The following is a 57671-nucleotide window of genomic DNA, read 5'->3' on the forward strand; positions in this document are numbered from 1 at the left end:
ACTAGCCTAGACGCACTGATCGACGAAACGGTTCCTGCACAAATCCGTCTTGAAAAACCAATGACACTTGCTGCGCCACTAAGCGAAATGGACATGCTGGCCTCTCTTAAAGAGATCGCTAACCTAAACCAAGTGAAACGTACTTTCATTGGCCAAGGCTACTACAACACATTCACTCCAAACGTTATTCTACGTAACGTTTTAGAGAACCCAGGCTGGTACACAGCTTACACACCATACCAACCAGAGATTTCTCAAGGTCGTCTTGAAGCTCTACTGAATTACCAACAAATGGTAATGGACCTTACAGGTATGGAAATCGCGAACGCGTCTCTTCTTGACGAAGCGACAGCGGCTGGCGAAGCAATGACACTGTGTAAGCGTGCTGGTAAAAGCAAGAGCAAAGTATTCTTCGTTGCTGACGATGTTCACCCTCAAACACTAGAAGTTGTTAAAACTCGTGCTGAGTACATCGGTTTTGAAGTAATGGTTGGCGCTCTTGAAACACTTCCAGAGCAAGACGTATTTGGTGCATTAGTTCAATACCCTGGTACAACGGGCGAAGTTCGTGACCTAACAGACATCATTGCGAAAGCTCAAGCAAACAAAACTCTAGTAACCGTTGCTACTGACCTACTCGCATCTGCTCTACTTAAGCCTGCTGGCGAAATGGGCGCAGACGTAGTAATCGGTTCAGCACAACGTTTCGGCGTTCCTATGGGGTACGGCGGTCCACACGCTGCATTCATGGGTACTCGTGAAAAGCATAAGCGTACAATGCCAGGTCGTGTAATCGGTGTTTCTATCGATACTCACGGTAACCAAGCGCTACGTATGGCAATGCAAACTCGTGAGCAACACATCCGCCGCGAGAAAGCGACATCGAACATCTGTACAGCTCAAGCACTTCTAGCAAACATGGCGTCTTTCTACGCGGTTTACCACGGTGCAGAAGGCCTACGTACTATCGCTCGTCGTACACACCACATGACAGCTATCCTAGCGGCTGGCCTGACTAAAGCGGGTTACGAGCTAACAAACAACAGCTTCTTCGATACCATCACAATCAACTCTGAAGAGAAGACAGATGCACTGTACGCGAAAGCACAAGCAGCAAACATCAACCTTCGTCGACTTGTTGGTAAAATCGGTATCAGCTTAGATGAAACAACCACAGTCGACGACTTGAATGCCCTATTCGCAATCTTCGACGTGAAAGAAGACGTTCAAGCACTATCTTCTGACATTGCATCAAACGAATTTGCAGCAATTCCAGAAAACTGCCGTCGTGAATCAGAGTTCCTAACTCACCCAGTATTCAATACGCACCACAGCGAAACGCAAATGATGCGTTACCTAAAACAGCTTGAGAACAAAGACTTCTCTCTAACGCACGGCATGATCCCACTGGGCAGCTGTACGATGAAGCTGAACGCTGCTGCTGAGATGATTCCAGTAACATGGCCTGAGTTTGGTTCAATTCACCCATTCGCACCTCTAGAGCAAGCGGTTGGTTACACAGCGCTAGCGAAAGATCTTAAAGAGAAGCTATGTGAAATCACCGGTTACGACGATTTCTCACTACAGCCGAACTCTGGTGCATCTGGTGAATACGCAGGTCTAATCGCGATTCAACGTTACCACGCAAGCCGCGGTGAAGCTCACCGTAACGTTTGCCTGATTCCAAGCTCTGCGCACGGTACTAACCCTGCAACAGCATCAATGGTTTCTATGAAGGTAGTGGTTGTTAAGTGTGATGAAGATGGCAACATCGACATGACAGACTTAGCTGCGAAAATCGAGAAGCACAAAGAAAACCTATCAAGCATCATGATCACTTACCCTTCTACGCACGGCGTATACGAAGAGCAAGTGAAAGAAGTGTGTGAACAAGTACACGCAGCGGGCGGTCAGGTTTACCTAGACGGCGCGAACATGAACGCTCAAGTAGGTCTAACTTCACCTGGCTTCATCGGTTCAGACGTATCTCACTTGAACCTACACAAAACATTCTGTATCCCACACGGTGGTGGCGGGCCGGGTATGGGTCCTATCGGTGTTAAATCTCACCTAGCACCTTTCCTACCAGGCCACATCGAAAATGGTGTACAAGGTTCTGACTACGCGGTATCAGCGGCAGATCTAGGTAGTGCTTCAATTCTACCTATCTCTTGGGCTTACATCGCAATGATGGGCGAACCTGGCCTAACAGATGCGACTAAAGTTGCGATTCTGAACGCGAACTACGTGATGGAAAAACTGCGTCCTCACTACCCTGTTCTTTACCGTGGTACTAATGGCCGCGTAGCGCACGAATGTATTATCGATATTCGTCCACTAAAAGAAGAAACAGGCATCAGCGAAGAAGATATTGCTAAGCGTCTAATGGACTTCGGTTTCCACGCGCCTACGATGTCTTTCCCAGTAGCTGGCACGCTAATGGTAGAGCCAACTGAATCAGAAGATTTAGAAGAGCTAGACCGTTTCTGTGAAGCGATGATCGCAATCCGTCACGAAATGGCAGCAGTGAAAAACGGTGAATGGCCACTAGACAACAACCCTCTAGTGAACGCACCGCACACACAAGTTGACCTAGCTGGCGCAGAATGGGATCGCCCTTACTCTCGCGAACTTGGTTGTTTCCCATCGAAAGCAACGAAGAACTCGAAGTACTGGCCTACTGTTAACCGTGTAGACAATGTGTACGGCGACCGCAACCTAATCTGTTCTTGCCCAAGCATCGATAACTACGAAGACTAATTTTTGTAGATTTTAGATAAACAAAAGCGAACCACTTGGTTCGCTTTTTTGTTTTTCAGATTATATGACTAAGAAAGCATTGACCTTACCGTAAGGGAAAGGTTTATGGTGACATGAAATCCACGACGAATTAGGAAACGATTATGGGATGTTGCAATAAAGCGCCAAAAGGTGGAGCCCCTCTTGGCCTGCTTCTAAAAGTCACGCTTGGAATTGGGCTTTTTGTGTTTCTGCTGGCTTTGTGGCAGTAGGAAGCTTATACGGCTCTAGGTTTAAAGGTGTAATAGATAGCGCCAAGTTGATATTGGCGCCATAGTCGTTTGTTAGGCAACTGCTGATATTTGTGAGATCTTTTCTTTACTCGATTTCACTGATAATGCGTGTTCAGAAGGCAGTTTATCAAGAGCAATCACTGTATTACGAATAAGCTCTGCATCAGGATAAACATTACACTCTTTTTTCAAAATTGAATTTAAGTCTTCAAGAAGGTTATCAATACCTGTTGCTAGTAACCATTCATCATTTAACGTAATACTCGTATTTATAATATTAAGAGAAGAACTTAACGCGTTAACGTATACTTTTTGCTCATTCCAACTTAACCTCTCTTGCTCATGGCGATAAATACTTAACCGCAAAATATCATTGTTTAAAGAGTTGTATCGAGAGTTTAGCTTTGTTTCTAAATTTCTTGAAAGCGGTGTAACCTTATCGTCAACGAGTGTCTGCAGTGCCCCTTTCATATTATCAACGATCATATGAACTTCTGTTTTTGAATGTTCGAGTTCGACGTTAACTGCTGACTTGAGCTCTACTTTCAATGCTTCTTTATCACGTTCATATGCTTTAAAATTAGAAAACCAATTGTAACCAATTAAGAATATACCGACTGTAATTACGGTACCTAAAGTCCAGTGAATGGTACCTAGTAAAGACTCTTGATGTTCTTTCATCATCGCCACTTGCTGCTTTAATAATGCTATCTGTTCATTAGCTATTGTTAAATCAGAAGCTGGCTCTGAAGCTACCGCAGGACAAACTATTAGCAATAACATTATTATTAATTTGTTCAATTTCTTACTTTCCTTCATATTTTGCCTAACAGCTATTAGATAGAAAAATTCTGCATTTAAATACAGAATTCTTCTATCTAGCTACTTATGCCATCAATTGTACTAACCTTTATCTATCCATAACAACCACTTATACCGTCGCCTCAGTGATTAGCGTGGCAAATATAGAATTTATCGGTCGAGTATGATTCCCACAAAATCATTAACTTACGCGCGTTAGAGATGTGTTTTAACCATCAGAACCTATCCGTACCTCGGAGTAAGTTAAACTCTATAAAGCCAATGCTTGACCCTATACGGTAAGGTGTTTATATTGTCGCCCGTCCAACGGGGCACATCCTAAAATGCACACCGGCCATCCTGCCATCACTGGTGCATTTATATTGGTGTTTTGAACTTCCATGCTAACGAAACTTCGTCCTTTTACTCGTGAATCGGGTGCGCTTATGCACCTTTCGATTCCAATCATTTTGACTCAAATAGCTACCCAAGCGATGGGATTTGTCGATACGACAATGGCTGGCCAAGTAAGCCCTGCTGATCTTGCCGCTATTGCACTTGGCACTAGCCTTTGGATTCCTGTATTGCTGCTACTGCGTGGCGTGATTATGGCGTTAACGCCTGTTGTCGCTTACCACCGTGGCGCACGTGACTTTCAAAGTATCTCTGTCGAGTTCTTCCAGATGGTTTGGTTGGCATTAATTGCTAGCGTATTACTCATCGCTTATTTGGTGAGTGCTAAACCGATCTTAGAATGGATTGGCGTAGCCGCAGAGATAATTCCAATTGGGAGTGACTATGCGTTTGCCCTAGCCTTTGGTGTACCGGGTATTGCCCTGTTCTACACCTTAAACGGCTTCTGTGAAGGTATGAACAACACCAAAGTACCGATGATCATTTCGGTAATTGGTTTGCTGATTAACATTCCAGTCAACTACGTGCTTATTTACGGCAAGTTTGGCTTCCCTGAAATGGGCGCTGTGGGTTGTGGTTGGGCAACAAGCTTGGTGTATTGGCTAATGTCGGGAATGCTGTATTCCTACATTAAAGGTCATCACCACTACAAGACCATCATCAACTTTTCAGATGCGAAGCCAAAAGCAAAAGAGATGCTTCACCTTCTAAGATTAGGTTTACCTATCGGGATGAACATTGCAGTGTGTGGCAGTATCTTTGCGGTAATCGCACTGATGATTGGTCGTATTGGTGCAGAGAACGTAGCAGCCGCGCAAATTGCACTTAACATTTCGAGCCTGACTTACGTGATTCCTATGAGCATCTCGTTTGGCATTACGATTCGTGTTGGACACGCTTTGGGTGAGAAAGACGAACTAGGCGCAATTGAACGGAGCAAAGTCGGTATCTTGGTTGCAGCGTTGATTTCATTGCTTTCAGTAGCGATGTTCCTGCTGTTCCCTGAGTGGATCATTAGGCTTTACACAACCGACCCTACAATAAGCGCGACAGCAGCAGTATTGTTGACCTTTACAGCGATGTACCAATTCAGCGATGCATTACAAACGTCTGCTAACGGCGCACTGCGTGGCTATAAAGACACTAAGATCCCGATGATCTTAGCTATCGCTTCATACTGGGGCTTGGCACTACCACTCGGTATGGTGTTAGGCTTAACAGACCACATTGTTCCAGCAATGGGTGAAGAAGGCTTTTGGATTGGTATTCTAACGGGATTAAGCGTATCAGCTGCATTGATGTTGCTTCGCTTGCGATACGTAATTAAGAAGCGTAACTTGCCACCAGCAAGTGCTCCATTGGCAAACTAAGATAGACCTATAAGCTAATACAAAAAAGCGCGTTATTGCCATTTGGTAATAACGCGCTTTTTTATTGAATTCGAATAAGCTTTAATCTAAATAGAATCGTTTAGCTGCTCTGGTTAACATTCGTCGTTCACTACACGAACGGTACATTCACAGCCGCCCTCAGGACATTCGCTCCCATTCGTTCGACCAAAAGAATCATAGATAACATAACAACCCGAAGGTAAGGCATCATCAGTTATGTTATTGCTGTCAAGGTCAGCTTCACTAAATGAATGAGTGTACCCAACGACAGTGTGTCGATTTCCAACAGCCGATGTTAAATTGTCATCATCTGATAAGGTCATAAAATCGATCATCGTCAATTTGCCGCCCGACTCCCCTCGGCTTTCCGGACAAAGTGTGCCCCAGTCAACCTCAACACTACCGATACCAAAATCGATCACATAGTTGCTCTGATCACCTGGGTTTGTTGCGTCAGGATCAAGCCCTGCGATAATAGATTTAGAAGTCACTTGCGTGATCACGCCTTCCATCGCACCCGCAACACCTTCAAGTACCGTTTCTCTCGCTGATTCCTGAATACCAAGGAATCTTGGAGCAGCCGTTACCGCTAATACTCCGAGTATCACGATCACGATGATTAATTCCATTAAAGTAAATCCGTTTTTCTTCATGACATCCGCATCTTTTGATAACTTAAATATTCAATAATCCAATGAATTACCTATAACTATACACCTCAAATAGGACTCATAACACTCCACGGCTATCGCTTTTTATAACGCTGGTTGTGGTATTTGTTCCCTTTAGAGGCTGAAAAGGTAACTGGAAGCGTTATCACATAAGGTGTCAGCGGGTTTAAATTCGATCAAATGCGTGGTGCAACTGAAAGTATCGATGGAAGAAGGTTTAATTGATTTATTTGAACTGAGGCTCGCTGCGTATAATCAAAGTTAGACCATTTTTGAGTCGCCCTTTGTGTTTCTACACTTAAGAAAGCAAGAAATGAAATAGAATCCATAAAAAAGCGCGTTATTGCCATTTGGTAATAACGCGCATCTATAATCGTTGTACGACTATCGCAGCATTAGTTCACTGCTTTCACGTAAGGAAGCACTCGGAATCCATCACGTACTTTTTGGCTTGGAATGTAATGACGGAAGCTAAGTTAAACACACCAGAATCGTTTTCTGTTTTGATGTTGTTTACTGCATCATCACCACAACCAAAGCTTACGGTGTAAGTGCCGTCTGCATTTTTCTCAGCCGTGTTTGAGCTTACGTTCGCCACTTCACTAAACATGAAACCTTGCTTGTTGTAGACCGTTACCGACCAAAACGCTTGGTTCTTAGAATCATCAAAGGTTGCCTGATGACAAGTGTCTGCTGGGAAGTTACCAGAGACTTCGTAAATATTGTCATCTAACTGCGCGCCACCCCAACCGATAGCCGCGCCCACTGCGTACTTCTCTTTGGTAAACATCTCTTTTGAAGCATCTTCAGGGCTGGTAAACATACCAAACGTCGCTTGAGCGCCATCTCGCTTAAGTATTGTTGGCATTTCCATCTTAAGGCTCGTCTCTACCTCTTCAAAAGATTTCTCATCCACTTGCATAGCAAGTAAACTCGCCATCCGCTTTTGCATCAATGCTCATTTTATCTTGGATTTCATGAACTTCATTTTTCGAGAATGTCGCGTCGGTACGAACAATGACGTAAACGTGATCACCACTATGAGTAGAAAGATCAAACGTACCTGAACCGTATTGCATTGGCTGAATGCGGTGATCTTCAGTAATCACTTCCATCGACATGTACTTGCCTTCAGGGATCTCAGGTAACGTGACGGTCGCCCCCTTTGATACATTAATTGCTGCCATTGAGTAGTAGGTGTCTCGGTTCATTCGAACCACATCCTGTTCATCTGTTGGCGTTAGCTCGCGTTACGTTCCTCTCTTTGATTAAAACACTTAACGACACCAATAAGTTTAGATCCAGCCGAGAAAGCTGTTGTTCGATAGTCATCATAAGACATGCATCTGAGTAATATCACTCGTTAAATAATTGCACCATTGTGACTAACAAACAAGTCTCTGTTTAAACGATGGCATTTATATCCAACTAAAAAGGCGAACCTATTGGCTCGCCTTGATCATTTTGTTCGCCAGAATCGTTTAGTCGTTACGAATGGGTGATAACAACTCAGGGTTAACCACCAAATTTCTCACACCGTGGGCGTGATCTTCGTTAAAGTCATTGCCTTCACACCAGCTACCTACTGTCGCGATATTTACTTTCGCGACTTGTGGTCTAACGCTCCATGTTACTTGGAAAGGTGAACCTTGCTCATTATAACCAGGACCCGTTGTAGAGCCTGCGTATTGGATCGCTGAGCCCGTATCTTGTGGGATGTTTGGTGCTTGGTGTAAGCCGTTCACTTTTGAATGTTTAGCGAGCGCTTCAAAGTCGGGTGCTTTGTCGTCATTCACTAATACGTAAACTTGGGTTTCTACACGCAGTTGCGGGTTGGTAATCGCATCGTTAAAACAAGCACCCAGTGTTTCACCCGGTTCAACTTGCGCCGTTGAATAAACATAGTGAACTTCAATGGTGTCACCCGAATGCAAAGAACCATGCTCGCTCGGACAAACCTTGCCCTCAAATGGTTTCAGCTCAGCAGAACTCAGCTTGCCTGTGTATTTAAAGCCACTCTGGAATCCCTTACCATCACCGTTACCAGCGTATTGAGTAAACTCTCCACCTTTATGCTCAGCATTTTTATGGAAGTGAATATTACATAAGTTCATCGCTGTTGAATCAGGGGCATCCGAGAACAGCCTAGTATTTGTACCTTCTAATGAACCCAAATCTCTTGGAGCTTGCGGTCCAAAACCTTGTCCTTGGGTATTTTCAGAAAGCTTTGCTCTTTGTTCTGCGATAACACCATCTGATACAGACTCATGGTTCGCGTCTGATGCACTTGCATGAGCTGACAACATCACCAATGCGGCACTTAAAAACACACTCTTATTCTTCATTTTTCTTCCCTAGAATATTGATAACTAAACCCAAACCGACTTAACAGCAAACATCTTACTATGCTCATAAGTGAATATAAGGCTTGTCTTTGTAAGATTAGATTTCATTGCTTACTTTGGGATGAGTATTAGAACCCTTGATGCATATAACAAGTCAAACAGGGTAAATTCGGCGACTCCCTTCCAGAACGAATAATTTCCTATTTACGTTAACCGTCGCCTGACTCAGCGCTCAGATAAGTGAGCACGATTCTTAGGAAGAACGGTGGCCAGATTTAGAAGATCAAAAAAGGCGAACCACTTGGATCGTCTTCACGTCTCATTTTATCTATTGGTTTGCTTTCTTGGTTGACGGTTTAACCGTTACCGGTGGCAAATATCCCAAACGTCATGACGTTCAATGCATCTGTCACGCCCTCTAGTGATTTAATCACCGTCTTAGTCGGTTTATTATGACGAATAAAATAGCTTCCGATGCCTTTTTCACCGCCACTCTTAGCATCGCTTTCAGTTGTTTCTGTCGCTTCTATTTGAGAAGGCTCCACTGATTCTGGCTCTGCATTGGCGTGAGCTATCGTGTCTTTATTTGAATCAAGGTTAGTGAGTGGTTGATGATTAACGATTGAATCATGGGAAGAATCAACGCTGGTCTCAGCGTTTGTATCCTTTGAAGTCTCGAGATTACTCTCTCCCTCTATACTTTTCGACATAGCGTCTTCGTTGCTCAATGTCTCGTCGTCTAGCTGATGATTACTCGTTGAAGAACAGGCTGTTAAGAAGAACAGGCTAACGATGAATATGAGTAAGTTTCTCATCATAATGATAAAGCACGAATTAATGAAACATTGTTCGATTGTATTTTATTTGGCTGACGACATCCAGTGATAAGCGGAGTAAACACGAACAGTCACGGTCTTGAAGAGTAAACAAAAGCGTACGGGTTTAGTGCTTAAGAATAATAATTCGAGAGCTCAATTAGGTTGCCCGCCGCTTATCATCTGAAAGGTGGTGTCAGTTAGGCTTGGGGATTCACACGCTATAAGCTTAATCTTTACTGGAACACAGTTCAGAGATTCGGTCACACATGGCTTGGTTGACTGCGAAGTGGGTGTTGAGGAATGCTAGTTGGGCAAGTGCCGATTCAGCGGTGCGCTCGTAGCCTTGGGTAAAGGTTGGTAGCAATTGGGCAAACTTAGGGAAGCGTGCTTCTAGCCTTCTATCCGACATAAATTCATCAACGAATTCAGGCTCAGACTGTTCAGTTTGATCCACAAGATCGATCAAACGATCGAGTGCGTAAGATTGAACGAACCGACTGCCCGACAGCTTTTCGCCTCGGTTATAACGAGACATACCCACATAAAGATTGGTTAGAGCCTCACCAATGATCCAATCTTGGGAATTAGTGTCTGTCTCCCCTTTTATTGGTGAAACACAACACTGTGTATCAAATTCATGTTGCTGCCAAACAATACGCCCTTCAGCAAACGGAATGTGCGCTAACTCGTGGGGTTCAAACACTGCAAACTCACAAAAGATTCCGTCAGCGTACAGAACTTTATAGCCATCGACGGTATTTCTCACTGCGTAGTCGATTGAGTGAATATCAGATAGCCAATGCAAACTGTCTAAGAAATACTGCTTGTGCCCTGTTTGCACTATTGCGAAAAAATCGACATCTGAATACTGATCAAGTCGTTCTGTTTCAATACCTACTGAGCCCAATCCCAGCAAAGCATGAGCCTTACCCGATGCTTCCAAAGACTCCCCAATCGCATCTAAACGCTGGAGTAATTTTTCTGGTGTGTTTATGTGTCTTGTCTGTATCACTTTGTCCGTCTGCATTGCTCAATCCCTATCAAGTTGAATGCCACTCAACCTAACTGATAGTTAGAACATCTAAGAAGCTTAATTTATAAAATGTGTGTTTTGGATAACGATCTGTGCAAGTTATTGTTTGAATTAAGGTGGGATTTAGAGGTGAGAAAGAGTGTGTACAAGCTATAAACAACACTCTTCTATCATGACTTATCTTTTTAGCAGCTCATATTTGCAACAACGTTGACACCATGCTCACGAAGTTTGCTTTTCTTCCAAGCTCTCGCGTCTGCCGACATATGAACAGAGACCGTAAAACCCAATTTTGCACTCATGATACCGATCGATATGCCTAGATTACCTGTGGAGCCTACCGCAATGCTGTATTGTTGGAAGAAGTCACGGAATTCAGGTTCGAGCAACTTACTGTAGTCATCGCTCTCACACAGTAACCCGGCTTCAATCGCAAGCTTCTCGGCATGCGCTAGTACTTCATAAATACCACCGCGAGCTTTGATTGAGCCTGAAATTGGCAAATGGCTGTCTTTTTTCATCATCAAACGCCCTTTTATAGGCTGCTGATAATGTGCTCCCAATGCTGATTTCATAGATGGAATGTCAATAAGCTCAGACTCGATGATGCCATTGGTCGCTTGAGTTTCAGGAAACGCCTTGGCTAGATAAGGAGCAAACCTTTGTAGCCTCATGCTCGCATCGTGAATATCTTGTTCGCCTAATCCCACATAAAGCAAACCGCGCTCCAGAGTCGTCACATTTGGGTTAAACCAAACCACTTCTTCCAATGCAATCAATTGTTGAAGCAGTGGGAAGTCCGAGATGAGCTTGTCGATATTTAATACAGTCATGGGTGACTTTTCTGGCTAAGCGCGTACTGCGCAGGTTCAATCATTAGTAAACCTATTTAAACGGTATTTGTGTAATCATTCAATGATCTGTAGGCTAGCCTGTCTTCTCATAAGCAAACAGTAGAACAACCTATGAGCGCCTCTCTTCGTAATAGCATTTTCGTGATGTTAGGGATTCTATTCCTAGCACTTAACCTTCGTGGGCCTTTTACGAGCTTGGCTCCTGTGCTTTCTCAGGTTATGGAAGGCCTCAACCTTACGTCATCGGCTGCAGGCTTCTTAACAGCTTTGCCACTGTTAACTTTTGCCTTATTCTCACCATTAGTCACCAAGATATCCCAACGAATTGGTCTAGAGCCTAGCCTGTTATTAGGCTTAGTTCTGATCACTACGGGTATTACACTGCGCTCTGCTGGGTTAACCCCAACCTTGTATATCGGCACGGTGATGATCGGGCTTGGTATCGCGATTGGTAATGTGTTGTTGCCTGTAGTAGTGAAAGTTAGCTTCCCGACACGCATCGCTACTGTGACTTCTCTGTACATCTTTACGATGGGCATCGGGTCGACGTTAGGCTCAAGTTTGATGGTGCCGTTTTCAAATCTAACCTTATTTACGATCACGGGTTGGCAATTAGCGCTGTTAATGAACTTGGTATTTCCAATATTAGCTTTGATGATCTGGTTGCCTAAAATCAGAAAACGCTCATCTTCGGCCAGCAATAACAAGCAACAAGACAAACCTCTGCCGATGAAACAGATGATTAAAAGCGGCGTAGCGTGGCAAGTAACGTTAGCGCTTGGGCTTAACTCATTTACCTTCTACTCTTTGGCTGGCTGGTTGCCACAGATATTGAACGATCTTGGCTACAGCGAAATCGACGCGGGCTACATTTATGGATTTCTGCAATTTTCGACTATGGTTCCAGGGCTGCTGTTACTGCCATTCTTAGCCAAAAGTGACAATCAACAATGGCTCATCACTCTGTGTGCATCGAGTGTATTTGTTGGATTGATTGGTCTTCTGTATTTGCCTGAGTTTGCGATCTTTTGGGTGGGACTGTTTGGATTAGCCAACTGCTCGACATTTATTATCGCGCTCTCTTTTGTTGGCTTGCGTACATCGAATAGCAGCCAAGCCGCATCATTGTCGGGTATGGCTCAGGGAATCGGTTATGCGTTGGCAGCCACTGGCCCAACGCTGGTGGGTAAGCTTCATGCTCAGACAGATTCTTGGAGTGTGCCGATTCTGTTGGTCGCATCTGTTGCCTTTGCGTGCACGATTTTCGCGGCATTGGCAGCACGAGATAAGAAAGTGAGCGTTTAGGCAAACAGAATGATTATGGTATCGCGACTTTATTTGCTCGCGACTCTATGGCTGACGACGGTTTTGATGTATTCACTTGGCGACAAACCAAACTTCCCTTTAAAGCGCTGGCTAAAACGCCCTTCCGATTGATAACCGCAAGACTGAGCTAACATCGCCACATTCTGCTGCCCGTTTTGCATCAGATAAAGCGCATGACTCAAGCGAACTTCAGCCAACACCTCTCGATATTGCATGCCTTCAAGTTTCAATTTACGGATAAGCGTGGCGCGGCTCATCGCAAAGCGCTCTGCTACCGACTCTAACGGGTGTTTCTCGTCCGGTGAATGCGAAAGGTAGTGGCTGAGTTTCTGGCTAAACGAGACGTTTGAGCTAATAAACAATCGATGCAGTACGCCCTTCTCGGCTAATTGCTGATACAACCCCTGCAACCAAAATTGTTGGGTCTCTTTGCTCATGCTTTGTCTATCAAAGGAAAACAGAGCATTGAGTGAATCTTGTAAGCTACGATCCGCTTGTACTTTAGGCAGCCCCAGATCATTCGAGCGTTCCTCACTTAAATCAAGCATCCCTTGAGAAGGTTGGAATTGAAAGCTGAATACTCGCGACAAGAAACGTCCTTTGTGGGGCATATTCTCAAAGCTTAATGACGCTGATGCCTCACACAACAGCAGCTCAGAATGTGAAAGTTCTGCCGCTGAGTCTTTCCAAAACAGACGCTTACTGCCTGTAATGATCTGAATAATACTAGGAGATAGAATCCTCACATTACGCAGTTTTTGTAACTGCTCTGCACGAAAGATCGTCACTTGATATTGATGATTCATCTCATCCCCCTTGTTTACTTATTATCAACGACCAGCTATCGCATCAATAACTGGTCGCTTTATTAGCTTGTGTCAATTACTAACGTGTGTAAGTTGTAGTCAGTTTCGCTTTGTCTAAAGCCATGCTGTTCAACGTGAATCCAACCACAGCCGACGGCGTGTTTTCGTCTAGGTTGAGCTTATCCGTTGGCAATGCCCAAACCGTGAATTGATAACGGTGCATGCCATCTTTTTCTGGAGGACAAGCGCCACCGAAACCTACCGTTCCATAATCTATACGGCCCTCTTTGCCACCCACTTTAGAGATGTCGACACCACGAGGTAGCTCGCTCACTGTTGCTGGAATATCAAACGCGACCCAGTGCCAGAAACCACTTTCAGTTGGTGCATCTGGATCATAAGCTGTGATAGCAAAGCTTTTGGTACCTGCTGGTGCATCTTTCCACATCAATTGTGGTGATTGATTATCGCCGTCACAACCCCAACTAGAGTATTCAAAAGTCTTTGCCATTGGGTGACCTTCTTGAATATCGTTGCTGGTTAATTCGAACGCATGAGCAGAGCCTGTAGCCAACATACTGATTGCCAATACTGATTTGATGATGAGTTTCATGATGGTTCCTCTTATTAGGTATGAGCCCAGTATAGTCCCCTCATTTCGCCCAACAATGACAGTAAGTACACAATTATCTATTTTATTTCAAATAAATGATACTTACTGTATTTGTACTTTATTATTTAAAAGCATGACCCACTCGACAATTTGTTGTTAAAAGAACACTTGTTGACATTCAGGTTACAAATCGCGCCCAAAACTCTTTAGACTCGCCCCACGACTTTTAACGAGAATGATTGGATGCGCAGGTTTACATTAGCTCTTTGCTTGATCTTTTGGCTCCCAACCCTAGTCAATGCCCAAAGTTTGCAAGATAAGTGGCAAACTCTGTATCAACTGAGCTGGCAATCATCCCCACTCTTAGTATCTCAACAAGAGTTGGCTCAGTATCCGAAAGTTCTGCTCCATGAAAATAGCCGCTATCCTGATTTCAACCAATTCAGTTGGGACGACATCGCAGCGTTAGCGTCAATACAAGATCACTGCCAAGCGATTGAAAGCAGTAACCCTTCATTACATGAAGCCATCGAGTTCGAGCTCGCTCTGTGTCAGCAACAAACATTGGATTCGATTTGGTTTGCAGCACACTCCAAACGTCACCCTGCCGGTGGCAGCTTTGCTGGTCGTTATTTAGCCGCTTACCCAGATGTGACCGAGCAGATACGCCCATTTTTGAGTCTTACCAACCCTCAGCACCCTTTATATAACAAACTAGAAAGCCTAAGTGCACAAGGCAGAGAAGCACTGCTCAATGGATACCGCGCTTGGCAACAAGATGATGTGCTTTGGTTAAGTGGCGAACAAGGCTGGAAAGCTATTCCCTTAGATGTTTGGCAACCTATCGCAGAGCAACAAGAGGTATCTTTGGCAGGTGAAACCTGTACTTTTCGTTACAGTAACGTGTGCTTAAACGAGCCTAGCAATGACAATCTGATCATGAAAACGTTGATCTTTACATTGCTGCTAACGTTGCTTTCCGGGCTCGCTAGAGTCTTATACCTAAGAACAAAACAACGAAAAGAGAGGCAGTTCGTTTTACAGCTTCTTACTCATGAACTGCGCACGCCTATTACTAGCCTAGGCTTAACCGTCGAAATGTTTAGAAATCGCTACGATGACTTTTCTGATGAAACTCAAAGTGCGGTTTGGCGTTTAATATCTGACTATCAAAGGCTTTCTCAGCTCACCGAAAACAGCAAAGTGTACCTAAGTTCGGATCAGTCAGAGCCTTTGTTGAAGCAAAACGCTTCATTAGAAGAGTGGCTCGATCATGTCTGTGAAAAGCACAATATTTCTTATCAATGTGAAGCGCGTGAAGTTGAACTGAACCTTCCCTATTACTGGCTAACCATCTGCTTGGATAATCTAATCAAGAATGCCAAACAACATGGTAAAGGTGAGGTTTTGGTAAAGGTCGAACTCGGTGACAAGCTGACGATTGAGGTGCAAGACGAAGGTCACTTCCCTTCTTTTCTGCAACGGTTTGTATCTCGAGCAACACCGAATATCAATCACAGACAAGACAACATGGGCATTGGCCTGACTATTGTCGAACACTTGATGAAACAAGCGAATGGCCGTCTCATTATTCTTCGTAACCCAACCCGATGTATTTTGGAAATAGCTTATGAACACCCTACTGCTGATTGAAGACGACCATCTGCTTGGACAAGGCCTCGTCAGCTTCTTTGAGTCCAATGGTTACCCATGCCTTTGGGCGAAGGATTCAGAGAGTGCCAGTAAGCAATGGTTCCGCGCCGATCTAGTGATACTGGATCGACAACTCGAAGACGGTGACAGCTTGCGACACCTGCCGAATTGGCTACTCCTCAAAGCGCTTCCTGTGATTGTGTTAACCGCTAAAGTGGAAGTCCAGCAACGCGTAGAAGGCTTAATGGCAGGTGCCAAAGATTACGTCACTAAACCTTTCTCGAACGAGGAGTTGCTTGCTCGAGTCATTACCCAGCTTCGTCCGTTAGGGGTGAGCCACTTAAATTACGCAAATATCCAAATCAACTTGTCGGAACGAATCGCTTATTTGGATGAAAGCCCGATCACGTTAAAACCTAAAGAGTTCCAGTTATTGGTCTTGTTTGTTCAGAACCAAAGTCGTGTGTTTCATCGTGATGAGTTACTCAATAAGATTTGGGGTTATCAAGCCTTTCCAAGTACCCGAACCGTGGATAATCACATACTGCGCTTGCGCCAGAAGCTGCCAACCCTAAAGATCGAAACACATCGCGGCGTTGGTTACCGCTTAGCTGGGGAATCATAATGAGAGTCACTTCGTTAATCGCATTGATCTGCGCTTTGCCGTTTGCGTGTCACGCCGCTTGGTTTACCAACACGCCATTACAACATACGTATCAATCTCTGCTTGATGAACAACCTCAAGTCGCGTGGCAAGAGCTTCAAATCGCACTCAATCAACAAACACTTGATAGTGAGCTTTGGTTGCCAGTTAAACAAGAGATACTGAGCCAAACTCAATGCGGAACTTCACTAAGACAAGACACTGAGACGAAACATCACATTCAAGTTAGCTTCATTCGACGCTACGGCCTGTCGTCGCACGGTTATCAAATCAAAGTCTCTTCCGAACAGCTCAACAAAGGCTTAGAAACCCAAACTATGTCTTTGATATCACCTAAAGGTAAAGTCCTTCTCGATGGACAACTCGCTTCTAACAATGAGTATCAAGAGATTGAGACCAGTGAAATGTTTATCAAACCCGAATCTGGTGTTTATCAACTAAAGATAGGTTCAAACCACTATCCTATTGTTGTCGCTTTAGACAACAGCAAGCGATGGTTAACACTCGAAAGTAAACTCAGCGAACCACATATCGTGATCACGCCACCGAAGGTGATCGACAATTGCCCTAACGCCAATGTGAGTTGGCAATGGTTCGATGAGAACTACAACCTGTTAGGCTACAAAGTGCCAATCAAGACAGCGCAAGCACCCGTTCCCACAGAAAGCCCGCTAGGGACTAATGCCAAACATTTGAGTGCCTCGGTTGAAATGTTTGAATACCAAGGCGCGATTGAAGTCCAATATGTACAGCGTGTCGCGGTGCCTTTCTAATGGAGTGCTTTCAGAAGAAGATTAGAAACTAGGTAATGCAGAAAATAGAGACATATAGGTGACAAAGCACTAGCGCTACTTGGGTGTAATAACCGTAGTTACCCTTTACGGAATCTAGATATGCTCAGCGTACGTCACCCTCTCAATCTTTCTACTTGTGCCATTGTAGCTTTAACAACAGCTTGTCTGTTTTCATCCAATACACAAGCGAGCCAAATAACGCTAACCAGTAATAGCAGCGTCAGCACTAACACTACTACCAACAATACAGTCTCTATTTCATCGAATACTTTAGAGATAGATTGGAACGGCTTAAGCGTTAACAGCGGCGCTCTCACCGTTGATAACCAACCACAGAAAGTGACGAATCTAGTCATTGGTCTTTCCGATAAAACTAACTCAGCAAAGACCGCAACTTGGACCTTAGTACCTAGTGGGATAAACATTGAGGTAGAACTAAATCAAGATCAACTCACTTTTCAGTTCAGCTTCCCTTCAAATATACAAGTGAAACGTAACCAGCCCGTAGAGTTGGCGTGGTTCGATCTTGCAGAACAACAAACTCAGACCCTATTTCTTCCTTTTAGCGAAGGCATGCGTGTACCTACAGATAACAAGCTTTGGGGTAGTTATCTAGTCGACAACCATTCTGGAAGCAACACCACTCAAGACCTAAAGATGCCTTTTTGGACAGCACAACAGAACGACCACTTCATTAGCTATCAGATGATTAATGCAACCAACAATCAACTGCTCTTTTCAGATGCATCCTCTGATAGCTCATCTCATTCAAAAACCAAAATTGATATGAAGGCATCACACCAATTTACGATGCTCAATCAGTCACAACCTTTTATTGTTCGTATCACCCTCGGAGACTCGTGGTTAGATGGTGCCAAACAATACCGAGATTCGCGCATCAATAATGACCAGTCTGAAACACTTGTAGCAAAGCAAAAGCGCAATCCAGATGTGAGTAAGTTGATCGGCGCGAGCCACGTTTATTTGTTTGGTAAAGATCCATTAAGCGTCCAAGATGTGAGTAACTGGTGGGGATTGAAAGCTTGGTATCTAGAGAGGTCTAAACTCAGCATTTCTGCGGAAGCGAAAAGAGAGCTGTCGTCACTGTCTAAGGGTAAAGATTGGTTCAGTCAGTATCACAAACAACTATTGTTGGACTCTATTAGCCAGTCATTGCAGGTGTTATATCCTGTTGGTAATCCGACACTCGAAAACAACACGATTAAAGCTCAATACGTGGCAGCGCAGAATAAGAAGAACTGGTTGCTAGAGCACGCTTCCCCTTACCTAAACTCGTCAGACACTTGGGGACAAGCGTTGTCTTCAGACATGGTCACCAACCTAAATAAGGCAGGCTTAAACAAACTGTGGCTAGGATTCGATAATTGGATGCCAGCATTCTATCAACCTAACGCCGTGGCTATGGCAAAACAGTTCGGATATCTAGTCGGTACTTACGATTCCTACAACACAGCCATTCCTGAGAAGCTCAATGACAACTGGCTAACCGCTCAATTACCAGAGCCAATGCGTCAAAGTTGTGCCATTGAACTAGCGGATGGGAGTTTGAAAAAAGGATTTCGTGGAAACGGCTTTTACTTAAACCCGAATTGCCATTTAGAATACGTAAAACAACGCGCTCAAGACATTATGAGATTCGGCAACTTCAACAGCTTGTTCTTAGATGTTGATGCGACGGCAATGGCACGTGAGGACTACCGCGATAACACCAGTGAGTCGGATATACTTTCTGCCTTCAATAACCGAATGCAGTGGCTTAGCGAGCAACCATCGTTAGTATTAGGCTCTGAAGACGGCAACAGCCTAACAACAAAAGGCATCGCGTTTGCGCACGGCTTAGAAACGGTTGGTTTTGGTTGGACAGATAAAGACATGAAAGAGAATCGCCGATCTCCCTATTACTTAGGTCGTTGGTACCCAGACCACAAGCCTGACTTCTTCTTTAAACCCGCCGAGGTTAAAGAGCTCTACAAGTCGCTACTGTTTTCGCCAAAATATCGAATTCCGCTTTACCAAGCCGTTTTCCATGATGAAGTGATCAATACGCACCATTGGCATTCAGACAGCCTCAAGTTCACTAATGTACAAGCAGAACGTGACTTAACCGCCATGCTATACAACACACCACCGATGGTTCACTTGACCAGAGATGAAGCTTTATCAAGTTCAAGCCAGAGAATCAAAGCACTCAAACACTATCAAGATGGCTTTGAACCAATGCACGAACAGTTATGGGATAAACAGTTAGTCGATTCCGAATGGTTAGATAAGAGCGGCGATGTTCAACAAACTGAGTTCAGTGACGGAAGTAAGATCATTGCCAATTTTTCAGATCAAACCTTTCATCAGAGAGGCCTTAAAGTCTCGCCGAGCGCTATAAAAGCCGTATTGAGCAACGGACAAACGTTAGAGTGGAAATCAGAGCCTAACTAGTTTGAACGTGCCGTTTTTAAGCCTCACCTTATTCACTATTACGGGTTAGCAGGTAGTGTTGTTAACGAGCAAAAATCCACACCTTTGACACTCAGGTACCAATCCCAATCGACACCTAATTCTCTCTATTTTTGTACAAGAAAATTGGGTGCCGACCACAATTTCAAACACAGATGTTTTCACATAAATCTCAAAAGTGATATCAATGCTTATATTGAATGATAATAATACAAAAGAGATATTTTTGATGAAAAAGACCCTACTCACTTGCTGTGCCCTTCTTGCCTTTTCTTCTTCGGCAATCGCTAATGTTCAGTTTTCGAATCCAGAAGGAGCTTTAGGCGAACCTTCTAATTACTCTCAATACCAAAATGTTTTGTCAGTTTCTGAACTTCAAATTTCAGATCCAAACGGAAAGAAAGGCAACAAAGACTATTTTGCGCTCGATAATAACTACGACGGCATTGTGAACAACAACTTCTATGTCGACAAAGAAAGTGAAGCGCTAGTCTTTACCATGAAGAATGACCACCTGCGCAACGAGCTACGCGTTCAGGAAAACTTCCGCACAGACTTAACAAATGAAACATACACATTAAGTTCGGAGGTGGAGATCATAAAACCTGAAGAGTCGATGAAGAACTCAGACTCTAAGCAAGACGAGATTACATTCCTACAAGTACATAACAAAGGCTTAGATGATCTTGGTACTCACAATGTCCCTCACCCTTTGCTTCGTGTTGTATGGAAACGTGACAATAATGGTATTGAAGGGCATTTCTGGGCAATCATTAAAAACAACGCTGTAATTTGTAAAGGATCGTTCGGCAAGAAAAACCAAGACAAGGAAATATGCAAATCAGACGTAGCATATTCTCAGTATGATTTAGGCAAAGCACCACAAGGCAAACCAACAGCATTTGATTTAATCGTGGGTGATAAGAAACTTATTGTTGACGTAAACGGTGAACGTAAAGTTGAGCAGGATATTGACTACTGGCGTCACCTATTAAGCTACTTCAAAGCTGGCGTATACAACCAATTTACAAATGGACAAAGTGAAGCTCACTTCTACAAGCTAGAGTACACAGAGAAAAAGAGCTAGTTCGGTACTTAGCCTACAACTACATTAGCAATCAGAAAAAAACGAACTTGTTAACAAGTTCGTTTTTCTCTTTTCAATGTTATTGGTCATTGTCAATGAATTACAACTAATCAACAGTTAGGCAGCCGATTCCTTCTGTTGCTCCCAATACAATATGCCTTTATTTCGTTATTTGATTGGCTCTATTTTGAAAAGCAGTCAGTAGATAGTCGATAAAGACCTTCTTACGTTTCGGCATCAACTGCCTGTCTGCATACACTAGGCTTACTGAAACTTCCGGCATCTCATATTCAGGTAGCAAACGAATCAACTTGCCTGTCTTGAAGTGCTCACGACAAATGAATTCAGGAAGCACCGCCAAGCCGAGCCCATCCACACACGCTGTTAGGCATGCCGTGATGGTATTCACCCGCAACTGACACGGCAGATCGATCAAAATCGACTCTCCGCCTTCTAATTGTAAATGCCACTTGGGTAGACGCGCGGCCTTGTTCACCACCTCAATCATTCTGAATGGCGGTTCAAGATCATCGGGTGAAGAGACGTCATCGAACTGCTCTAAATACTCAGGGCTGGCTGCCAATACACGCTTTGATGTTGTGAGGTAGCGAGAAACCAAGCTCGAGTCCACTAGCTCACCAATTTGTGCGTAAAGATCGATACCCTCCGCAATGATGTCGACTTCTCGATTCGACAGTTCTAAGTTCAAAGTCACGTTTGGGTGCTCTTTTAGGAAGCTGTGGATGTATTTGGCTAATACTTGATGCCCCAATTCGACAGGCAACACAACATTCAACTGCCCTCGGATCAAATCCTGATTGGCTGAAACCTCTAGCTCAGCTTGGTTCATGATCTCTTGCATCTGCATGCTCGACTGATAAAAGCGCTCACCCTCTGGCGTTAAGACTAAACTTCGTGTCGAACGAGTGATCAACCTCACACCTAGATGCTGTTCCAGCTCGTCTAGCTTTCGGCTGACGGTCGACTTGGTCATGTTCAATGCTTCAGCTGCGTGCGTGAAACTCCCACAATCAACAACTTGTGTAAAAACAGTCACAGCATTTAAGTCCATCGTACTTCTCCCAAAGCGCCATTAGTTAGATTTTTGCAACAGTGTTTCCCTTTTTTCCTATCTTATCAATCAATCGAATTCATTTACAATTCGTTACATCTAAATAAAAACAAAATGAGAAAGAAAAAATGACAGAGAACAACAACGCTTCGCAAACAGTAAGCACAAAAAAACGTAAAAAAGCTCCGCTTATTGCTACTGCGATCATGCTGTCATTGGGTTTAGCCGGTGCTGGATACTGGTACGGATATGGCCAGTACTTTGAATCTACCGACAATGCCTACCTACAAGGCGACATCACGAATATTAGCCCTAAGGTCTCTGGCTATATTGTTAAGTCTTATGTGAGTGATAACCAATCGGTTAAAGAAGGTGATTTGCTGGTTCAAATCGATGACCGTGATTACCAGTCAGCACTCGCTCAAGCAAACGCCCATTTAAGCGTCATGCAATCAGACGTCAAAAATCTAGTGGCACAACAAACGTTACAACGTAGCAAGATCAATCAAGCAGAAAGCCGCGTTGATTCTGCACAAGCTGAATACGAACGCGCGATTCAACAAGTGGTACGTTCTCGTAGCTTACTAAAGCGTAACTACGCGTCTCAAGATGAAGTCGATAGCATGGTTGCACAACAAAAAGTAACTCAGGCAGATTTAGAAGAAGCAAAAGCAAACCTCGTTGCAACCAATGACCAATTAACCGTTATCGCTAGTGAGATTGAGCAAGCAAATGCATCCGTGACCGAAGCTCAAGCCCAGAGAGATCAAGCACAGCTTAACCTTGATTACACCAAAATTTACGCGCCAGCAGATGGCGTGATTGGTAAACGCAGCGTACGTGAAGGCTTGCTGATTCAAGCAGGCGCACCACTGATGAGCTTGGTACCAAACAACCAAGTGTGGATTGAAGCCAACTTCAAAGAGACACAGCTAAGTGGTATTCACAAAGGTCAGACGGTTGAAGTAGAGCTGGATGCGTTCCCGGGGCAGCCTCTTGAAGGTGTGGTAGACAGTTTCTCCCCTGCGACTGGCGCTAAATTTGCGCTCCTACCACCAGAAAACGCGACCGGTAACTTCACTAAAATCGTTCAACGTGTACCGGTTAAAATTACTATTCCAGATCAGCAAGAGTTGAAAGGTCGACTGCTTCCTGGTTTGTCTGTGGTAGCGACCATCGATAAACGAGGCTAGACCATGAGTAACGCTGGTGTTGTCACCCAAACAAATGATGATGACGAGGTTTCGAGACGCCATTGGATCGCCCTATTTGGCGGCTTGATTGGCGCGTTTATGGCGATCTTGGATATTCAGATCACCAACTCGTCTCTCAAAGATATTCAAGGTGCGCTATCAGCCACCTTGGATGAAAGCTCGTGGATCTCTACGTCTTACCTAGTCGCAGAGATGATCGCTATCCCACTCAGTGGTTGGCTTTCTAAAGCGCTCGGTAAACGCCGTTATATCACGTGGACGACAGCCATTTTCACCATTTCATCTTTGTTGTGTTCGTTCTCTTGGAACATGACCTCGATGATCGTTTTCCGCGCGATGCAAGGCTTCAGTGGTGGTGCTCTAATCCCGCTTGCTTTCTCGCTGGTGATTCAGTTATTGCCGGTCAACAAGCGTGCTGTGGGTATGGCACTGTTTGGTGTAACCGCGACCTTTGCTCCATCGATTGGCCCTACCTTTGGTGGCTGGCTGACGGAGAACTTCTCGTGGCACTATATTTTCTACATCAATATTCCGCCAGCTTTGCTTGTGATCACCATGATCCGATATGGCTTGGACGATGAAAAACTCGACCTTGGCACGCTGAAAAAAGCCGATTGGTTTGGTATCGCCACCATGGCATTAGGGCTAGGTTGTTTGGAAGTGGTGTTAGAAGAAGGTAACCGTGAAGAGTGGTTCAGTTCGAGCTTTATTATTGGCTTGAGTATCGTGTCGGCGGTGAGTTTGGTTTACTTCGTGATAAACGAACTCCAACACAAGAAGCCATTGGTTAACCTGCGGCTATTGCGGGGTGGGCAATTTGCGATGTCTTGTATCGCCTATTTGATTCTAGGAATGGCATTGCTCGGCTCTATCTATGTTCTACCGATGTATCTCACTCAAATTCAGCAATATAACGCGATGGAAATTGGTGAAGTGCTAATGTGGATGGGTTTCCCACAGCTTCTGATATTCCCAATTGTGCCAAAGCTAACACAGATCATTAAGCCTAAGTACTTGGTTACCTTTGGCTTCGCGATGTTCGGTTTTAGTTGTTACGTAAATACACACATGACAATCGATTTTGGCGGGCATCAGCTGATTTTATCTATGGTTCTGCGTGCTATTGGTAGTCCGTTCATCATGGTTCCGCTGTCTTTGGTTGCCATGAAGAACATCAGCAAAATGGACACGCCAGACGCATCAACGTTAACCAACGTAATGCGGAACTTAGGGGGCGCTTTCAGCATCGCGATTATCGCTACGCTATTGGATAACAAAACCCGTGAGCACTTAGCACACATCAAGGAGTCGCTACCTTCAGTGAGTCAACTTGGTTGGCAGACGCTTCAGCAACAACAAGCGTTTTTCATTCAGTCAGGAAGTGATGCCGCAACTGCGATGCAACAAGCACAAGCAAGTTTGCTCGGCACAATGCAACGTGACGCAGCCATCATGGCTTACAACGATGTGTTCTTAATGATGACGGCGTTCTTGGCTCTAGCGGCAGTATTGATTCTAAACATGCGTGATTAACGTTAGAGTTTCGGTAAATAAAACTTCAAGCAAAGAACAACATTTCGAATAAAAACTCGAACAATAAAACAGAGAGGTGAGCTTATCGGCTTGCCTCTTTTTTATTTCTAAAACACGTATAACCCCACTAAAATCAGGTAAAAGTCACCTGCGTTTGAAGGCTTTCATAAATGTTATCTAATACTCTTTAATTACCAATAGTTTATTGAGTGTTTGTATGTGATATAGGCACCTTGACAATGTGCAACTTGACACCTAAATTAAAAAATAACATTTGGTATTAAGGAAAATGGATTTGACCTTACCAACAGACCTTCGAATTTTGATCGTCGACGACTCTAAAAGCGCAACAATACTTATTAAGCAGCAACTGGCTAGTTTGGGAGTTTCGCGCGACTGTATTTTTATTGCGACCGACTATCGAAAAGCCATTAAAGCGGTCGAGACACACTCTTTTCATGTACTCCTCATTGACTACCACTTAGAACAGTCTTTTACTGGCTTTGAGCTGTTGGGCATTCTGTATCGAAACCGCCTCATCGATCATACTGTGGCGACAATCTTGCTCTCTGGGGATATGCGTCAGGAAACAGTATTAACCGCCCTTTCAGGTGAAGCACACCACTTCGTTTCTAAACCGATTAATACTCAAACGTTGGGTAAAAAGATCCAAAGTGCCGTGTCCGTTTCAAAGAAACTCACCCAACTGAATGATTTGTATCCCATTGCCAGTCAAGAGAGATTAGCTCAAGCTTTGGCGATCTCCCCTAATGGTACTAGCGTTCAGTTCGAAGCGACATTGATTGAACATTTAATTGCAGGTAAGAAATGGCAGTTACTCTCTAGCGTCATTAACAACTCCAAAACCAACATGCACCCAACCAAATTGGTGGCTGAGGCGCTGATTCTCGACAGCTTAGGCAAGCCAAATTTAGCCATAGATAAGCTCCACAATTTTCTAATAGCACAGCCACTCTCATTGAGCGTGATTGACTGCTTAAGCTGTATCTATGAAAAACATAAAATGCTGCTGCCTGCTCTTAAATTAGCGATTCGTGCATTTGAGATGACTCCCAGCATCAGCCATCGTGCAATCAGGGCCATCGACTTAGCTGAGAACGCAGATAACACACATATGATCATAAAGTTAGGTGAGATGTATGCAACCCACATTTCAGCTGCTGACATTGATGTCATCCATTCCATTGGTGCGCACTTTAATTCCTTAAAAGCAACGTATCAGCGCGAGACGCAACTAAAGTACAAACGTATTTTGCTTGAGCACGCCAACCAATTCACCGAGTTGGTAAACCTGAAACTTCCGGTAAAACAACAGCAGCAAGTTTTGGCCAGCCTTGCCCTATTTCAGAGCAGCATATTGCTCATCGAAAATAGCCCTCAGATTGCCCACAAAAAAGTGATTAGAGCTTCGACACTGTTAGCGAACAATTTCCACAGCCAACCGACTTATTTGCTCACTCAGTTATTACCCATGCTCGCCCACTTTGGTGAGTACTCTCTTTATCATTTAACAGTGGGATGTCTCAAATCTCGTGGAGAAGCCATAAATCACCAACTTGAGTCCAAAAATGTCGACCCTTCAACGTGTATAAACATTGAAAATTTGGGTTCGATCCAAGAAATAAAGGACTACATTCACAGTTACCCATATTCAGTTGCCGCCAAACTTGACTATATATACGCCGTCAATAAAGCTCATATAGATGAGAAACTTAGCGACGACTATCTAGAAGAAATCTTACAGTTAGAACTTCCTCCAAAATGGAATCAATGGATTAGTGATTCATCAAGGTATGGTTTTTCCACTAAGCCGCCTAGCCCATTTTCAACATTCAGCCGACAGGAGTCCACATGCTAGACTTTGATGCTTTAAACGCCTATTTAGACAATGACAGAGACGTCATTTACGCCGTTTTGTCTACATATCAAGAAGACCATGGCAATTCGCTACAAGAGATCGAAGAGTTGGTTCAACAACAAGATTGGGGCAAGCTTCATTTTACCGTGCACACCTTAAAAGGCATTTTAGCCAGCTTTGGTGAAGAAACGGCCACAGTTGCATTGGAAAGAGTAGAACAAAACACACTCAATAAGCTTGCGCCGCAAGATGATGATCTTTCGGTTATCTACAGCGAAATGAAGATCATTAATCAGCAAATCGATGAGGTTCTTAGCACTTATTAGTCGATAGAATTAAAACGTGCATGGCGATACTTAACAGCCGACACAGCTAAAAGAGTTGAGGTGCTTGGAAACATTGAACCTCGACTCTTAACATTTTTCTCATCATTTCTCCTCTCAATTATAGTTCTAACCCACACCTATAAATTCACGTCATTTATCTAGATAAACCGATGTATAACAGATGCTTTATAAACTATCCGTCTTAATGTTTTAAACGAAAAACCAACACACTTGATGAGATGCAAAATAGTTAAATATTTGTAGATCTTTTTGTGACATAAACATACGAAATTGCATTTTATTTATTGGTAAAGAAGAAATTGTTATCTACACTCTAATGAAACCAAGCGTTAATCACTTGGTGGCATAATAAAAAAAACTAAAACGTTCAGTCGGCTAGATAAGGACAAGGAAATGAACAACGATAGTTTTGCTGCGTTTCAGGGGCTCACGGATGAAACACCCATTACCGAATCATTTTCTACCAGTGCAGACCCTTATGCTCATTATCTGAAAGATATTGTTGGCATTGATCTGCTGTCGCGTGAAGATGAGGTGTATTACGCAAAATTGAATCGCGCGGGTGAGAAAAAAGCGCGTGATGTAATGATCGAATCAAACCTGCGCCTTGTTGTGAAAATCGCAAAGAGTTACCTAAAACGTAAAGGTAATAATTTCACCCTGCTCGACCTGATCGAGGAAGGCAACATTGGCTTGATTAAGGCCATCGACAAATACGATCCAGAACCAGGCTATCGTTTTTCAACCTATGCTGTTTGGTGGATCCGCGAAAACATTGAAGCCGCACTCATGAACACGGGTCGAACCGTTCGATTGCCAGCCCACGTGTGTAAAGAAATAAACAGCCTCGCCTCAAAAAAGCTCGATGCAAGCAAAAAAATGAGTAAAGAGGTTTCAATTTCTGAGCTATCAGACAGTTCAGGTGTAAAGGCCGAACGCGTCGATCAACTGGTGGCGTTAAGCGGGTTTATTGACGTGACGACAACGGTTGGAACTAGCCATGCGCCTATGGTGCTTGATCAATGCGAAAGTGAATATATCCCAGACCCTCAACAAGATTGTGAGGATCAATCCTTTACCCAAGCTCTAGAACAAATCATCTATACACTTCCTCCAAAATTACAAAAGGTGCTCATCCACCGTTTTGGTTTCTTTGATAACAAGGTGAAAACGCTGTCTGAGGTCGGACAAATGTTGGATGTGAATGTTTCTAATGAACGTGTTAGACAAATGCAGAAAGAAGCGGTCGAAAGAATTCAAAAACGACTCAAATTTGATGGTTGGGTGTAAGTCGTAACCCAGTTGAGAATTAATTGAAAATAACGTTAAGCCAAAACAAAGACCTTTAGGGTGAGCCTCCAAGCTTGCCCTTTTTGTTTGCTGATTCGTTAGAAAAATTAAAAGATCGTAAGCACACGAACCCTAAGTCGCTAATGCCTAATGCCTAATGCCTAATGAAAAATGCCACACCATTAACTTACCTTAAAGAAATGACTCGCTCACTGCGCAAAATGAGATAATTGATATAAGTGGTTTCAAGACAATCTTGTTCCCACACTGATAAAATCCGTTTAGCCGCAAAATAATAATCTTTGTTTCTCAACAACATCCCAACGGTGCGGCTAAGCTTTTCAAATCGAACGTGATCGCTCGCAGAGATGTAGTCATCGTCACTTTCAATAATGGGCGCTAAACCATCAGCAAACCAATTATTCAATATTTCTCGCATCTCTAATTCAGACTCAGGCACATCCACACTCGACAACTCTCGATGTTGAGGCGGTGGCACTATGTACTTCGACGCTTGCGGTGAACTGACATAACGATACATGTCGTCCCTCCTGTCTAACGGACCCTTCTAATAATTAAGGACATATTTACCTGTTCTCAAGTTTATTTAGCGAAACAAAAAAATAAATAAAAAAAAGCCATGTATCAATAACTCTACATGGCTTTAATGAGGGCAACTTTACGCTGCCCTATCTGCTTGTCGGTTTAGACTAAAACTAAGCCCTCTCGATTAAATCGAGCTTTGGTCGAAGTCGTTGCCTTGATCGGTTCCAGTTTGAGAATCTGAATCGAAACTTCCAGAGTCGTCCGTGAAGTCGACACCTTGGTCTTGACCTCCCGCACTTGTCCAGTCGCTGCCACCAGATTCCATACCTGCCATGTCCGGTTGCTGTTCTTGCGTAGAGCCTTGCATGGTGTATTGATCATCGACCTCAACTTCAACAGAACCGCTAGCACCGTCTATTGAGCTACCCAATTCGTCGTAACCTTGGAATTGGATCTCGCTAGTACCTTCATAACCTTCTGGAAGTTCAACGGATACAGGCTGCTCTAGGTTGCCACTGATTGTGAAGCTACCATCACCGTTATCCAGTGCGTTGCTCACAGTAGCGCCCTCAGGTAAGCCAGACATATCAGCGTAATCAACCGATTCGTTACCACTCACCTCATCTGGAATCGAGATAGAGATAGTATCGCCCGGCGCCGCAGTTACATCTGCTGCGCTGTCTTCAGTTTCAGCATCTTGAGCTTGGTCATCAGCTTGTTGAGCCACTTCCACTTGTTGCTCTTCTGTTGCTTGAGCAGCTTGGACTTGTGGTTCATCACTTTGTACTGAATCATCTTCAACTTGGATGCTTAAGCTGTGACTTGATACTTCACCGCCGTCGTTAACTTCAACATTCATCGCTAAATTGCCATCGAAGTCTTCGTTCGGCCAGTAAGTCCACTCACCTTCACCTGATTCGGCAAAGAAGCCAGCATCGTTCGCGTCTGCAACATCAACAACTTGTGCAGAATCACTGACGCCTAACTCATCCACCAGCTGTGCATCCGTGATAGTTAGTGAACCATCATCAGCTAAGGTATAACCTTCGCTCGCCGCTGCTTCATCGCCACTTTGGATATCCACATTGAAGAAGCTTTCGATGCGATTTTCGCCATCGGTCGCTATAAACCCAACTTGAACATCGCCGGTGTAGTCTTCAGCAGGAGTGAATTGATAGTTACCTTGGTTATCGCTCTCAATTACGCCCTGACCTTCCATCAAGCTTACTGACTCAATGCTCAAGCTGTCGCCTTCTGCATCGCTCAGATTCGCTAACATGTCTTCATCAGTGAACGACAAGGTTGCATCCGCTGCGATTTCCGTCGTTGTGATGCTGTTAACTTCTGGTGCTGCATTCTCTTGCGAGTCGCCTTCTTTCACGACCACGCCAGTTTGCTCATCATGAAGCACGCCATCTTTATCAACCACGTAAGCTATATCTGCTTCGCCAGTGAAGCCTGGTGCTGGTGTGAAGGTCCAAGTGCCATCGCCATTATCGACAATCTCACCTTGGCTGCGGTCGGCAAGATGAACCAGTTTCACTTCATCATCACTGTCAGCATCCACATTCTCAGCCAAACCGATTAGGTCGTCCGCCGTTAGGATGATGGAATCACCCGCTACGGTTTCGAAATCACCAGAATCGATGCCATCTTCAAACGCTTCCGGCTCATCTCCGTAATCAACCGTTGTTGCGCTAACCGTTACGAAGAACTCACCATGGAAGTCTTCAGGAGGCGTCATTTGAATGTTTGAGATATCCCAGTCGAACAGGTCGATGTATTGACCCGGCTCGGTGATCATCACGGTATTCACACCATCTGTTACCTCGAATCCAACAGGGAAACCTGTCATCACCAAGTTACTTAGTGTTTCTGAATCATCGACTAGGCCAACGTTCAGTCCCAAGTGACCCGTTTCATCTTCGCCGAAGACTAATGGACCGTCATGGTCAGTTGAAATAACCGCGCCATCTGCGACAGGACGTACGTACACAGGAACATCGAGAACCGTTTCGAACTCACCGTCACTCACGACAACTTGTAGGTCAGAAACACCCGCAAAGTCGCCTGTTGGTGTGAATGTCCAAGTACCATCACCGTTGTCTGTAACTTCTCCGCCATCTTCACCGTCTGCGGTGATAATGCGAGAAACAACAAGGTCTGCGGTATCAATGTCACCGAACAAGTTCATCAAGTCGCCAGCATCGAAGGTGAACGCGCCATCTTCGTTGGTGGTCATCATTGCGTTGCCGACGTTGAATGGTGCGTCGTTAACCGGAATGACATCCACATTCAGCGAGCCATCAACCACTTCTTCACCGTCAGTCGCTTGATAACCGAGTTCTACTAAGCCATTGAAGTCTTGAGTAGTCACTAAGTGATACATGCCGTCTGGTTGCTGAGTTAAGGTCGCGTTCGCTGGAGCTCGAACTGTGATGCTCTCAATGCTGATCTCGTCGCCATCAAGGTCTGTCACTTGATCCGCGATGTAAGCCGGGTCAATCACCATGACCACATCTTCTTCGCCTTGCATCTCAATCATTGGCGCTTCAGGTGCATCATTCACTGGCGTAACATCGATGTTGCCGTCGACTGAAATTGTCTCTTGGCCATCGCTAACGTTAAACGTCATTGGCACATCGCCATTGAAGTTTTCGTTTGGTGCAAATGACCAAGTACCATCTTCGTTATCTAGCAACTCACCCAAGCTAGGGTCGATTTGTAGACCAGAAGCCGACAGCTCGTCTGCGGTGTTATCGATGTCGGTAGCTTGAGCTAACAACATGTCTTGTGTGATAAGAATGGTGCTGTCTTCGGCTGTGGTTAGTTTCACATCCTCCGACTCAGGTCCATCGTTCACAGCCAGAACTTCGATTCCTGCCGTTGTTGTAGCAGTCGCACCGTCATCATCGGTCACGACCACATCTAGGCTGATATCACCATTAAAGTTCTCGTTTGGCGTGAAGGTCACAGACCCGTTATCGTTTTGAACCAAGGTGCCGTCAGAGCCTGAGTAAGTCACGCTTTCAAGCGACACTTCACCATCAACGTCAGAGCTATTAGCAATCAACTGCTCAGGACTAATAGTAATCGTGCCATCTTCGTTCATTTGGTAAGACGTAGAACCCGCTACTGGCGCATCGTTAACATCCGTTACCGTCACACCAATATTGGCATCTACTGTCTCAGTGCCATCAGTCACTGTGAAGCCAAGATTTACATCGCCATTGAAGTTCTCGTTCGGAGCAAAGCTATAAGTGCCGTCACCGTTGTCAGTGAACACACCCTCTGCGCCCGTGTAAGACACGTCAGCGATAGACAGGTCATCACCATCAATATCCGCAGCGCCTGCTAATAGGTCAGCGTCAGTGAAGATTAGCGTTCCATCTTCCTCAACGGTGAAGCTTTGGTCTGCGGCTGTCGGTAGGTCATTGACTGGGTTAACGGTTAGGTCGACGCCAGCTTGAACAGTTTCAAGGCCATCTGACACATCGAAGTTTAGGTCAATGTCACCGTTGAAATCAGCATCCGGAGTGATTGTAAATGAACCATCGTCGTTCGCTGTTACGGTCGCATTGTCACCTGCGGATAGGTTGCTTGCGGTCAGTGCATCACCATCAACATCGGATGCGTTAGCCAGCAACTGCTCTTGAGATAGCGTAATTGAACCATCTTCATCAACCGAGTAAGCGACGTTTCCGGCCACTGGTGCGTCGTTAACTGCAACAACTTCAATACCAGCGGTAGTCTGAGCCGTTGCACCGTCGTCATCAATAACCGTCACATCAAGGTTGATGTCGCCGTTAAAGTTTTCGTTTGGTGCGAACGTTACCGAACCATCTTCATTTTGAACCAAGATACCGTCTGCACCTGAGTAGCTCACGCTATCAAGCGACACTTCACCGTCCACATCGGAGCTATTAGCAATCAACTGCTCAGGGCTCAATGTGATGGTGCCATCTTCGTTCATTTGGTAAGACGTTGCGCCTGCCACTGGTGCATCGTTAACGTCTGTTACCGTTACGTCGATATTTGCGTCAACCGTCTCTGTACCATCAGATACTGAGAAGTCCAGACTTACGTCACCATTGAAGTTCTCGTTTGGTGCAAAGGTGTAAGTGCCATCGCCATTGTCGGTGAACACACCCTCTGCGCCAGTGTAAGACACGTCGGCAACTGACAGCTCATCACCATCAATATCAGAAGCACCCGCTAGCAGTTGCTCGTCTGTAAAGGTAAGTGAACCGTCTTCTTCAATGGTGTAAGCGACATCTTCTACAACTGCGATGTCATTCACTGGATTCACAGTAAGGTCGGCCGTTGCAACAACCGTTTCAGTACCATCAGAAAGGTCGAAGCTTAGGTCAATATCGCCATTGAAGTCAGCATCTGGGGTAATGGTAAATGAACCATCATCGTTTGCCGTAACGGTCGCGTTATCACCCGCGGTTAGGTTGGCAGCGGTAAGATCATCGCCGTCCACATCCGATGCTTGAGCAAGCAGTTGCTCTTGGCTTAGCGTGATTGAACCATCTTCATCCACAGAGTAAGCCAAGTCACCCGATACTGGTGCGTCGTTGACTGCGATAACATCTATTCCCGCAGTCGTTTGAGCGGTTGCACCCTCTTCATCAGCAACGGTGACATCTAGGCTGACATTGCCGTTGAAGTTTTCATTTGGTGCGAAGCTGTAAGTACCATCACCATTGTCAGTAAATATACCGTCTGCGCCTGAGTAGGAAACGTCGCTAACGGATACATCACCTTCAATGTCTGAGCTGTTCGCAAGAAGCTGTGCTTCAGAGATGGTAATCACGTTATCTTCGTCAACGCTGTAGGTCGTTGAACCTGCAACCGGCAAGTCATTAACAGCAATGACGTCGATACCTGCGGTTGTTTCAGCGGTTGCGCCATCTTCATCCATAACAGATACATCAAGACTGATGTCACCGTTAAAGTTTTCGTTTGGAGCAAAGGTGTAAGTACCATCACCATTATCAGTGAATACACCATCAGTGCCGCTGTAGCTTACATCGCTGACAAACACTTCCCCTTCAACATCCGAGCTATTCGCTAGAAGTTGTGCATCGCTTAGGGTGATACTGCCGTCTTCTTCAACACTGTAAGTCGTAGAACCCGCTACCGGTACGTCGTTGATTGGAACCACTTGAACATCAATATTCGCCGATACAACATCTGTACCATCACTCACATCGTAAGTTAGGTCGACATTACCATTGAAGTTCTCGTTTGGAGCAAAGGTATAAGTACCGTCGCCGTTATCCGTGAACACACCGTCTGTACCTTCGTAGTTAACCGACTCGACAGAAAGATCATCGCCGTCAATATCCGTTGCACCAGTCAGTAGCTGTTCATCGGTAAAGGTCAACGAACCATCTTCATTAATGGTGTAGTCGTGGTCGTAAATTACAGAAAGGTCGTTAACTGCTGTTACAGTCACGTCTAGTTCCGCTGGAGTAACCCCACCGTTGCCATCGTCTACGTTGTAGCTAATCGAGAATTCACCATTGAAGTTCTCTTCCGGTGTAATGGTGTAAGTACCATCACCATTGTCAGTGATAAGAGCGTTCTCAATGGAAACATCTCCAACACTTGGTTCGTTACCACCCGTTTCACCAGAATCATCACCTTCCTCGCCGGTTAGCAATTCAGAGATATCAATGCCGTTTTCATTCGCGAGCGCTTCTTCTGCCGTTGGTAAATCAAACGCATTCTCGCTGCCTACATCTTGGCTTGGAACAATAACGCCGTTCACGATATCAAATACATGCCAGTGGTCACCCGATGGGCTTTCAGATAAATCAGGGCTAAAGGTTTCAACCAATGTATCGCCTACAAACACCTGAACTTGTACATCTTCAACACCATCTACATCCCAACTTCTGCTGGTGTAGTTGTGTACTGAATAGTGCATGTCAGCATCTTGATAATTTGGAATAGTGATGGTTTCAGGACCACCGCCATTCGTGTCATCTACATCTTGCTGAACGACATTACCTTCACCCAAATCATGGCTCATGTCGCGATAGTAAATATGGTCTAGCTCACTGCCATTCTCTGTATCGTAGAGCCATAGGTGGTTGTCCATATCACGTGGACTGTCACCCCATGTGACCACGATACGCATATCTGTTTCTTCAAGGACTTCAGATATTGCAGTCACGCCACCATTGGTATCTTCGCCTGCTGGAACTAGGAAGCTGCTAGTAATTGAGCCTTCTTGTTCAATCGTAACGGTACCTTGGTCAACAACTGGACCGCTCACAGAGTAGTTACCAGATTGATCGGTCACCGCTGTGTAAGAATGACCTGCGTTGTCGGTTAGCGTAACATCCGCACCTGCGATTGGATTGCCAGTTTCAGCATCCAACACTGTACCGGTTACGGTTGTTTCATCGCCCTGCTCTCCGATAATTGCGGTCATGTCATCGTCTTCGATGTCAGTCGCGAATTGTAGGAGCTCTTCTTGAGTAATGGTGTATGAACCGTCTTCTTCAATGGTTATCGCCACATCAGCAGAAACAATTGGCGCGTCGTTAACTGGGTCAACGGTTAAGCCTAAGTTAGCGGCAATTGGTGTGTCGCCATCGCTGATGCTGTAGGCAACATCGATGTAGCCATTGAAGTTTTCGCTTGGAGTGATTGAGAACGTGCCATCGCCATTGTCGACAATCGTTGCATCGTCGCCCACTAAGGTTAAGTCGGAAGCGACAAGGTCATCGCCCTCAATATCAGCGGCATTCGCAAGTAGCTGCTCCTGCGTGATAGTGATGACATGATCTTCATCAACGTTCGCGTAAACATCAGATGTCGTTGGCAAGTCATTGACTGGGTTTACCGTCAGATCGGCGTTCGCCACAATTGACTCAGTGCCGTCTGAAATATCAAAGCTTAGGTCGATATCGCCATTGAAGTTAGCATCTGGCGTTACCGTAAAGGTGCCATCGCCATTATCAACAACAGTTGCATTATCGCCTGCGCTTAGGTTGCTTGCGGTCAGGTCATCGCCATCCACATCAGATGCTTGAGATAGCAACTGCTCTTGAGTCAGAGTAATCGAACCATCTTCATCAATGCTGTATGCCAAGTCACCCGATACTGGTGGATCATTAATTGGAAGAACATCAATACTTGCGCTGGTGGCTACTGTCGCACCGTCTTCATCTGTCACCACTACATCGAGGCTAACATCGCCATCGAAGTTTGCGTTCGGTGCAAAGCTGAATGTGCCGTTGCCGTTGTCAGTAAAGATACCGTCAGCGCCTGTGTAAGTAACACTATCAATCGCCACTTCACCTTCAATATCAGAAGAGTTCGCCAACAGTTGCTCTGCACTGATGGTGATAACTTCATCTTCGTTGACTGAGTAACTGGTTGAGCCTGCGATTGGCGGATCGTTCACCTCAAGTACAGTGATTCCCGCGGTAGTCGCTTCTGTTGCCCCTTCTTCATCGGTAACAACAACCGCTAAACTCACATCTCCATTGAAGTTCTCGTTTGGAGAGAAGGTGTAAGTGCCGTCACCGTTGTCTTCGAACACACCATCACTGCCAGTGTAAGTCACGCTATCAATCGCAACCTCACCTTCAATATCTGAAGAGTTGGCTAATAGCTGTTCGTTACTGATCGTGATTGAGTTGTCTTCATGCACAGTGTAAGACGTGCTACCCGCCACTGGTGGATCGTTCTCAGGCGTCACGCTCACATCAATGTTGGCTTGAACCGTATCCGTGCCATCTGACACATCAAAGCTGAAGTTCACATCACCATTGAAGTTCTCGTTTGGCGCAAAGCTGTAGCTTCCGTCACCATTGTCAGTAAGCACACCATCAGCACCAGTGTATGTCACACCTTCGACTGTTAGGTCGTCACCTTCAACATCCGTTGCACCCGTTAACAGGTCTGCGTCAGTGAAGTTAAGAACCCCATCTTCACCAATAGTGAATGCTTGATCTTGTGGCTCTGGCGCATCATTGACAGGTGTTACCGTCAAGTCTAGGCCAGCAGCGACCATGTCCTCTCCATCGGTGACATCGTAACTAAATTCGATATTACCGTTGAAGTTTTCACTCGGTGTAATGGTGAAACTGCCATCGTCGTTCATTTGAACGGTCGCATTTTCATCATTGGTGGTTAGGTTGATTGCTGATAGGTCATCACCATCAATGTCGACAGCGTGCTCTAGCAACTGCTCTTGAGTTAACGTGATGCTGTTATCTTCGGCTGTAACGGCACTAATATCACCGTCAACTTCTGGAGCATCGTTCGCAGGTGAGATGTGAATCGTCACGTCTTGCGTAGCTGTTGCGGTTGTACCGGTATCAACATCTGTTGATGTTGCATTCACAGTTAGAACCACATCACCATTGAAGTCACCTGAAGGGATAAACTCTAGCCCTTCTAGCTCGCCTGGTTGCAATGACCAAGTGCCATCACCGTTATCGGTACCTGCAGAAAGCGAGCTGCCTTCTGGCACGTCTTCAATCAAGATAGCAAGGTTTTCTGAGCCATCGGTATCTGTTAGAGCTGCATCAATATCAAGTGGTACAGGTGTGTCTTCAGTACCAATGATTTGGTAATCCGCGTCAGACACTGTGATTTCGATGTTGTCGATACCAAACGCCTCGTCACTCACACCTTGGTTCAAGGTTGAACCGAAGCCTAACTCAAGTTGGCCGTCTTCAACGGGTACCGTTAGGTTGATTTGATGTGCTTGGTCGTTCCAACCACTGAAGCCTTCACCTTGCGACACGCCGTGAACAACTTCACCGACTTCATTGCCCGCTGAATCGTACAACGTTGTAGTGCCATCTTGAGTTTGGAACGCCGAGTTATCTAACGAAGTAAGCTCTTCGCCGCCGACAAAGATTTGGAATGACTCACCATCCCAAGAATCAATTTCGTAGAAACTGAACGAGATATTAACTTCGCTCACATCACTTGGAATGTCGTAAGTTTTGCTGACAGCTTCATCGCCACCAGTGCCACCAATACGACCTAGCATGTCACCTGATTCGAAGCCTTGTGAGCTTTCAGTACCGGTATTCCAGCCGTTTGAGCCAGACTCGAAGTTGTCAGAAGCAATCACTAGGTCAGAAGCAATCGACAGCTCTGGCATATCAACCACAGATTGAACATCAATCGTCGCTTCTGCTGGTACTGTCGCTGTACCGTCATTCACGTCGAACGTCACGTTCACATTGCCGTCGAAGTTTTCATTCGGTGCGAATGTGTAAGTACCGTCGCCGTTATCAACCAAAGTACCGCTATCTGAAGCCACATTTTCAACCGATAGGTTATCGCCATCAATGTCGCCCGCATTTTGCAGCAGTTGCTCTTCTGTAAAGGTAAAGCTGGTGTCTTCTTGAGTCACAAACTGTGGCTCACCGACTGTTGGCAAGTCATTGACAGGGTTAACGGTAAGATCAGCCGTTGCTTGAAGCGTCGCATCGCCATCGGTAATGTCGAAGTTCAAATCAATGTCGCCATTGAAGTTAGCATCTGGCGTGATAGTGAAACTACCATCATCGTTTGCTGTAACTGTCGCATCACCACCAACGGTTAGGTTAGCCGCTGTTAAGTCATCGCCATCAACATCACTCGCTTGAGCAAGTAATTGCTCTTGGCTCAAGGTAATTGAGCCATCTTCGTCCACGCTGTACGCCAAGTCGCCCGATACCGGAGCATCGTTAACAGGCAGAACATCAATGCTTGCGTTGGTCGCTACGGTTGCGCCTTCTTCATCAGTAACGACAACATCAAGGCTTACGTCGCCATCGAAGTTAGCGTTAGGTGCGAAGCTGAATGTTCCGTCACCATTGTCGGTAAAGATACCGTCTGAACCTGTGTAGTTAACGCTATCAATCGCCACTTCACCTTCGATATCAGAAGCGTTTGCCAACAGTTGCTCTGAACTGATGGTGATAACTTCGTCCTCGTTGACTGAGTAGCTGGTTGAGCCTGCGATTGGTGGATCGTTCACCTCAAGTACAGTAATACCCGCGGTGGTCGCTTCAGTTGCGCCCTCTTCATCAGTTACGACAACATCAAGGCTAACTTCGCCGTTGAAGTTTTCGTTTGGTGAGAAGGTGTAAGTACCGTCACCGTTGTCTTCAAAGACACCGTCAGCGCCAGTGTAAGTCACGCTATCGACTGCCACATCACCTTCAATGTCAGAAGAGTTAGCAAGTAACTGTTCGTCGCTGATGGTAATTGAGTTGTCTTCATGAACGGTGTAAGACGTGCTACCTGCAACCGGTGGATCGTTCTCTGGTGTCACGCTGACATCAATGTTGGCTTGAACCGTATCCGTGCCATCTGACACATCAAAACTGAAGTTCACATCACCATTGAAGTTCTCGTTTGGCGCAAAGCTGTAGCTTCCGTCGCCATTGTCAGTAAGAACACCGTCGGCACCTGTGTAAGTCACGCCTTCAACCGATAGGTCATCCCCATCGATATCGGTAGCACCTGTTAGCAAGTCTTCATCTGTGAAGTTCAAGATGCCGTCTTCGCCAATGCTGAACGTTTGATCTTGTGGTTGTGGAAGGTCATTGACTGGGTTAACGGTTAGGTCAGCCGTCGCAACGAGCGTGTCTGTACCGTCGCTAATGTCGAACGTTAGGTCAATGTCACCATTGAAGTTCGCATCTGGCGTAATGGTAAAGCTGCCGTCATCGTTAGCAACAACCGTCGCGTCTCCATCAACAATCAAGTTAGAAGCAGTAAGGTCGTCTCCGTCTACATCGCTTGCTTGAGAAAGAAGCTGCTCTTGGCTCAAGGTAATCGAACCGTCTTCCTCAACACTGTATGCCAGGTCGCCTGATACTGGCACGTCGTTGATTGGTAATACATCAACCGTAATAAACGTATCAACTTGAGCGCCGTCTTCATCTTGAATGGTCACATCCAACTGCACTTGGCCGTTGAAGTTTTCATTCGGAGCGAAGCTACATGTACCGTCACCATTGATTGAGAAGATACCGTCTGGGCCATCGTAGTTGATCTCAACAAGCTCAACATCACCTTCAATATCAGAAGCGTTCAGCAGAACTTGAGACTCATTGAAAGTCAGTACTGAATCTTCATCGATGGTGTATGACGTTGGGCCAGCAACAGGCGGATCGTTCACCTCAAGGACAGTAATACCCGCAGTTGTTGCTTCGGTCGCGCCATCTTCATCCGTCACGACAACATCTAAGCTAACTTCGCCATTAAAGTTCTCGTTTGGCGAGAAGGTGTATGTACCGTCACCGTTGATTTCCAGAACACCGTCGCTACCACTGTAAGTCACGTTATCAATTGCGACTTCGCCTTCGATATCCGAAGAGTTCGCTAGCAGTTGTTCGTTACTGATTGTAATAGAGTTGTCTTCATGAACCGTGTAAGACGTACTACCCGCAACCGGAGGATCATTCTCTGGCGTCACGCTCACATCAATGTTAGCGGTTACCGTATCGGTTCCATCTGATACATTGAACGAGAAGTTGACATCGCCATTGAAGTTTTCGTTTGGCGCGAAGCTGTATGTGCCATCGCCATTGTCGGTTAGGACACCATCTGCGCCAGTGTAAGTTACACCTTCAACACTTAGGTCGTCCCCTTCAATGTCCGTCGCACCTGTTAATAGGTCTTGGTCATTGAAGGTTAACACGCCATCTTCGCCGACTGTGAATGCCTGGTCTTGTGCTTCTGGACCATCGTTCACTGGTGAAACTGTTAGCTCTAGGTTGGTAGAGACAACATCATCACCATCAGACACATCAAACGTAAAGCTAACATCGCCATTGAAATCAGCATCTGGCGTTAATGTGTACGTACCATCACCGTTATCGGTAATCGTAACGCTCTCATCATCGGTCGCTAAATTCAGAGCCGTCAGCTGGTCGCCATCGAGATCTCGAGCATTAGCTAACAAGTCTTCTTGCGTAATGGTGATAGAACCATCTTCTTCTACTGTTGCTGCAACAGGCAGCGCTTCAGGTGCGTGCTCAATGTGCGCGCCTGTCGCGTTAATGTAGATGGTTTGAAAGACCGTTTCAGAATCATCATTCGATAGCTCTGTTGCGGTTGCCGTTACATGAACTTCAAACTGTTCGTTGAAGTCTTCTGGTAACTGGATTTGTAGTGAATTTTCGATAGCCGTTGTCGGTAAGTTCACCGTACCATCAGGGCCAACCGTTACTTCACCGCTGTAGATTTGGCTGTTCACTTCACCCACATCGATTGTGAAGTTGAAATCTGTGTAGTCAGCATCACCGCCGCCATACAAATCTTCAAAGCCGTAAACCAGCTCGCCGTCTTCATTAACCGTCGTGCGAGTATGTTCGATACCATCTTGGTTTAGCTGAGAGCTTGAACCACCATGGAAGATCGCGTCACCATTCTGGCCTTGAATCACTGTCTCGGTTCCATCAGCAGCCACAAAGACAAGTTGAGGATCAACCGTATCCATGTTCGCAGGCGAACCATCCTCAGCACGGAACTCGTACTGACCGTCTTGCATCGCATCAAAGTCGTTGTGCTGATGTCCGTTTGGAATTAAGAACAGGTTAAAGCTTTCGCCTTCCTCGACTTGGAAGCTGAATTGATCTTGCCCTGGAACAAGGTCGCCGCCACCACCAACTTGTGATGCGTTTTCGTAAACAACTTCAACACCTGTGATGTTGCCGTCTTCGTCTACTTTGTAGTAACCCGCAGCGTTTTGGTAGCCAGCCGTCTCACCTTCAAACGTTACTGTGATTTCAGTGTCGTTGTAACTGGTGATACCGTTCTCTTGGTCATTCAGAACGCCTTCGTTATCGTATTGAATAACCGAACCTTCTGGCACACCATCTACTGTAACAGTGAGTGTTTCAGACAAGTCTTGGTCGACAAGTGCCGCCGCAATGTTCAGTTCAACAATGCCGCCTGGCTCAACCAAAATAGCTTGGTCATCAACGTTAACGCCGTCGCCATCGGTTATCACAAGATCCGGCGCATCCGCGACTGCTTCAATATGAACGTTAAGGTCTTGTTCAACCTCATCCGTACCGTCTGTTACCGTAAAGCTGAACTGCAGATCACCACTGAAGTGCTCTTCAGGAACGAAGCTGAACGTGCCGTCACCATTGTCGGTGACTGTGCCTTCATCGCCAGAGTAATTGATGCTAGTAACGCTTAGGTCATCGCCATCAATATCAATCGCACCACTCAACAGATCTTCTTGAGTGAACAGGATGCTGCCATCTTCTTCAATGTGGTACATGCCTGGAGCAACAATTGGAATGTCATTCACCGGATTAACGGTCAATGTCATATCATTAGACGTGCTCAGCTCACCATCGCTCACCTCATAAGTGAATGCAATATCACCGTTGAAGTTTTCAGAAGGTGTCACTGTGTACGTGCCATCACCATTGTCTACAATGCTGGCGTTCGGATCATTGGTTTCAAGCGAAGAAGCAAATAGCTCATCGCCATCTTGGTCGCTCGCGTTCTCCAACAACATTTCTTGTGTAACGAGGATTGAACCATCTTCGTCGACATCTGCCACCATTGGCGTCGCTTCTGGCGCATCGTTGACGAACTCAACTTTTAGGTCGATGTTTGCGGCAACCACATCAGTGCCATCGCTCACATCAAACGCTAAGTCAACGTTACCGAAGAAGCCCTGCTCTGGTGTTAATGTGTATGTTCCATCGCCATTGTCTGTGACTTCTACCGTGTCGCTTGCACTCGTCACATTCACAACTGACAGTTCGTCGCCTTCAATGTCTGTCGCTTGTGCTAATAGTTCAGCTTCGGTAATGGTAATCGCTTGACCGTCTTCCGTAGTGAAAGACATGTCAGGCACGTCTGGAGCATCGTTGATAGGGTTTACGGTTAGGTTGAGGTCAGCCGCAACAGTTTCGATCGCGTCAGTGACATCATAAGTAAACTCAATCTCACCAAAGAAATCTGCACTTGGTGTAATAGTGAAGCTACCGTCTGGGTTTTCTACAACAACCGCATTTGGATCGTTGGTCGCAAAGTTAACCGCTTCAAGGTTATCGCCATCTACATCGGTTGCATTCGCTAACAGATCCTCTTGAGTGATAGTGATTGAACCATCTTCATCAACAGCGGCTTCAATTGGACCACCAACCTCTGGGCCTTCATTGACAATTTCAACGTCAACTCTTGCTGTACTTGGTGCGCTTGCTTGGCCATCACTGATATCGAAAGTCAGATTCACTTCACCGTAGAAGTCTTCTGCAGGTTCGAAGGTAAAGGTATTATCACCGTTATCCGTTAACGTACCTTGCGTTTGGTCTGCAAGTAATAGGTTTTCGACATGAAGAATGTCGCCATCAACATCGGTAGCACCAGACAATAGGTCTTTCGCTTCGATGATCATGGAGCCGTTTTCAAGCATTTGGGTGTGCAATGGTTCACCCGGAACCGGCACATCATTGACTGGTACGACCGTTAGGTCTAGATGCGTTGCAACTTCATCAGTTCCATCAAACACCTTGTAGTCGATGTCGATTTCACCATTGAAGTTTTCATTCGCCATGAAGGTAAACGTACCATCGCCGTTATCAACTAGCTCACCGTTATCACCACCGTAAGTGATGTCAGAAATAGACAGCGTATCGCCTTCCACATCTGTGGTGTTCGCTAGCAAGTCATCTGCACTGAACGTGATACCTTCATCTTCATCTGTCGATAGAACAATCGGGCCAGAAACGATTGGCGCATCATTTACTGATTCGAAATTGATATTGATGATATTGCTGTCTGTCAGCTCACCATCGGTAACTTGGTAACCAAGTTCGATTTCACCATGGAAGTTTTCATCCGGTGTTACCGTCCAAGTGCCATCACCATTATCGGTGAGTGTTGCATGCTCTGAGTTTTCACCCACTAGCTCTAGATTTTCAATATCAAGGTCGTCGCCATCAATATCAGATGCTTGCGCCAGTAGTTGCTCTTCGGTAATCACAACCGAAGCAAACTGGGCAGAACCATCGGTATCGACAGTAATATTCGGAAGATCAGCCGTTAACTCGATTTCGTTGTCACCCGCATGGATATTCAACTCAACCGTTTCAGTAATCTCTGAACCATCTACACCAATCGATGTAAACACCGCTTCATCATGACAAGTTTGTGACACTGTCATGTTTTGAACGACGTAAGTACCATTACCTTGCACGGTACCAAGCTCAAAGTAGGACACTGGTTGATCAACCGTTAGCGTGTAATCTGTCTCGAAAGTACCACGGTCTTCTTTGTGGTAAGTCATCGAGTCAATTAGGTCGCCATCCTCATTGAACGCTTTGATTTCTACTTCTGTAAAGTGACGAGACTCTTCCATGAACCAGCCACCCAAACCATCTAGGTGGAAACTGATTTCATTGATGTCTTGACCTTCAACTGAAACCGTCAGTTTCTCATCACCACTTAAGCCTTGGCGGTCAGTATCACCGATACCATGACCAATGTGGGTGTTGCCATTCCAGGCACCAAGAGGGTCATCGTTACTTTGAACAGTTACCGTTAAGTCACCATCTGAGAACTCACGCGTATAAGGGTCAACTTCTGTACCCCAATCATCCACACTCGCGTTATCGTCAAACGTACCGATTTGTGTGGTGTGTGTACCTTCAGCAAGAGCATCTTCACTTGGAACAAAGCGCACTTCGGTATCTGCAGGAACTTCTTGTCCTACTTCCAGTACCACCCATTCGTCATTCACATTTGCTTCAATGATGCCGTTTTCTGGCGCTTGGTCTAAACGTAGTGCTGGTTCTTCACGAAGTGTCACACCAACTGTTTGGTCTTCTTGCGCTTGGATGAAGATTTCATCGCCCGCTTCTGGCGCATCGTTGACAGGGTTAACCGTCAAGTCGAGTGTCGTCAGAACTTCATTCTCACCATCACTGATGCTGTATGTGAAGTCCAACTCGCCATTGAAGTTTTCTGTGTGCGTAATAGTGAATGAACCATCGTCATTAGTAACAATTGTCGCATCTGGATCGTTGGTTTGTAGGTTAGATGCCGTTAACTCATCACCTTCAACATCGGTCGCATTAGCGAGTAACTGCTCTTGAGTAATGGTGATTGAATTATCTTCATCGACTTCAGCCTGAATGCCCGAAGTTTCAGGTCCGTCATTCACAGCGATAACATCGATGCCAGCGGCTGTGGTTGCGGTTGCACCGTCTTCGTCAACGACAACAACGTCTAGTGAAATATCACCATCGAAGTTTTCATTTGGCGTAAAGGTGTAAGTACCATTGCCATTATCAACAAAAGAGCCGTCATCACCGGAGTACGATACTCCAGACAGTGAAACATCACCTTCTACATCGGAAGAGTTTGCCAATAATTGCTCATCACTGATCGTGATTTGGCCATCTTCTTGAACTGTGTACGATGTTGAGCCCGCTACTGGTGGGTCATTCTCAGGCGTTACGCTGACATCAATAACAGCTGATGTTGAATCAGTACCGTCAGAGACATCGAATGAGAATTGAACATCACCATTGAAGTTCTCGTTTGGAGCAAAGCTATATGTGCCGTCGCCATTATCGCTAAGAACACCATCTGCACCAGTGTAGAGCACGTTTTCAATCGACAGCTCGTCACCATCAACATCCGACGCGCCTACAAGCAGGTCAGCATCGGTGAAGAGTAACGTACCGTCTTCTTCAATCGTGAACTGTTGATCTTGCGCTTGTGGCAAGTCATTAACCGGATTCACGGTAATGTCTAGGCCAACTTGAACTGAACCACCATCGTTATCGATGATATCGAAGTTCAGATCTAGGTCACCGTTGTAATCTGCGTTCGGTGTGATGGTGTAGCTGCCATCATCATTGTGTTGGATGGTCGCATTTTCATCAGTAGATAGGTTGATAGCTTCTAAGTTGTCGCTATCGATATCACCTGCTCTTGCTAGCAATTGCTCTTGGCTTAGCGTGATGGAGCTATCTTCATTGATGGTGTAAGCCAAATCGCCCGATACTGGCGCATCATTGATTGGCAATACATCAACGTTAATGTGTGTTTCAACCGTTGCGCCATCTTCATCTTGAATGGTCACACCCAGTTGAACCTGACCATTGAAGTTTTCGTTGGGTGCAAAGCTGCATGTACCATCACCATTTACAGTGAAGATACCGTCAGAGCCATCGTAGTTAATGCCAACAAGTTCTACATCTCCTTCGACATCCGAAGCATTCACAAGAATCTGAGATTCACTGAACGTCAGAACCGAATCTTCGTCAATGGTGTATGACGTTGGACCCGCAACTGGTGGATCGTTCACTTCAAGAACGGTAATACCTGCTGTGGTTTCATCAATTGCACCTTCTTCATCTGCAACAATCACATCAAGGCTGATATCACCGCTGAAGTTTTCATTAGGAAGGAAGGTATAGCTGCCATCGCCGTTATCTTGGAACACACCATCAGTGCCACTGTAAGTCACAGTATCAACCGACACCGCACCTTCAATATCCGAAGAGTTAGCTAGCAACTGTTCATCAGAAATTGTGATGGCATTGTCTTCATTGACCATGTATGAGGTTGAACCCGCAACTGGCGGATCGTTCTCAGGAGTCACACTCACATCAATGTTAGCGCTAACGGTTTCTGTGCCATCAGACACATCGAAACTGAAGTTCACATCGCCATTGAAGTTCTCGTTTGGCGCAAAGGTATAAGTACCATCACCGTGGTCGGTCAGTACGCCATCACCACCTGTATAGCTAATACCTTCAACGGTTAAGTCGTCGCCATCAATATCGGTGGCACCGGTAAGTAAGTCGGCGTCTGTAAATTGAAGCGTACCGTCTTCTGCGATACTGAATTGTTGGTCTTGAGGAACCGGCAAGTCATTAACTGGGTTAACAGTAAGATCGGCGGTTGCTTGAACCGTGTCAGTACCGTCAGTGATGTTGAATTGAATATCAATGTCACCGTTGAAGTTTTCATCTGGCGTAATCGTGAAACTGCCGTCATCGTTAGCTACAACCGTCGCATCACCACCAACTGTTAAGTCACTTGCGGTTAGATCTTCGCCTTCTACATCGGACGCTTGAGACAACAGCTGATCTTGGCTCAGTGTGATTGAACCATCTTCGTTAACGTTGTAAGCCAAATCACCAGACACTGGCGCATCATTGATTGGTAATACGTCAACATTGATGACGGTTTCCACTTCTGCACCATCTTCATCACGAATGGTGACATCAAGCTGAACTTGGCCATTAAAGTTCTCATTTGGAGCGAAGCTGCAAGTGCCGTCACCATTTACTGAGAAGATACCCTCAGGGCCATCGTAGCTAATACCAACAAGCTCAACATCCCCTTCTACATCTGAGGCGTTAAGCAACACTTGAGACTCACTGAAGGTAAGTACTGAGTCTTCATCAATGGTGTAAGACGTAGGGCCTGCAACCGGCGGATCGTTCACTTCAAGAACATTGATGCCCGCGGTCGTTGAGTCGGTCGCACCATCTTCATCAGCAACAACCACATCCAGTGCAATTTCACCGCTGAAGTTCTCATTTGGCGAGAAGGTGTAAGTGCCGTTACCATTGATTTCGAGGACACCGTCGCTACCAGAGTAAGTCACGCTGTCTATCGATACATCACCTTCAATATCTGAAGATGTTGCCAATAGTTGTGCATCAGAAATGGTAATCGAATTATCTTCATTCACCGTGTAGGACGTTGAGCCCGCAACAGGCGGATCGTTCTCAGGAGTCACGCTAACATCAATGTTTGCAGACACGGTATCGGTACCGTCTGACACATCGAAGCTAAAGCTCACATCACCATTGAAGTTTTCGTTTGGAGCAAAGCTATATGATCCCTCACCCAAGTCAGTCAGTACGCCATCAGTGCCTTCATAAGTGATGCCCTCAACCGTCAGGTTATCACCTTCAACGTCTGCCGCGCCTGTAAGCAGATCCGCGTCTGTGAACTGTAAAGTACCGTCTTCTGCAATACTGAACTGTTGATCTTGAGGTACTGGTAGGTCGTTTACTGGGTTAACCGTTAGGTCAGCCGATGCTTGAACGGTATTGGTGCCATCAGAGATATCGAAACTGATATCGATGTCACCGTTGAAGTTCTCATCTGGCGTGATGGTGAAGCTGCCGTCATCATTAGCTACAACCGTCGCATCTCCACCAACCGTTAGGCCGCTAGCAGTAAGGTCATCGCCTTCTACGTCAGAAGCTTGCGATAGAAGCTGCTCTTGACTTAGACGAATCGAACCGTCTTCGTCGATTGAGTACGCTAGGTCGCCTGACACAGGTGCATCATCAACTGCCGTAACGCTCACATCGATGTTTGCAGAGACTGTATCGGTACCATCTGATACATCAAAGCCAAAGTTTACGTCGCCATTGAAGTTCTCATTCGGAGCAAAGGTGTACGTACCATTACCGTTATCAGTAAGAATACCGTCGCCACCATCGTAGGTCACACCTTCAACTGTAAGGTTGTCACCTTCGATGTCTGTAGCACCTGTTAACAGGTCTGCATCGGTGAAGATGAGCGTGCCATCTTCTTCAACGCTGAACTGTTGATCTTGAGGGACTGGCAGGTCGTTAACTGGGTTAACCGTTAGGTCAGCTGATGCTTGAACCGTATTGGTGCCATCAGAGATATCGAAACTGATATCGATGTCACCATTGAAGTTCTCATCTGGCGTAATCGTGAAACTGCCATCATCGTTTTGAGTAACGGTTGCATCACCGCCAACCGTTAGGCCGCTAGCAGTAAGGTCATCACCTTCCACATCTGATGCTTGAGAAAGCAGCTGCTCTTGGCTTAAACGGATAGAACCGTCTTCATCGATTGAGTACGCTAGGTCGCCTGACACAGGTGCATCATCAACTGCCGTAACGCTCACATCGATGTTTGCAGAGACTGTATCGGTACCATCTGATACATCAAAGCCAAAGTTTACGTCGCCATTGAAGTTCTCATTCGGAGCAAAGGTGTACGTACCATTACCGTTGTCGGTAAGAATACCGTCACCGCCATCGTAGGTCACACCTTCAACCGTTAGGTTGTCACCTTCAATGTCCGTTGCGCCTGTTAATAGGTCTGCATCAGTGAAGATGAGTGTGCCGTCTTCTTCAACGCTGAACTGTTGATCTTGAGGTACTGGCAGGTCATTAACTGGGTTAACGGTTAGGTCAGCTGATGCTTGAACCGTATTAGTACCATCTGAGATATCGAAGCTGATATCGATGTCGCCATTGAAGTTCTCATCTGGCGTAATCGTGAAGCTGCCGTCATCATTAGCTACAACCGTTGCATCTCCACCAACCGTAAGGTCGCTAGCTGTCAGGTCATCGCCTTCAACATCTGACGCTTGCGATAGCAATTGCTCTTGGCTTAAACGGATAGAACCGTCTTCATCGATTGAGTACGCTAAGTCACCAGACACTGGCGCATCATCAACCGCTGTAACACTCACATCGATGTTGGCAGAGACCGTATCGGTGCCATCTGACACATCGAAGCCGAAGTTTACGTCACCATTGAAGTTTTCATTCGGTGCGAAGGTGTATGTGCCATTACCGTTGTCGGTAAGAATACCGTCGCCACCGTCGTAGGTCACACTTTCAATAGTAAGGTTGTCACCTTCAATGTCCGTTGCGCCTGTTAATAGGTCTGCATCAGTGAAGATTAACGTGCCGTCTTCTTCAACACTGAATTGTTGGTCTTGTGGAACAGGTAAATCATTTACTGGGTTAACCGTCAGGTCTGCTGAAGCTTGAACGGTATTGGTGCCATCTGAGATATCGAAACTGATATCGATGTCACCGTTGAAGTTTTCATCTGGCGTAATCGTGAAACTGCCGTCATCGTTTTGAGTAACGGTTGCATCACCGTCGACCGTTAAGCCGCTGGCTGTTAGGTCATCGCCTTCAACATCTGATGCTTGTGATAGCAACTGCTCTTGGCTTAGACGAATCGAACCATCTTCGTCGATTGAGTACGCTAGGTCGCCAGACACTGGCGCATCATCAACGGCAGTTACGCTCACGTCGATGTTTGCTGATACCGTATCGGTGCCATCTGACACATCGAAGCCGAAGTTTACGTCACCATTGAAGTTTTCATTCGGTGCGAAGGTGTATGTGCCATTACCGTTGTCGGTAAGAATACCGTTGCCACCGTCGTAGGTCACACTTTCAATAGTAAGGTTGTCACCTTCAATGTCCGTTGCGCCTGTTAATAGGTCTGCATCAGTGAAGATTAACGTGCCATCTTCTTCAACGCTGAACTGTTGGTCTTGAGGGACTGGCAGGTCATTAACTGGATTAACAGTAAGGTCTGCAGAAGCTTGAACGGTATTGGTGCCATCAGAGATATCGAAACTGATATCGATGTCACCATTGAAGTTCTCATCTGGCGTAATCGTAAAGCTGCCATCGTCGTTGGCTACAACCGTTGCATCACCGTCAACCGTTAGGCCACTAGCAGTAAGGTCATCGCCTTCAACATCAGATGCTTGTGATAACAGTTGCTCTTGGCTTAGACGGATAGAACCATCTTCGTCGATTGAGTACGCTAAATCGCCTGACACAGGTGCATCATCAACGGCAGTTACACTCACATCGATGTTGGCAGAGACCGTATCGGTGCCGTCTGATACATCGAAGCCGAAGTTTACGTCGCCATTGAAGTTTTCATTCGGAGCAAAGGTGTAAGTCCCATTGCCGTTGTCGGTAAGAATACCGTCGCCACCATCGTAGGTCACGCCTTCAACAGTAAGGTTGTCACCTTCAATGTCCGTCGCACCAGAAAGAAGATCAGCGTCGGTGAAGACAAGAGTTCCGTCTTCCTCTATTTCAAACGTTTTATCTTCAGGAACCGGCGCGTCATTAATTGGACGTACCGTTAAATCAATTGCGCTGCTAATCGTTTCTTGGCCGTCACTGATGTCGAAAGTAAGGTCAAGTTCACCATTGAAGTCAGCTGAAGGAACTACTGTGAAAGTACCGTCACCATTGTCTTGAACGGTTGCATCAGCACCAACTTGAACGTTAGAGGCAACCAGTTCGTCCCCATCTACATCACTTGCGTATTCGAGTAATTGTTCTTGAGTGAATGTGATGGAGCCATCTTCATCCATGATGTAAGCCAGATTTTGTTCTGCTTCTGGCGCATCATTTTCACTTTCTACTTGGATTTTAAACGTTTCGCTTACTGTTTCAGAATCAAAGTCATCCTCTACTTCACTGATGGTCTCTTCATCTGAAGCTTGAACATCAACGGCAAATGTCTCTTCGACTGTCTGTGAATCGAGGTCGTCACCGACTTGTTGCTCACCCGATTCAGAAGATGTAGAACTCGACGCTGCAGAGGTACGTGCAGCTTGGCCTTGTTCTTCATTACCTTCAGCATCTGCTCCACCTGTCGCAGACTCTGCGTTATCGCCACCTACTGCTTGAGCGCCAGCACCTGCTCCGCCACCACTGCCAGCAGCATTGTCCGAGCCAGCTTCCGAAGCCGCACCACCGACTACATTGGATTGAGCTGCATCAGAATCTCCATCGCTTTCTGGCGTCTCTTCTTGAACAGCCGCACCAGAAGCCGACGCATCTTCAGCATTACCTGCGCCACTCGGATTGTCTTCTAAAGCCTGATTAACCTCGTCGGCCGCATCCGTGTTTTCAGCACCCGTCGCTATTGTCGACGCAATCGTATTTTGTTGATTTTGTTGATTCTGCTGTTGGGAGGGCGTACCCGCGTCGTTCGTGTCCGTTTGTTCTACCGCGTCATTGAGATCTTCATTTTGGTTGTTTTGGTTATTTTCGCCTGCCATTACAGCCTCCGTTGCTACTAGCTAACTGATCGTATTTAGAGGCATTAAAGGACACCATTTTGAAAAACCAAGTTTTTATACAACATTTTTCATATTTTTCTTTTTATACATAAAGAATCAAAAAAAATTTGAAAACTACCTTTAAACATCCTTAGTTATTGTGATTAAAGCAATTACGGCGGTGGAATGATGATAGACATGACGAGTTTGCTGCGTTCAATCGACAACAACCACAAAGGGCTTCAATTGCTACTAGGCGATTTTTATAAGGACTTTTCAGACGCAGCGATCAACATAGAGACGCTCCATAAAAGTGACCGTTTTGATGAACTCAACAACTACTCAAAGAGATTAAAGACCATCTTAACTTTACTGTGTGATCAAGACTTGCCACCCAAAATGGCCAAATTGGAACATTTGAGTAAGCACGAATTCCCTGCACCTGAAGATCTTTTAGAGGATGTAAAAACTGAATTGCACAACGTCAATCGACAAATCAATCACTTGTTGGACATTAAGGAAGTAATAGATGACAAGTCATCGAGGTAGTCATGAGCAATAACCAAATAGAACATCACCTCAGAAAAGCACTCGTTTCCAATAACGAGGCTTCTAAGGTCACTGCTGATGACACTATTGTGCTTGCTAGTGCCATGACCAGCGTTCACAAAACGTTGCTCATTATATTCTTGCTCGCTTTGGTCGCTATTGCGGTGGCGTCACAAGCACGTATCGATATTGTTGTTTCTGTACGTGGCGAACTGCTATTGGAATCGGATGTTGAGAAAGTTCAGCATTTAGAAGGCGGGATATTAGAAGAATTGTTAGTCAGAAAAGGGGAAGTCGTTTATGAGGGCCAACCTATCGCTCGAATACGCTCACTTGACCGTAACACTCAACTTGATACCGTCAATACTGAAATTATTCAGATAGAGCTCGATAAGATTCGTTATGAAAGCTTACGCGACATGATAGAGCCTAACTTCGACGCTTTCATTGAGAAATACCCTGAGCAAGTTCAGGTCAACATGAATACCTGGAGACAAGAATTCTCTAAAAACCGTTCAAATGAAGAACTCATTACACACGATATTAAGCACAAGAACTCGTTGATCAGTTCAATGTTAAAGCGTCGCAAAAGTTCAGAGAATCAACTCTCTCTGATACGTAAGCAGCTCAACATCAAAAACACCCTCTATAAAGAAGAGATGGCGTCTTATGTCGACGTTCTTAACATGAAAGTACAAGAGTCGAATATGGTGCGTGAGATTGAGAACCTTGACGAATCTGTGATGAATGAGCGTTTCCAACTCGACAAACTGGAAAAGCAACACCGTGACTTGGTTGAGAATCGAAACTCTGAGTACCAAGCACAAATCATTCAAGCGAACAAAGACCTCAAGCTAAAGCGAATCTTACAACCGCAGCATTCCGACAAGGTTGATCGCCTAGTCGTCTACTCGCCAGTCGATGGTGTGGTCGATAAACTTCACTTCAATTTCCGTTCTGCTGTGATTCCGCCAGGAGAAAGTATCGCCGATATTGCCCCAATAAATAATTCGTTACACGGTGAAGCGAAGATCCCACGTAAAGACATGGGATTTGTCGAAATTGGTCAGGCAGTGAAAGTAAAAATGGATACCTATAACTTTGCAAAATACGGGTTTGTTGAGGGAACCATCGCCTCAATCAGCCGTTCATCATACGAAGAAGAAGACGCTGAATTCTATTTAGCTGAGATTGAAATTGACCGAAACTTTCTTGAACGAGGAGGCACTCAATACAAGTTATCACCTTACATGGAGTTTACCGCTGATGTGAAAACAGGCTCGCGTCGCGTGATCGAATACGCTGCGAAACCGGTGATGTCAGCCATCGAGGATGCTTTCGATGAGAGATAATCAATGAGCGGTAAACCTTCGTACAATATTTCCATACCCGCCCTACGTCTAAGCATACTATTTAGCGTGGTATTGGCTGCGCTCGCTTTCTATTTATACTTTTCTTGGTCAAAAATAGATTCAGTCGCACAAGTGCAAAGCGCCCCACTGCTCATACAAGCCCAGAAGCTTAATCAGACCATAGAACAAGATATTCAAACTCTGCAACAGTGTTTAAGTACCAACACTTGCGGCACTAACGAATTCAACCTGGTTAACTTGAAGCTTGAAATTGATGAATTTCGCTCTTTAGCCTCGTTGAACAAAACCGAGTTCAGCTTGGTTGGGGCAACTGAATACACACAACTGGAATTGGCGATTAATCGTTTCTCCGATAGCGCAAAAACACGTAACGACGTATTAGGCTTGTACCTTTCATTGACCAATAACTATCTGCAGATGGACGACAACTATCGCACCATGTTTAACAACCATGCAAATGACTTAATGTCAGAAAAAAACGAGTTCTTTATCTGGTTGTTTATGGTGGTCGTGATATTGGCTGTGATTACGATTCTATCCAACTCAGTTGCTATGTTGAAGCTAAAGAAATCCAGTTCTAACGAACGCGAAATCGACTATGAATTCGATGCCCTGTATCAAGAGCTGAAGCAGCTAGATTTACAACGTCTTGAAGAGCTTCTTAATGAAGTTAGCATCAACCCCAAGCAGCGTCAGATTTACTCTCATCTCAAACTTATTTTCAGTAAATTAGAAGACCAAAAGCGCAATAACGATCTCTACAAACAGTTGTATGCGCTGATCGGTTATGAGATTCGCGGAATTACAAACACCATCAACGGTGGTGTCCAATATCTGGTTCAAGAAACCGATGAAAACGGCGTGTTGATGGCGAACGATATTACCTCTGCGTGTAGCACACTATCTGAGTTAGCAGAAAACTATAATCGCTTGATATCACAGGGTACGGAAAGCAAGTCGAAAGAGTTCTCTTTACTGAGCGTGTTATCTGAATTAATGATTCATATCAGTGCCAAAGTACAACGTAATGAAAGCCAACTTGACTGTTTTATCTCTGACAACTTACCGAATCGTGTTGCAGGCCAATCCACCAGCTTATTCTGGATACTGTTCCTTCAACTTTCTAACGCTATTCAACTCAAATCAAATAAGAAACTGTTTGTAACGATTGAATCGGGTGCGGCTTCAGACATGGAAAATACCCGTGTCACCATCAACCTCAACTTCTTATCAACACTGGATGTTTCTGTTGCCAAGCTCAACAAACTCCATTGGAGCGCACACAAAGACCATACAGCCAGCACAGATGACTTAGCGAAAAGCGTTCTGAAGGATTACGGATATTACGAGAGCCACTGGTTCCAGTCAGGGGCTCAGGAACGTTTTCAGATCGAGCTTGATCTTAAGGCTAAGAACTTCCACACAGAGAAAACTCGCTTTGATGGCAAGCGTTTACTCTTGTGTGCTAATACTCAAGTTCGCATCGATGTGATGAAGAAAATGCTCAGTAACTTGGGGCTTGATATCACCGAGATTCGCACTGCAAATGAGCTTTTCTCAGCGGCGAAAACGTTCGGTGATTACGATGCTATTATGCTCACCGATACCTTTGAACCCAACAAACTGCCCTCACTAAGTAAGACTGTGAAATCTCAGCTTAAGAACCACCCAAATACCAAGTTACTGTTGTCAGTGACCAACACTCAGCAAGCACAAGAGTGTCATAGCTTCGTCGACAAAATCATCAACGCCCCTGCTATCCCTTATGAGTTCATTCCAAACCTACTCACCATTATGGAAGCGGAAGCATCGGAAGAACAGATGGAAAACAGCTCATTCCTTATCGTAGAGGATGACCGAGTTCAACAAATTTTACTGAAACGAATCTTGACCAAACAAGAATATGAACCAGACATGGTTGGCGATGGCGCCGATGCCGTGAAGCACTTTATGAACAAGCGTTCAGACATCATTTTCATGGACTGCATCATGCCGGGTATGGGCGGCATTGAAGCCACAAAACGTATTCGCCAGTTTGAACAAGAAAACGAGAAGAACCCTTGTACCATCATAGGTGCAACCGCATTGACCAGCAGTAACGAACACCAGGCTTGTATCGAAGCCGGAATGGATTACGTGATCAGCAAACCTTATAAAAGTGACCAAATAATCAAGGTGATCAACAAGTATGTGGCGGTACAAAAACTTAACTAGCAGCATTATGGCTGCGCTTGCTTTAAGCACGACACCTTCGGCATCGGCGACTACCCTGCTTGAGGCGGTAGAACTCGGCCTGCAAAACAACCTATCCCTTCGCGCCAGTGATAAAGGTGTGGAAGAGAACGAATACAACATTGGGATCAGCCGATCTAAGTTTCTGCCTTCACTCAATGGTGCTGCCGATACCACATGGAACGAGAATGAAACCTTGCTATCGAGCGTTCCCGATAAAACCTCTAGCTATAACTCAAACAGTTACAGCCTTTCTCTTTCGCAATCCATATTCAATCTTAGTGACATTTTCAAATATGGGACAGCAAAACTCGACTTCAATATCGAAGAGATTAAACACGAGAACAAAATCCAAAGCACCATTTCGGAAATCGGTTCTCAATACTTTGAGTATTTGAAAAACAACGCCCAAATCAAAGCGACCAAGGTTGAGCTTAAATCGTCCGAAACGCGTGAACATCAAATGCGACGCAATGTGGAACTCGGCAATACAGCCGCCAGTGAGCTTTACGAAGTGATTGCTCAGAAAGAAGGTGTGTCGAATCGATTGAGAACCTTGCAGAAAGACCGTCGCGTCATTCTCAACGGGCTATCGATTCAGATTCAATACCCTATCACTCCGTCTCAAGATATCTACGAAAGTGTGCCTTTAAAAGAGATAAACGAAACCGAACAACGATCAATCATGGATCAAGCGTTAAAGCTCAACAACGACTTGTTAGTGGCTAAGAAAAACGTCGAGAGAAGCCGCAGAAGCTTAAAAGAGAGCGGTTCGAACTTCTTACCGACAGTATCGCTTTCAGCCAGCTATCGACACGATGACGCCAATAACTTCGACAAAACCGACATTACAGCGACAGGCGAAAGTAACTCAACCAGTGTTGGGTTAAACCTAGCAGTTCCTATCTTGTCTGGTGGCTCTGATTACTACGGCTATCAAAAATCATCGACGGCCATCGAACGTACTGAGCTGCTTTACCAAGATTCGCTTTACACCACACGTAACAGTGTGAATACCTCCGTGCTCAACATTAACGATTTCTCGCAATCTATAAGCAGTTACGAAAACATCATTCGCGCCAACTACGCGTCTTATAAAGGGATCCAAAGAGCCTACCAATTAGGCACGCGTACCATCACCGACTTGCTGGCGGCGGAAAGTAAGCTGTTCAGCGCGTTAAGAGACTATGAAAGCGCACGATACGACTACATCATCGAGACCATCAAGCTTGAGCAAATTAAGGGAATACTCTCAATTCAATCTATCGAAAGCGTGATGCAATTAATGAGTGATATTGAAGGTCGCGACAATCAAGATTTGGTGCCAAAACATCTTCTCTCAACGGAGTCATTGAGAAAAGGAGGTCACAATGCAAACTGAGCAGTTTTCGCAAAAGATCAACATGGCAGATAAGTGTTATCTGACTTTCTCAACGATAATATCGACCCTGTTTGGTTTGGTACTGCCCTTCTCTATTCTGATCATTTTTGACCGAGTGTTACCCAACCAAGCACAAGATACGCTGTTCTTATTGTTCGCGATTATTTTGATTTCCATCTTCCTCGACTACCACTTAAAAAGTCAGGAAGAGAAGATATCTTCCGTTATCATGAGGCAGTTTGAAACCAACCTAACCAACAAGGTATTCCAATCCATCTGTTTGGCGGAAATATATAAATTCCGTCGTTTGGAACCAGGCGAATACCTAGAACGAATCTCAACCATTCCTGAACTTAAGACCTTCTTTGGTGGAGAATCGGTTCGAGCGCTTATCAACCTTGCTGTTAGCGTGATTACTATACTTATCATCGGTCTCATTAACATATGGGCTGGTATCACCCTTCTAATTGCCTCGGCTGTCTTAGCGATTTTCGCTTGGAGTCTTTCCAAACAGAAAATTGGTAGCTTGCAGAATAAGTCAGACATCGAAGGGTTAACTACCTCCAAAATCATTGAGATCATCTCTAGCCCGCTTGATATTAAAGCGCGAAACATGGAGTACCGCGTTGAAA

The 57671-nt window shown here is 45.2% G+C and carries 28 protein-coding genes and 2 pseudogenes (2 of these 30 cut by a window edge); 18 read left to right on the forward strand and 12 right to left on the reverse strand.

The genetic code is table 11. The annotated features are described in order from the left end of the window. Nucleotides 1–2760 carry the 3' portion of an aminomethyl-transferring glycine dehydrogenase gene (gcvP, locus tag AB6E30_RS04195; protein WP_372102707.1) on the forward strand. Its footprint begins 120 nt before the window's first position, so the window shows 2760 of its 2880 coding nt (coding positions 121–2880); the start codon falls outside the window, past its left edge; its stop codon occupies nucleotides 2758–2760. A gap of 323 nt (nucleotides 2761–3083) precedes the next feature. Here gcvP and AB6E30_RS04200 read toward each other — a convergent pair whose 3' ends face one another. Continuing rightward, nucleotides 3084–3851 (reverse strand): insecticidal delta-endotoxin Cry8Ea1 family protein, encoded by a 768-nt coding sequence (locus tag AB6E30_RS04200; protein WP_372083529.1) that lies wholly within the window; start codon nucleotides 3849–3851, stop codon nucleotides 3084–3086. A gap of 383 nt (nucleotides 3852–4234) precedes the next feature. Here AB6E30_RS04200 and AB6E30_RS04205 point away from each other — a divergent pair, with 383 nt between their 5' ends. Next, on the forward strand, nucleotides 4235–5617 hold the full coding sequence (locus AB6E30_RS04205) for an MATE family efflux transporter (RefSeq protein ID WP_372102709.1): 1383 nt from the start codon (nucleotides 4235–4237) through the stop codon (nucleotides 5615–5617). A 113-nt stretch (nucleotides 5618–5730) separates the two neighbouring features. Here the strand turns inward: AB6E30_RS04205 and AB6E30_RS04210 are convergent, their stop codons facing one another. From AB6E30_RS04210 to AB6E30_RS04235, 6 genes and pseudogenes are all read right to left on the reverse strand, one after another. Further along, nucleotides 5731–6267, reverse strand: a complete 537-nt coding sequence (locus AB6E30_RS04210) for a type II secretion system protein (RefSeq protein ID WP_372102711.1) — start codon at nucleotides 6265–6267, stop codon at nucleotides 5731–5733. Nucleotides 6268–6704: 437 nt separating this feature from the next. Beyond that, a pseudogene (locus AB6E30_RS04215) lies at nucleotides 6705–7559 on the reverse strand (DUF1254 domain-containing protein); the annotation flags it as partial. A gap of 231 nt (nucleotides 7560–7790) precedes the next feature. Further along, a complete protein-coding gene (locus AB6E30_RS04220; RefSeq protein ID WP_136982778.1) occupies nucleotides 7791–8654 on the reverse strand; it encodes a delta-class carbonic anhydrase in 864 nt (287 codons plus the stop codon). A gap of 356 nt (nucleotides 8655–9010) precedes the next feature. Next, entirely contained in the window at nucleotides 9011–9472 is a 462-nt protein-coding gene (locus AB6E30_RS04225) for a hypothetical protein (protein ID WP_029235242.1), read from the reverse strand. A gap of 226 nt (nucleotides 9473–9698) precedes the next feature. Further along, nucleotides 9699–10499 carry a hypothetical protein gene (locus tag AB6E30_RS04230; protein WP_065583740.1) on the reverse strand — a complete coding sequence of 267 codons (801 nt, stop codon included), beginning with the start codon at nucleotides 10497–10499 and terminating at the stop codon, nucleotides 9699–9701. 209 nt (nucleotides 10500–10708) lie between these two features. Beyond that, nucleotides 10709–11338, reverse strand: a pseudogene (locus AB6E30_RS04235) (D-serine ammonia-lyase); the annotation flags it as partial. Nucleotides 11339–11470: 132 nt separating this feature from the next. On the opposite strand from AB6E30_RS04235, the gene AB6E30_RS04240 reads away from it, so the two are divergent. Beyond that, a complete protein-coding gene (locus AB6E30_RS04240) occupies nucleotides 11471–12664 on the forward strand; it encodes a CynX/NimT family MFS transporter (RefSeq protein WP_137002116.1) in 1194 nt (397 codons plus the stop codon). Nucleotides 12665–12693: 29 nt separating this feature from the next. Here the strand turns inward: AB6E30_RS04240 and AB6E30_RS04245 are convergent, their stop codons facing one another. Both AB6E30_RS04245 and AB6E30_RS04250 read right to left on the reverse strand, forming a co-directional pair. Further along, entirely contained in the window at nucleotides 12694–13491 is a 798-nt protein-coding gene (locus tag AB6E30_RS04245) for a helix-turn-helix transcriptional regulator (protein WP_108091540.1), read from the reverse strand. 79 nt (nucleotides 13492–13570) lie between these two features. After that, a complete protein-coding gene (locus tag AB6E30_RS04250; RefSeq protein ID WP_372102713.1) occupies nucleotides 13571–14104 on the reverse strand; it encodes a YbhB/YbcL family Raf kinase inhibitor-like protein in 534 nt (177 codons plus the stop codon). A gap of 243 nt (nucleotides 14105–14347) precedes the next feature. On the opposite strand from AB6E30_RS04250, the gene AB6E30_RS04255 reads away from it, so the two are divergent. The 5 genes from AB6E30_RS04255 (at nucleotide 14348) to AB6E30_RS04275 (ending at nucleotide 20774) form a co-directional block, all read left to right on the forward strand. After that, nucleotides 14348–15757 (forward strand): DUF3404 domain-containing protein, encoded by a 1410-nt coding sequence (locus AB6E30_RS04255; RefSeq protein ID WP_136982781.1) that lies wholly within the window; start codon nucleotides 14348–14350, stop codon nucleotides 15755–15757. Beyond that, nucleotides 15735–16382: a response regulator transcription factor gene (locus tag AB6E30_RS04260; RefSeq protein WP_054541141.1), complete on the forward strand. Its 648-nt coding sequence runs from the start codon at nucleotides 15735–15737 to the stop codon at nucleotides 16380–16382. The genes AB6E30_RS04255 and AB6E30_RS04260 overlap by 23 nt, the downstream gene beginning before the upstream one ends. After that, nucleotides 16382–17194: a DUF2861 family protein gene (locus AB6E30_RS04265; protein ID WP_372102714.1), complete on the forward strand. Its 813-nt coding sequence runs from the start codon at nucleotides 16382–16384 to the stop codon at nucleotides 17192–17194. Before AB6E30_RS04260 ends, AB6E30_RS04265 begins: the two co-directional genes overlap by 1 nt. A 120-nt stretch (nucleotides 17195–17314) precedes the next feature. Next, the gene (locus AB6E30_RS04270; RefSeq protein ID WP_372102716.1) at nucleotides 17315–19669 is read left to right on the forward strand and encodes a glycoside hydrolase; all 2355 of its coding nucleotides are present in this window, start codon (nucleotides 17315–17317) and stop codon (nucleotides 19667–19669) included. A gap of 247 nt (nucleotides 19670–19916) precedes the next feature. Beyond that, complete coding sequence (locus AB6E30_RS04275) at nucleotides 19917–20774, forward strand: polysaccharide lyase family 7 protein (RefSeq protein ID WP_372102718.1); 858 nt, start codon at nucleotides 19917–19919, stop codon at nucleotides 20772–20774. Between the two features lie 160 nt (nucleotides 20775–20934). On the opposite strand, the gene AB6E30_RS04280 is transcribed toward AB6E30_RS04275, so the two are convergent. Beyond that, nucleotides 20935–21846 carry a LysR family transcriptional regulator gene (locus tag AB6E30_RS04280; RefSeq protein WP_017060504.1) on the reverse strand — a complete coding sequence of 304 codons (912 nt, stop codon included), beginning with the start codon at nucleotides 21844–21846 and terminating at the stop codon, nucleotides 20935–20937. 128 nt (nucleotides 21847–21974) lie between these two features. Here AB6E30_RS04280 and AB6E30_RS04285 point away from each other — a divergent pair, with 128 nt between their 5' ends. From AB6E30_RS04285 to AB6E30_RS04305, 5 genes are all read left to right on the forward strand, one after another. Beyond that, the gene (locus AB6E30_RS04285) at nucleotides 21975–23039 is read left to right on the forward strand and encodes an HlyD family secretion protein (protein ID WP_372102720.1); all 1065 of its coding nucleotides are present in this window, start codon (nucleotides 21975–21977) and stop codon (nucleotides 23037–23039) included. Between the two features lie 3 nt (nucleotides 23040–23042). After that, nucleotides 23043–24593 (forward strand): DHA2 family efflux MFS transporter permease subunit, encoded by a 1551-nt coding sequence (locus AB6E30_RS04290; protein ID WP_372102722.1) that lies wholly within the window; start codon nucleotides 23043–23045, stop codon nucleotides 24591–24593. A gap of 289 nt (nucleotides 24594–24882) precedes the next feature. Further along, nucleotides 24883–26472, forward strand: a complete 1590-nt coding sequence (locus tag AB6E30_RS04295; protein ID WP_372102724.1) for a response regulator — start codon at nucleotides 24883–24885, stop codon at nucleotides 26470–26472. Next, on the forward strand, nucleotides 26466–26798 hold the full coding sequence (locus AB6E30_RS04300) for an Hpt domain-containing protein (RefSeq protein ID WP_017060508.1): 333 nt from the start codon (nucleotides 26466–26468) through the stop codon (nucleotides 26796–26798). Before AB6E30_RS04295 ends, AB6E30_RS04300 begins: the two co-directional genes overlap by 7 nt. A gap of 414 nt (nucleotides 26799–27212) precedes the next feature. Then, nucleotides 27213–28109 carry an RNA polymerase sigma factor RpoD/SigA gene (locus tag AB6E30_RS04305; protein WP_229647550.1) on the forward strand — a complete coding sequence of 299 codons (897 nt, stop codon included), beginning with the start codon at nucleotides 27213–27215 and terminating at the stop codon, nucleotides 28107–28109. Between the two features lie 187 nt (nucleotides 28110–28296). On the opposite strand, the gene AB6E30_RS04310 is transcribed toward AB6E30_RS04305, so the two are convergent. Further along, nucleotides 28297–28650, reverse strand: coding sequence for a hypothetical protein (locus AB6E30_RS04310; RefSeq protein ID WP_372102725.1), 354 nt, complete (start codon nucleotides 28648–28650; stop codon nucleotides 28297–28299). A 189-nt stretch (nucleotides 28651–28839) separates the two neighbouring features. After that, complete coding sequence (locus AB6E30_RS04315; RefSeq protein WP_372102726.1) at nucleotides 28840–51504, reverse strand: tandem-95 repeat protein; 22665 nt, start codon at nucleotides 51502–51504, stop codon at nucleotides 28840–28842. 186 nt (nucleotides 51505–51690) lie between these two features. Between AB6E30_RS04315 and AB6E30_RS04320 the strand changes: the two genes are divergently transcribed. The 5 genes in view from AB6E30_RS04320 to AB6E30_RS04340 are tightly spaced (at most 3 nt apart) and all read left to right on the forward strand, a layout consistent with a single transcriptional unit that may run on beyond the window. Then, a complete protein-coding gene (locus AB6E30_RS04320; protein ID WP_016793662.1) occupies nucleotides 51691–52053 on the forward strand; it encodes a hypothetical protein in 363 nt (120 codons plus the stop codon). Between the two features lie 2 nt (nucleotides 52054–52055). Continuing rightward, a complete protein-coding gene (locus tag AB6E30_RS04325) occupies nucleotides 52056–53405 on the forward strand; it encodes an HlyD family type I secretion periplasmic adaptor subunit (protein ID WP_017060459.1) in 1350 nt (449 codons plus the stop codon). Nucleotides 53406–53408: 3 nt separating this feature from the next. Next, nucleotides 53409–55640: a response regulator gene (locus AB6E30_RS04330; protein ID WP_029235405.1), complete on the forward strand. Its 2232-nt coding sequence runs from the start codon at nucleotides 53409–53411 to the stop codon at nucleotides 55638–55640. Then, a complete protein-coding gene (locus AB6E30_RS04335; RefSeq protein WP_372102728.1) occupies nucleotides 55615–57039 on the forward strand; it encodes a TolC family protein in 1425 nt (474 codons plus the stop codon). Before AB6E30_RS04330 ends, AB6E30_RS04335 begins: the two co-directional genes overlap by 26 nt. After that, nucleotides 57029–57671, forward strand: partial view of an ATP-binding cassette domain-containing protein gene (locus tag AB6E30_RS04340; RefSeq protein ID WP_372102730.1) — the 5' portion only. The gene runs 944 nt beyond the window's last position; 643 of the gene's 1587 nt are visible here — the first part of the coding sequence; its start codon is at nucleotides 57029–57031; its stop codon lies beyond the right edge, outside the window. Before AB6E30_RS04335 ends, AB6E30_RS04340 begins: the two co-directional genes overlap by 11 nt.

Source organism: Vibrio sp. 10N.247.311.12 (assembly GCF_041467515.1).
GTDB lineage: Bacteria > Pseudomonadota > Gammaproteobacteria > Enterobacterales > Vibrionaceae > Vibrio > Vibrio crassostreae_C.

Coding starts and splice junctions, on each gene's coding strand:
- AB6E30_RS04200 (WP_372083529.1), bottom strand. CDS start 3,851: ATGAAGGAAAGTAAGAAATTGAACAAATTAATAATAATGTTATTGCTA.
- AB6E30_RS04290 (WP_372102722.1), top strand. CDS start 23,043: ATGAGTAACGCTGGTGTTGTCACCCAAACAAATGATGATGACGAGGTT.
- AB6E30_RS04260 (WP_054541141.1), top strand. CDS start 15,735: ATGAACACCCTACTGCTGATTGAAGACGACCATCTGCTTGGACAAGGC.
- AB6E30_RS04325 (WP_017060459.1), top strand. CDS start 52,056: ATGAGCAATAACCAAATAGAACATCACCTCAGAAAAGCACTCGTTTCC.
- AB6E30_RS04255 (WP_136982781.1), top strand. CDS start 14,348: ATGCGCAGGTTTACATTAGCTCTTTGCTTGATCTTTTGGCTCCCAACC.
- AB6E30_RS04310 (WP_372102725.1), bottom strand. CDS start 28,650: ATGTATCGTTATGTCAGTTCACCGCAAGCGTCGAAGTACATAGTGCCA.
- AB6E30_RS04245 (WP_108091540.1), bottom strand. CDS start 13,491: ATGAATCATCAATATCAAGTGACGATCTTTCGTGCAGAGCAGTTACAA.
- AB6E30_RS04240 (WP_137002116.1), top strand. CDS start 11,471: ATGAGCGCCTCTCTTCGTAATAGCATTTTCGTGATGTTAGGGATTCTA.
- AB6E30_RS04335 (WP_372102728.1), top strand. CDS start 55,615: ATGTGGCGGTACAAAAACTTAACTAGCAGCATTATGGCTGCGCTTGCT.
- AB6E30_RS04210 (WP_372102711.1), bottom strand. CDS start 6,267: ATGGAATTAATCATCGTGATCGTGATACTCGGAGTATTAGCGGTAACG.
- AB6E30_RS04315 (WP_372102726.1), bottom strand. CDS start 51,504: ATGGCAGGCGAAAATAACCAAAACAACCAAAATGAAGATCTCAATGAC.
- AB6E30_RS04295 (WP_372102724.1), top strand. CDS start 24,883: ATGGATTTGACCTTACCAACAGACCTTCGAATTTTGATCGTCGACGAC.
- AB6E30_RS04205 (WP_372102709.1), top strand. CDS start 4,235: ATGCTAACGAAACTTCGTCCTTTTACTCGTGAATCGGGTGCGCTTATG.
- AB6E30_RS04280 (WP_017060504.1), bottom strand. CDS start 21,846: ATGGACTTAAATGCTGTGACTGTTTTTACACAAGTTGTTGATTGTGGG.
- AB6E30_RS04320 (WP_016793662.1), top strand. CDS start 51,691: ATGATGATAGACATGACGAGTTTGCTGCGTTCAATCGACAACAACCAC.
- AB6E30_RS04265 (WP_372102714.1), top strand. CDS start 16,382: ATGAGAGTCACTTCGTTAATCGCATTGATCTGCGCTTTGCCGTTTGCG.
- AB6E30_RS04225 (WP_029235242.1), bottom strand. CDS start 9,472: ATGATGAGAAACTTACTCATATTCATCGTTAGCCTGTTCTTCTTAACA.
- AB6E30_RS04230 (WP_065583740.1), bottom strand. CDS start 10,499: ATGCAGACGGACAAAGTGATACAGACAAGACACATAAACACACCAGAA.
- AB6E30_RS04275 (WP_372102718.1), top strand. CDS start 19,917: ATGAAAAAGACCCTACTCACTTGCTGTGCCCTTCTTGCCTTTTCTTCT.
- AB6E30_RS04220 (WP_136982778.1), bottom strand. CDS start 8,654: ATGAAGAATAAGAGTGTGTTTTTAAGTGCCGCATTGGTGATGTTGTCA.
- AB6E30_RS04270 (WP_372102716.1), top strand. CDS start 17,315: ATGCTCAGCGTACGTCACCCTCTCAATCTTTCTACTTGTGCCATTGTA.
- AB6E30_RS04330 (WP_029235405.1), top strand. CDS start 53,409: ATGAGCGGTAAACCTTCGTACAATATTTCCATACCCGCCCTACGTCTA.
- AB6E30_RS04300 (WP_017060508.1), top strand. CDS start 26,466: ATGCTAGACTTTGATGCTTTAAACGCCTATTTAGACAATGACAGAGAC.
- AB6E30_RS04285 (WP_372102720.1), top strand. CDS start 21,975: ATGACAGAGAACAACAACGCTTCGCAAACAGTAAGCACAAAAAAACGT.
- AB6E30_RS04305 (WP_229647550.1), top strand. CDS start 27,213: ATGAACAACGATAGTTTTGCTGCGTTTCAGGGGCTCACGGATGAAACA.
- AB6E30_RS04250 (WP_372102713.1), bottom strand. CDS start 14,104: ATGAAACTCATCATCAAATCAGTATTGGCAATCAGTATGTTGGCTACA.